Source organism: Variovorax sucrosi (genome assembly GCF_051216635.1).
In the GTDB taxonomy this organism is placed as follows: domain Bacteria; phylum Pseudomonadota; class Gammaproteobacteria; order Burkholderiales; family Burkholderiaceae_C; genus Variovorax.
On the sequence record NZ_JBPJZU010000010.1, the window covers coordinates 166293 to 223252 of the forward strand.

50 protein-coding genes and 1 riboswitch (2 of these 51 cut by a window edge) are annotated in these 56960 nt (G+C 65.6%); of the genes, 25 read left to right on the forward strand and 25 right to left on the reverse strand.

The window, feature by feature from the left end:
• The 3 genes from ACSFBE_RS19970 to ACSFBE_RS19980 form a co-directional block, all read left to right on the forward strand.
• Window positions 1-558 carry the final stretch of a putative DNA modification/repair radical SAM protein gene (locus ACSFBE_RS19970; RefSeq protein ID WP_435492165.1) on the forward strand. The gene continues 735 nt to the left of window position 1, outside the view, so the window shows 558 of its 1293 coding nt (coding positions 736-1293); its start codon lies off the left edge, out of view; its stop codon occupies window positions 556-558.
• A gap of 42 nt (window positions 559-600) precedes the next feature.
• Window positions 601-2148 carry a UdgX family uracil-DNA binding protein gene (locus ACSFBE_RS19975; RefSeq protein ID WP_435492166.1) on the forward strand — a complete coding sequence of 516 codons (1548 nt, stop codon included), beginning with the start codon at window positions 601-603 and terminating at the stop codon, window positions 2146-2148.
• A gap of 152 nt (window positions 2149-2300) precedes the next feature.
• On the forward strand, window positions 2301-2798 hold the full coding sequence (locus tag ACSFBE_RS19980; RefSeq protein WP_435492167.1) for a polyhydroxyalkanoate granule-associated phasin: 498 nt from the start codon (window positions 2301-2303) through the stop codon (window positions 2796-2798).
• On the opposite strand, the gene ACSFBE_RS19985 is transcribed toward ACSFBE_RS19980, so the two are convergent.
• On the reverse strand, window positions 2799-3980 hold the full coding sequence (locus ACSFBE_RS19985) for a metallophosphoesterase (RefSeq protein ID WP_435492168.1): 1182 nt from the start codon (window positions 3978-3980) through the stop codon (window positions 2799-2801).
• 194 nt (window positions 3981-4174) lie between these two features.
• Complete coding sequence (locus tag ACSFBE_RS19990) at window positions 4175-4681, reverse strand: hypothetical protein (protein WP_435492169.1); 507 nt, start codon at window positions 4679-4681, stop codon at window positions 4175-4177.
• A gap of 228 nt (window positions 4682-4909) precedes the next feature.
• On the opposite strand from ACSFBE_RS19990, the gene ACSFBE_RS19995 reads away from it, so the two are divergent.
• Window positions 4910-5302 carry a translation initiation factor IF-2 gene (locus tag ACSFBE_RS19995; RefSeq protein WP_435492170.1) on the forward strand — a complete coding sequence of 131 codons (393 nt, stop codon included), beginning with the start codon at window positions 4910-4912 and terminating at the stop codon, window positions 5300-5302.
• Between the two features lie 587 nt (window positions 5303-5889).
• On the opposite strand, the gene rtcA is transcribed toward ACSFBE_RS19995, so the two are convergent.
• From rtcA to ACSFBE_RS20015, 4 genes are all read right to left on the reverse strand, one after another.
• On the reverse strand, window positions 5890-6966 hold the full coding sequence (rtcA, locus tag ACSFBE_RS20000; protein WP_435492171.1) for an RNA 3'-terminal phosphate cyclase: 1077 nt from the start codon (window positions 6964-6966) through the stop codon (window positions 5890-5892).
• Between the two features lie 24 nt (window positions 6967-6990).
• Window positions 6991-7806, reverse strand: a complete 816-nt coding sequence (locus ACSFBE_RS20005; RefSeq protein WP_435492172.1) for a nucleotidyltransferase domain-containing protein — start codon at window positions 7804-7806, stop codon at window positions 6991-6993.
• A 56-nt stretch (window positions 7807-7862) separates the two neighbouring features.
• Window positions 7863-9089, reverse strand: coding sequence for an RtcB family protein (locus ACSFBE_RS20010; protein WP_435492271.1), 1227 nt, complete (start codon window positions 9087-9089; stop codon window positions 7863-7865).
• Between the two features lie 659 nt (window positions 9090-9748).
• Window positions 9749-11551: a vWA domain-containing protein gene (locus tag ACSFBE_RS20015; protein ID WP_435492173.1), complete on the reverse strand. Its 1803-nt coding sequence runs from the start codon at window positions 11549-11551 to the stop codon at window positions 9749-9751.
• On the opposite strand from ACSFBE_RS20015, the gene rtcR reads away from it, so the two are divergent.
• Complete coding sequence (gene rtcR / locus ACSFBE_RS20020; protein WP_435492174.1) at window positions 11529-13133, forward strand: RNA repair transcriptional activator RtcR; 1605 nt, start codon at window positions 11529-11531, stop codon at window positions 13131-13133. The two genes, ACSFBE_RS20015 and rtcR, sit on opposite strands and share 23 nt — an antisense overlap.
• A 1053-nt stretch (window positions 13134-14186) precedes the next feature.
• Entirely contained in the window at window positions 14187-15410 is a 1224-nt protein-coding gene (locus ACSFBE_RS20025; RefSeq protein WP_435492175.1) for a phospholipase D-like domain-containing protein, read from the forward strand.
• A gap of 68 nt (window positions 15411-15478) precedes the next feature.
• On the opposite strand, the gene ACSFBE_RS20030 is transcribed toward ACSFBE_RS20025, so the two are convergent.
• From ACSFBE_RS20030 to dnaA, 11 genes are all read right to left on the reverse strand, one after another.
• Window positions 15479-16189 carry a M48 family metallopeptidase gene (locus ACSFBE_RS20030; RefSeq protein WP_435492176.1) on the reverse strand — a complete coding sequence of 237 codons (711 nt, stop codon included), beginning with the start codon at window positions 16187-16189 and terminating at the stop codon, window positions 15479-15481.
• Window positions 16190-16193: 4 nt separating this feature from the next.
• Window positions 16194-19490: a type I restriction endonuclease subunit R gene (locus ACSFBE_RS20035; RefSeq protein ID WP_435492177.1), complete on the reverse strand. Its 3297-nt coding sequence runs from the start codon at window positions 19488-19490 to the stop codon at window positions 16194-16196.
• Window positions 19491-19524: 34 nt separating this feature from the next.
• Window positions 19525-20430, reverse strand: a complete 906-nt coding sequence (locus ACSFBE_RS20040) for an OST-HTH/LOTUS domain-containing protein (RefSeq protein WP_435492178.1) — start codon at window positions 20428-20430, stop codon at window positions 19525-19527.
• 7 nt (window positions 20431-20437) lie between these two features.
• On the reverse strand, window positions 20438-21667 hold the full coding sequence (locus ACSFBE_RS20045; protein ID WP_435492179.1) for a restriction endonuclease subunit S: 1230 nt from the start codon (window positions 21665-21667) through the stop codon (window positions 20438-20440).
• Window positions 21668-21732: 65 nt separating this feature from the next.
• The gene (locus tag ACSFBE_RS20050; protein ID WP_435492180.1) at window positions 21733-23355 is read right to left on the reverse strand and encodes a type I restriction-modification system subunit M; all 1623 of its coding nucleotides are present in this window, start codon (window positions 23353-23355) and stop codon (window positions 21733-21735) included.
• 25 nt (window positions 23356-23380) lie between these two features.
• Window positions 23381-24235, reverse strand: a complete 855-nt coding sequence (locus tag ACSFBE_RS20055) for an Abi family protein (protein WP_435492181.1) — start codon at window positions 24233-24235, stop codon at window positions 23381-23383.
• Window positions 24236-24357: 122 nt separating this feature from the next.
• A complete protein-coding gene (locus ACSFBE_RS20060) occupies window positions 24358-25809 on the reverse strand; it encodes an N-6 DNA methylase (protein WP_435492182.1) in 1452 nt (483 codons plus the stop codon).
• Window positions 25802-26389, reverse strand: a complete 588-nt coding sequence (locus ACSFBE_RS20065) for a restriction endonuclease subunit S domain-containing protein (RefSeq protein WP_435492183.1) — start codon at window positions 26387-26389, stop codon at window positions 25802-25804. The genes ACSFBE_RS20060 and ACSFBE_RS20065 overlap by 8 nt, the downstream gene beginning before the upstream one ends.
• A gap of 197 nt (window positions 26390-26586) precedes the next feature.
• Window positions 26587-29205: a DNA topoisomerase (ATP-hydrolyzing) subunit B gene (gene gyrB / locus ACSFBE_RS20070; RefSeq protein WP_435492184.1), complete on the reverse strand. Its 2619-nt coding sequence runs from the start codon at window positions 29203-29205 to the stop codon at window positions 26587-26589.
• Between the two features lie 103 nt (window positions 29206-29308).
• On the reverse strand, window positions 29309-30415 hold the full coding sequence (dnaN, locus tag ACSFBE_RS20075; protein WP_286647397.1) for a DNA polymerase III subunit beta: 1107 nt from the start codon (window positions 30413-30415) through the stop codon (window positions 29309-29311).
• 67 nt (window positions 30416-30482) lie between these two features.
• Window positions 30483-31862: a chromosomal replication initiator protein DnaA gene (gene dnaA, locus ACSFBE_RS20080; RefSeq protein WP_435492185.1), complete on the reverse strand. Its 1380-nt coding sequence runs from the start codon at window positions 31860-31862 to the stop codon at window positions 30483-30485.
• 269 nt (window positions 31863-32131) lie between these two features.
• Between dnaA and rpmH the strand changes: the two genes are divergently transcribed.
• The 7 genes from rpmH (at window position 32132) to ACSFBE_RS20115 (ending at window position 37231) form a co-directional block, all read left to right on the forward strand.
• Window positions 32132-32266 (forward strand): 50S ribosomal protein L34, encoded by a 135-nt coding sequence (rpmH, locus tag ACSFBE_RS20085; protein WP_007834827.1) that lies wholly within the window; start codon window positions 32132-32134, stop codon window positions 32264-32266.
• A gap of 76 nt (window positions 32267-32342) precedes the next feature.
• Window positions 32343-32735 (forward strand): ribonuclease P protein component, encoded by a 393-nt coding sequence (locus ACSFBE_RS20090; RefSeq protein WP_435492186.1) that lies wholly within the window; start codon window positions 32343-32345, stop codon window positions 32733-32735.
• Window positions 32732-33016, forward strand: a complete 285-nt coding sequence (gene yidD / locus ACSFBE_RS20095) for a membrane protein insertion efficiency factor YidD (RefSeq protein ID WP_435492187.1) — start codon at window positions 32732-32734, stop codon at window positions 33014-33016. Before ACSFBE_RS20090 ends, yidD begins: the two co-directional genes overlap by 4 nt.
• Entirely contained in the window at window positions 33013-34689 is a 1677-nt protein-coding gene (gene yidC, locus ACSFBE_RS20100) for a membrane protein insertase YidC (protein ID WP_435492188.1), read from the forward strand. Before yidD ends, yidC begins: the two co-directional genes overlap by 4 nt.
• A gap of 77 nt (window positions 34690-34766) precedes the next feature.
• Window positions 34767-36173, forward strand: a complete 1407-nt coding sequence (gene mnmE / locus ACSFBE_RS20105) for a tRNA uridine-5-carboxymethylaminomethyl(34) synthesis GTPase MnmE (protein WP_435492189.1) — start codon at window positions 34767-34769, stop codon at window positions 36171-36173.
• A 70-nt stretch (window positions 36174-36243) separates the two neighbouring features.
• Window positions 36244-36711 (forward strand): Crp/Fnr family transcriptional regulator, encoded by a 468-nt coding sequence (locus tag ACSFBE_RS20110; protein WP_435492190.1) that lies wholly within the window; start codon window positions 36244-36246, stop codon window positions 36709-36711.
• A gap of 7 nt (window positions 36712-36718) precedes the next feature.
• Window positions 36719-37231, forward strand: a complete 513-nt coding sequence (locus ACSFBE_RS20115) for a hypothetical protein (protein WP_435492191.1) — start codon at window positions 36719-36721, stop codon at window positions 37229-37231.
• Here ACSFBE_RS20115 and ACSFBE_RS20120 read toward each other — a convergent pair.
• Window positions 37228-39213: a monovalent cation:proton antiporter family protein gene (locus tag ACSFBE_RS20120; protein WP_435492192.1), complete on the reverse strand. Its 1986-nt coding sequence runs from the start codon at window positions 39211-39213 to the stop codon at window positions 37228-37230. The genes ACSFBE_RS20115 and ACSFBE_RS20120 overlap by 4 nt on opposite strands.
• Before the next feature lie 88 nt (window positions 39214-39301).
• Here ACSFBE_RS20120 and ACSFBE_RS20125 point away from each other — a divergent pair, with 88 nt between their 5' ends.
• Genes ACSFBE_RS20125 through ACSFBE_RS20140 form a run of 4 tightly spaced genes read left to right on the forward strand, consistent with a single transcriptional unit; the run spans window position 39302 to window position 42280 of the window.
• A complete protein-coding gene (locus ACSFBE_RS20125; protein ID WP_435492193.1) occupies window positions 39302-40303 on the forward strand; it encodes a KpsF/GutQ family sugar-phosphate isomerase in 1002 nt (333 codons plus the stop codon).
• Window positions 40303-40851, forward strand: a complete 549-nt coding sequence (locus tag ACSFBE_RS20130) for a KdsC family phosphatase (protein ID WP_435492194.1) — start codon at window positions 40303-40305, stop codon at window positions 40849-40851. Before ACSFBE_RS20125 ends, ACSFBE_RS20130 begins: the two co-directional genes overlap by 1 nt.
• Window positions 40848-41489 carry an LPS export ABC transporter periplasmic protein LptC gene (lptC, locus tag ACSFBE_RS20135; RefSeq protein WP_435492195.1) on the forward strand — a complete coding sequence of 214 codons (642 nt, stop codon included), beginning with the start codon at window positions 40848-40850 and terminating at the stop codon, window positions 41487-41489. Before ACSFBE_RS20130 ends, lptC begins: the two co-directional genes overlap by 4 nt.
• A gap of 5 nt (window positions 41490-41494) precedes the next feature.
• On the forward strand, window positions 41495-42280 hold the full coding sequence (locus ACSFBE_RS20140) for an SDR family oxidoreductase (protein ID WP_435492196.1): 786 nt from the start codon (window positions 41495-41497) through the stop codon (window positions 42278-42280).
• A 73-nt stretch (window positions 42281-42353) separates the two neighbouring features.
• Here the strand turns inward: ACSFBE_RS20140 and ACSFBE_RS20145 are convergent, their stop codons facing one another.
• Window positions 42354-42896, reverse strand: a complete 543-nt coding sequence (locus ACSFBE_RS20145) for an RNA recognition motif domain-containing protein (protein ID WP_435492197.1) — start codon at window positions 42894-42896, stop codon at window positions 42354-42356.
• Window positions 42897-43146: 250 nt separating this feature from the next.
• A riboswitch (yybP-ykoY riboswitch) is annotated at window positions 43147-43327 on the forward strand.
• Window positions 43328-43338: 11 nt separating this feature from the next.
• Here ACSFBE_RS20145 and ACSFBE_RS20150 point away from each other — a divergent pair.
• The 4 genes from ACSFBE_RS20150 to ACSFBE_RS20165 all read left to right on the forward strand — a co-directional run bounded on the left by ACSFBE_RS20150 (window position 43339) and on the right by ACSFBE_RS20165 (window position 46373).
• On the forward strand, window positions 43339-43899 hold the full coding sequence (locus ACSFBE_RS20150) for a TMEM165/GDT1 family protein (RefSeq protein WP_435492198.1): 561 nt from the start codon (window positions 43339-43341) through the stop codon (window positions 43897-43899).
• A gap of 140 nt (window positions 43900-44039) precedes the next feature.
• Entirely contained in the window at window positions 44040-45194 is a 1155-nt protein-coding gene (metX, locus tag ACSFBE_RS20155; protein ID WP_435492199.1) for a homoserine O-succinyltransferase MetX, read from the forward strand.
• Window positions 45191-45775, forward strand: coding sequence for a methionine biosynthesis protein MetW (metW, locus tag ACSFBE_RS20160; RefSeq protein WP_435492200.1), 585 nt, complete (start codon window positions 45191-45193; stop codon window positions 45773-45775). The genes metX and metW overlap by 4 nt, the downstream gene beginning before the upstream one ends.
• Window positions 45776-45779: 4 nt before the next feature.
• Window positions 45780-46373: an IMPACT family protein gene (locus ACSFBE_RS20165; protein ID WP_435492272.1), complete on the forward strand. Its 594-nt coding sequence runs from the start codon at window positions 45780-45782 to the stop codon at window positions 46371-46373.
• A gap of 5 nt (window positions 46374-46378) precedes the next feature.
• Here the strand turns inward: ACSFBE_RS20165 and ACSFBE_RS20170 are convergent, their stop codons facing one another.
• Window positions 46379-47323, reverse strand: coding sequence for an ion transporter (locus ACSFBE_RS20170; RefSeq protein WP_435492201.1), 945 nt, complete (start codon window positions 47321-47323; stop codon window positions 46379-46381).
• Window positions 47324-47523: 200 nt separating this feature from the next.
• Here ACSFBE_RS20170 and ACSFBE_RS20175 point away from each other — a divergent pair, with 200 nt between their 5' ends.
• Entirely contained in the window at window positions 47524-48042 is a 519-nt protein-coding gene (locus tag ACSFBE_RS20175; protein ID WP_435492202.1) for a bactofilin family protein, read from the forward strand.
• Here ACSFBE_RS20175 and ACSFBE_RS20180 read toward each other — a convergent pair whose 3' ends face one another.
• Window positions 48043-48858: a DUF72 domain-containing protein gene (locus tag ACSFBE_RS20180; protein ID WP_435492203.1), complete on the reverse strand. Its 816-nt coding sequence runs from the start codon at window positions 48856-48858 to the stop codon at window positions 48043-48045.
• Between the two features lie 104 nt (window positions 48859-48962).
• Between ACSFBE_RS20180 and ACSFBE_RS20185 the strand changes: the two genes are divergently transcribed.
• Window positions 48963-50474 (forward strand): M20 family metallopeptidase, encoded by a 1512-nt coding sequence (locus ACSFBE_RS20185; protein ID WP_435492204.1) that lies wholly within the window; start codon window positions 48963-48965, stop codon window positions 50472-50474.
• A gap of 4 nt (window positions 50475-50478) precedes the next feature.
• Here the strand turns inward: ACSFBE_RS20185 and ACSFBE_RS20190 are convergent, their stop codons facing one another.
• The 4 genes from ACSFBE_RS20190 to ACSFBE_RS20205 are packed head-to-tail and all read right to left on the reverse strand — an operon-like array spanning window position 50479 to window position 54186.
• Complete coding sequence (locus tag ACSFBE_RS20190; RefSeq protein WP_435492205.1) at window positions 50479-50952, reverse strand: YidB family protein; 474 nt, start codon at window positions 50950-50952, stop codon at window positions 50479-50481.
• Window positions 50953-50997: 45 nt separating this feature from the next.
• The gene (locus ACSFBE_RS20195) at window positions 50998-52323 is read right to left on the reverse strand and encodes a M20/M25/M40 family metallo-hydrolase (RefSeq protein ID WP_435492273.1); all 1326 of its coding nucleotides are present in this window, start codon (window positions 52321-52323) and stop codon (window positions 50998-51000) included.
• Window positions 52324-52364: 41 nt separating this feature from the next.
• Window positions 52365-53096 carry a 16S rRNA (uracil(1498)-N(3))-methyltransferase gene (locus tag ACSFBE_RS20200; RefSeq protein WP_435492206.1) on the reverse strand — a complete coding sequence of 244 codons (732 nt, stop codon included), beginning with the start codon at window positions 53094-53096 and terminating at the stop codon, window positions 52365-52367.
• Window position 53097: 1 nt separating this feature from the next.
• Window positions 53098-54186 carry an aminoglycoside phosphotransferase family protein gene (locus ACSFBE_RS20205; RefSeq protein ID WP_435492207.1) on the reverse strand — a complete coding sequence of 363 codons (1089 nt, stop codon included), beginning with the start codon at window positions 54184-54186 and terminating at the stop codon, window positions 53098-53100.
• A gap of 193 nt (window positions 54187-54379) precedes the next feature.
• Between ACSFBE_RS20205 and ACSFBE_RS20210 the strand changes: the two genes are divergently transcribed.
• Together ACSFBE_RS20210 and ACSFBE_RS20215 are read left to right on the forward strand one after the other, a co-directional pair.
• Window positions 54380-56770 carry an LPS-assembly protein LptD gene (locus ACSFBE_RS20210; RefSeq protein WP_435492208.1) on the forward strand — a complete coding sequence of 797 codons (2391 nt, stop codon included), beginning with the start codon at window positions 54380-54382 and terminating at the stop codon, window positions 56768-56770.
• Between the two features lie 19 nt (window positions 56771-56789).
• Window positions 56790-56960: the 5' end (the start) of a peptidylprolyl isomerase gene (locus ACSFBE_RS20215; RefSeq protein WP_435492209.1), read on the forward strand. It continues 1254 nt past the right edge of the window; only the first 171 of its 1425 coding nucleotides appear in the window; the start codon lies at window positions 56790-56792; its stop codon lies off the right edge, out of view.

Below are 56960 nucleotides of genomic sequence, written 5' to 3' on the forward strand. Positions count from 1 at the left end.
ACCGACGACCGCACCATCCTGTCCGCCAGTGCCCAGCTCTATGGCGCCTACCAGTTGCGGCGCGTCTACTACTCAGCCTTCAGCCCGATCCCCGATGCGTCGTCCTCGCTGCCGCTGGCGGCACCGCCGATGGTGCGCGAGCACCGGCTCTACCAGGCCGACTGGCTGATGCGCTTCTATGGCTTCGCGCATGACGAGATCGTGCCGCCGGCCGCGACCGGCGTGGCCACGGGCGGCATGCTTTCGCTCGACGTCGACCCCAAGCTGGCCTGGGCCTTGGCCCACCGCGAGCGCTTCCCGGTCGACCTCGACACGGCACCGCGCGAAATGCTGTTGCGTGTGCCCGGCCTGGGCGTGAAGGCGGTGGAGCGCCTGCTCGTCGCGCGCCGCGTGCGCCGGGTGCGCAGCGAGGATCTAGCGCGCCTGCGCGTCCCGTTGAAGAAGGTGCTGCCCTTCGTGCAACTGGTTGATCACCGGCCCGGCCGCAGTCTCGATGCAGCCGACCTCGCGTCGCGCTTCAAGCCCGCGCCGGTGCAGGCCTCGCTCTTTTCCGCCTGAACGCCTACAAGGCGTCTGCGACACGCACGCGAGATTGCCTTCATGGCAACGCAGACCGTCACCCTCGCCAGCGAAACCGACTGGTCCGGCTTTCGCGGCGAAGCGCGGGCGCTGCTGGCGCGGCAGGTGCCGCCCGAGGACGTGGTGTGGCACACGCGGGCCAGCGCAGCGGGGGACCTGTTCGGCGCCCTCGAGGCCCGGCGCCCCGCGACTGCGAGCAGCAGTGCTTCCGCCGTCGTGCCGCCGGCTTTCGTCCGGCTGTGCGAGACCGTGGTGCTGCATCAGGACCCGGCACGCTTCGGCCTGCTCTACCGCTTGCTGTGGCGCCTGGTGCACGAGCCCGGCCTGCGGCACGACCCGCTCGATCCGGAGCGGGTGCGGGTGCAGCACATGGCGCAGGCGGTGCGCCGCGAGATGCACAAGATGAAGGCCTTCGTGCGCTTTCGTCCGTTGGCGCAGGGCGAGGGCCAGCCACCGCTGCATGTGGCGTGGTTCGAGCCCGAGCACCACATCGTCGAAGCGGTCGCGCCCTTCTTCGTGCGGCGCTTCGCCTCGATGCACTGGGCCATCCTCACGCCCGACCGGTCGGTGCGCTGGCATTCGGTCGATGACGGTTCGGCCGATGCGTCGGGCGGCCGTCTCGACGTCGGTCCCGGTGCGCGGCGCGAGGATGCACCGCCGGCCGACGCCGGCGAGGCGCACTGGCTCACCTACTACCAGCACATCTTCAATCCGGCGCGTCTGAAGCTCGCGATGATGCAGAAGGAGATGCCGCGGCGCTACTGGCAGAACCTGCCGGAGGCCGCGCTGATCTCGCCGCTCACCGCCGATGCCATGGCGCGCAGCGGCCGCATGATCGAGGCGCCGCCGACCACGCCCGCGCGCCGCATCGTTCCGCTCATGCCCGCCGGCGCGTCCGAATCTTTGAATCGGGGGGAGACCCTGGCCGCGTTCGCCGAGCCCTTGTCGTCCGACCCCGCCGAAGCACTGGCCCAGCTGAAACGCGCCACCGATCGTTGCCGCGAATGCCCGATCGGCGAACACGCCACGCAATCGGTCTTCGGCGAGGGCCCGCCGGGGGCGGTGCTGATGGTGGTGGGCGAGCAGCCCGGCGACCAGGAAGACCTGCGCGGCCGGCCTTTCGTCGGGCCGGCCGGCCAGCTGTTCGACCGCGCGATCGGCGAGCTTGGCTGGCCCCGCGAAGCGCTGTATGTCACCAATGCGGTGAAGCACTTCAAGTTCGAGTTGCGCGGCAAGCGGCGCATCCACAAGACGCCGACGCAGCGGGAGGCGGCAGCATGCCTGCATTGGCTCGAAAGCGAGATGGCGCAGGTGCGGCCACGGGCCGTTCTCGCGCTGGGCGCCACGGCGGCGCGGTCGGTGCTCGGCCGGCCGGTCGCCGTGCTGCGCGAGCGCGGCCAATGGCAGACCGGACCGCACGGCGAGCAGGTGCTGGTCACGCTGCATCCGTCGGCGCTCTTGCGCGGCGATCCGGCGCAGCGCGACGAAGCCTATGCGGCATGGCTGGAGGACCTGGGCAAGGCCACGGCCCTGGTGCGCAACGAGTCGCCCGAGGTGGTTGCACGCTGAAGACGCCACCCGGCGCTTTACGAAAGTTGCCACCGCGTAAAAATTGGCAATCCGCCCATCGAGCGGTAGGACGCCCCCTTTTTGAATGCTGCAGTGCAGCAAAAGGTCTGAGGTCGGCCTATAGTGACTGCTTCCTTTTGGCACTAGCGCTCATGTCCCCTTCATTTTCTTCCCGGTTTTTCAACCCGCTGATGCTCTGGGCCGACGTGGCCCTCAAGACGCAGGAGATGCTGCTGTCTTCCGGCTCCGTCATCCAGCACCGCACCGAACGCATGGCCAAGGCCGGCCTGGCGCCGACCCCCGCAGACCTGGTCGAGTTCCAGTTGATGGGGCACGAAAAGCTCGCTGCCGTCAGCGAATCGGGCGCGGCCATCGCCAACCAGTTGCACACGACCGGCTACTCGCTGCTGAACCGCTCGTTGCGCCACTGGCTCAGCGGGGCCAGCGCCTGGGCCGGGCTGGCGACGAGTCTCACGCCAGCGCAGGCGGCGGCTCACAGCCACGCGCTGTTCAGCGCCGGCCATCAGGCCGTCGCGACCGCGACGCAACTGGGCAGCGCCGGCGCCCGGGTGGCGCAACGCGGGCTCAAGCCGATCCATGCGAAGGCCACGGCGAACGCGCGGCGGCTGGGTACCCCGTCCGGCGCCTGATCAGGACGCGACGAGCCGGAGCAACGTGATCTCCGACGGGGCGCCGAAGCGCTTCGGTGGCCCCCAGTAGCCGGTGCCGCGGCTGGTGTAGACCCACATGCCTTGGAGCCGATGCAGGCCGGCGACGAAGGGTTGCTGCAACGGCACGAACAGGTTCCAGGGAAAGAACTGGCCGCCGTGCGTGTGGCCGGAGATCTGCAGCTGAAAGCCCGCCTCCACCGCCGCCGGCGCACTGCGCGGCTGGTGCGCCAGCAGCACGCGCGTGGTGACGCCCTCGGGCGCACCGGCGAGCGCCGCCTCGGGATCGCTGGCGTGCGCCGCATCGAAGTGCACCGCGGTGAAGTCGGTCACGCCGGCCAGGACGAGGGTCATCGCATTCATCTCTTCGTCGGTCTGCGCTTCCCGCGCACGGCCGGCCGCGAGCAGCACGTGCTCGTTCAGCAGCACCCGCAGGCCAAGCCGGCGCAACTCGGCGATCCAGGCGTGCGCACCGGCGTAGTACTCGTGATTGCCCGTCACCACGAAGGTGCCGTGCCGCGCGCGCAGACCGGCCAGCGGCGCAATGTGCTCGCGCAGTTCGGCCACGCTGCCGTCCACCAGGTCACCGGTGATCGCGACGGCGTCGACCTCGAGTCGGTTCACCGCATCGACGATGCGCTGGATGTAGCCGCGCCGGATGGTCGGGCCGACGTGTAGGTCGCTGAGCTGCGCGATCGAGAAGCCGATCAGCGCCGGCGGCAGGTTGGCGATCGGCACCTCCACCGTTCGCACCCGTGCGGTTCGGCGCGCGTTGAAGAAGCCGACCGCCGAGACGAGTGTCGCCAGCACCGGCACCGCCATGGCGCTGCCGTGCTGCATGCCCGGCCAGTCGATCGGGCGGTGGGTCAGCCACTGGACTCCCCAGGTGAGTGCGAGACCGGCATCGCGCACCAGCGTGAGAACGAACATCGACGAGAACCAGCCCATGCTGATCAGGCCGATCCAGCGCCAGGCATTCGGCAAGGGCGCCCGCCGGCTGCGCAGGCCCACGAAGGGCAGCGGCATGGTGGCGGCGGAGACGACGAGCGCCACAAGCAGCAGCAAGGCCACGGCGGGTGTCGGCGCCCACAGCGCTGGCAGCAGGCGCAGACCGATGTAGACATGCAGCAGGGCAGTGAGGACGGTCAGGGGGCGAAGCGGCATGCGGGAGGGAGAACGGAACGGGGGGCGAGGCCGCAACAGGCGGATGGTCGGATCGAGCCCGCACTGCAGATGCGAGGCACCCCGTGCGCATTCAAGGCCCGTGCCAAGGCAAATGCAGCGGCGGCCGGCAGCGTGCCTGCCGAGAGAGATGCCGACGTGGGCCGCCCCGGGCCGCCGCGGGCCCGATCGGTGCGTCAGCGGCCCGGGGCGGAGGCGTCCTGCGTCACGATGGTGCTGCCCGCCAGTGGCGGCACGTCGATGTTCGACGGCCACACGAAGCGCGCCTTGACCGGCACGCCGTTGAACACATTCACCTGCTGGCTCAGCGTGATGCCGCCGAGCGTGGCTTCCACCTCGTACGAACCGGGCTCCAGCCGGGTGAGCATCAGCGGCCCGGTGGCGGTGGTTTCCATTACCAGCCGGCCGTTGTACTTGTCGCGCACCAGCACCTGGATGTCGGACGGCAGGCTGCCACGGGAACCGTTTCCGAGCGCGAACTCCAGCGTCGCGGCCCAGCGCGGAGAAACCATCTGGAGAAACTGCGCCTCGGCCTTGTCCGAACCGCCGCACATGTACTCGACACCGTCGGCCATGTGGATCGGCGGATTCGCCGCCGCCTGCGCCGAAACGAAGGTACCCAGAGCCAGGGTGGCGGTCGCCACGGTGCGCGCGACGGCGAATGGAAGGCGGAAAGAGGTCATGCTGTACCGGGATTCCAGGGCGACGATGTGTCGGGAATTCTTCCCTAGCAACAATCGGGCACGGTACAGCGTTTACGCGTAGATCCGGTGACAAAGACCTGGCGGCGCCCCTGCCTGCCCCGCGGTGACCCCACGTCCGGCCGGCAGCAGCGTGCGAGCAGCGCCTACAGTCAGCGCGGCGGTTCGCCTTAAGTTGCACTGCATCGAAAGACTCACGGAGACCCGTCGATGCCAAACGCAATCTTTACCCAGGGCACGGGCCACAGCGCCCGCCGATCGGCTGCTGCTGTGGCGGTCCTGATCGCCGCCACGCTCGGCTACGCTGCCTCGGTGGTTGCGCAGCCTGCCGGCAATCCGAAAGGCACCGCGCGGCCGCCGGTCGACGGCAATTCGACCAAGAAGCCAGCCACTCGCGGCGGCATGGCCGAGACGGCATCGCCAGACACCCTGGGCCCGGAGCATGGACCGGCCCACGCCAGACCTCGGAACTCGCAGCCGCCCGGCGGTGGGACGGCGGGTGGGCTGACGCGGCGCAACATGCCCGACACCGATCCGGCTTCGAAGCAGCGGACGGACAAAGGTTCGGCCGCGCCGCGGCCGGTGCCACCGTCGTCGCGCTAGGCCGGGAGGGCCAGCGAGCTGGCCGTCCGCCCGCCATCCTGTAGGAAGACTCATAAGGCGAGAAATCATGTCTTTGTGAATCAAAGACTTGCCTTGGCGTGTGAGCCATAAGCTGAGAAAGAGTCACCCATAAGATGAGAAAACGCTTCCCACTGGGCAGGTCCTGTCGAGCAGCCCAACAAGCGCGGTCACGCAAGCAATAACGGTCGACGGCCAGCCCGCAGTCCAAGTGGCTTGGATGCCAACAATATATCGCGAATCGACTTCTATTTGCAGGGTGTTCTCACGCCTGAGCGGAATGGGAAAGTGCTCGAAATCTTTCGATATTCGTTACGGTACCTCGACTGCCACGGCCTCGACTGCCTCGGCGTCGCTGAACGACGGGCACGTTTCGCCGCATTCCTCCGCCTGCGCAAAAGCCGTCGAGGTGCATTGTCAAAACCCAATGGGGCCGCTTGAATGCCGGGCTGCGGAGCCGGCGAAAGGCGGTGAATCGCACCCGGGTCGGACGAACCGGGTCCGAAACTGAGCGCTGATGTCGATCCGTGGCTCACGCCTCGGAACGTAGGCAGCTCAAAGCTGTTTCATCAAAGGGTCGCAGCCGCGGCGCGCGCTGAGGTTGACTTCATTGTCGGCTTTGCGGTGACGCGCCAGCCCCCTTCCGACACCGAGGTCGAGAACGTCACGGGCAAAAACTGCTCGATCACCTCAAAATTGGTCTTTGCATGAGCGGTCAGTTCCGTGCAGGTGAACGCGGCCTCGCGCTGACGCTTCCATACGGCCAGTGCCAGCGGCAACGCCCATTGATCGGCCAGGTGAGGTCCCAGGGCTGCCTTGCTCAGCTGATAGGCCCGCACTTCGCGCACCAAGTCGCGCACGACGCTTTCCGCGCTGACCCCCTTCTCGCCGAATTGCGTGAAAACGTCGCTCACGTGCTCGTACACCAGTGTTGCCAGCAAGGCGTTCCCTGGCCCCTCGTTCTGCCGAACGGGCGGCAGGCGCAGTTGGTCTTCGCTCCAACCCAGGGAGGCCCCTAACTGCTCCAGCTCACGCTGGGCCACAGTGCGAGGCAGCGTCGGCGCAAAGCATTCGGCATAGCCTTCGACCTTCGGCCCGCGCTCGGTTAGATCGAACGGCTGCAGCTTGTCCTCGGCTGGCCAAATCGTCACTTCGATTTCACCGCCGCCCGCCGGATAGAAGCCCAGCCGACGCAAGGTCAGCTCGACGTCCGCGCCCAGCTTCCGCATCAGCGGCGCATAGCTGCGCTGCAGGAAATGGAAGGGCGGAGCCATCGGATTGTGGGTGCCCCCGCCCAGCTTCAGGAGGCTCGACGCGTCGGCCATCAGCAGTGCGGGCCAGATGGTCTGCAGCACCAGCGTGCAGCTACCCGCCGTGCCGACGTTGAAGCTGTAGTCGCCCGCGCGCACCTTGCCCGGCACAAAGGTCAACGACTGCGAGTTCATTTCGGCGCCGTGAACCTCCGCGCCGCAGACTTCTGTCGCTGCGTTCACGCAGGTCAGGTGCTGGCGCATCAGGCCAGGCTTGCTGCGGCCGGCACGGATGCGGGTCAGGGTGAGGGGCTGGCCCGTGCACATAGACAGGGCCAGCGAGGTGCGCAGGATTTGTCCGCCGCCTTCGCCGACGGAACCATCTATTTCGATCATCTTCTTGCTTCTTCTCTTCTTTTTCTATGCCTGGGCGCTGAAATGCAGCACGGCATCATGCAGATACTGGTCGAGCTGGCGCCCGTCAGCCTTCGGCCCCTTGTCGAGCGTATGCGCCATCGCAATCGCCAGCTCCCGCTCGATGAAGTCGTGGATGCCCGCCCAGCGTGGGCTGGTCGCGGCTTCTCCCGCGCCCATCTTGACCTCCAACAGCGCGTTCACTTCGTCGATCAAGGCCGTGTCCGTTAGCGTTTGAGCTGCCAGTTCGGCAAAGCGCATTGGCGGCACGCCACGCCCTTCGCGTATCCAGCGTGCCGCCAGCAGCGGCCGCAGAACGTAGAGGTACTTTTTGTACCGGACCACCTCGCCATAGAGATGCTCTCGCAGGTTCTTCTTGGCCATCGACACGTAGTGGTGATAGCCGCGAGCCGGCGAGAAGCTCTTCTCGGCAAGGACTCGCAGACGATCCACCCACGGCGTCGCTTGCCGGTACACGATGGGCGAACGCAGCCATTCGAGCAGCGTCGGGTTGGATTCGCGCAGCAATTGAAGCGCCTTCCGCAGGTCCCAGCCGTTGATGTCCAACTCGCCGCTGATCGGCTGTTCGATGACATCCCGTCCGGGGTCGATGGTCAGATACCAGGGCAGCCTATTCACGTAGACGAAGCGCACGTCATAGTCGCTGTCAGGCGAGGCAAAGCCCCAGCCGCGGCTGCCCGACTCGCAGGCAAACAGAACCAGCACCTGATGGCGTTGCTCGAGCTCTGCCAGGTTCTCCAGAACGGTGGCGCGCATTTCGTCAGAGACAGGATGCGCGCTCAACAAGATTTCGTCTTTCATGCCCTCACTCCCACTTCTATTCTGATGTGGGTGAGAGCATGCCGCCCTCACCCTTCCTATCCCTTCACGCACACCACTTGCTTCAAGGTGTGCACCACTTCGACCAGGTCCTTCTGCGCCGCCATGACAGCGTCAATGTCCTTGTAGGCCATCGGAATTTCGTCGATGACGTTCGCGTCCTTGCGGCATTCAACGCCTTCAGTCGCCTTGATCTGGTCTTCTACGGTGAACATCTTCTTCGCTTTGGTGCGGCTCATCACACGACCCGCACCGTGGCTGCAGCTCTCGAAGCTCTCCGGGTTGCCCAGCCCGCGCACGATGTAGCTGCGCGCACCCATGCTGCCCGGGATGATGCCCAGCTCACCGCGCTTGGCGCTGACCGCGCCCTTGCGAGTCACGAACACGTCCTCGCCGAAGTGGCGCTCCTTCTGCACGTAGTTGTGGTGGCAATTCACCGCCTCGACGTGCGACTCGAACGGCTTGGTGATGACCTTGCGGACCGTGGCGATCAGGTTGGCCATCATCACTTCGCGATTCTTCATCGCGAAGCGCTGCGCCCAGCCCACGCCTCGCACGTAGTCATCAAAGTGTTCCGCACCCTCCTCGAAGTACGCCAAGTCCTTGTCGGGCAGGTTACGTTGGTTGCGCTCGGCATCCTTCTTGGCCAGCTCGATGAAGTGTGTACCGATGGCATTGCCCACGCCGCGCGAACCCGAGTGCAGCATGAACCACACAAAGCCCGTTTCATCGAGGCAGACCTCGATGAAGTGGTTGCCTGTACCCAAGGTTCCCAGGTGCTTGCGGTTGTTCGTGTTCTTCAGGCGCGGGTGCAGTTCGCACAAAGCGTCGAAGTCGTCGGTCAACGTCGACCAAACCTGGTCCACCGACACGGGCGGGTTCTCCCAACTGCCAGGATCGCGGCCACCACGACGCGGCGTGAAGCCGTGCGGCACGGCCGCTTCGATGGCCGTGCGCAGCGGTCCGAGGTTGTCGGGCAGGTCTTCTGCGCGCAGCGTGGTCTTCGCGGCCATCATGCCGCAGCCGATGTCCACGCCTACCGCTGCCGGGATGATCGCCTTGATGGTCGGAATGACCGAACCGACGGTGGCGCCGATACCCAAGTGCACGTCCGGCATTGCCGCGACGTGCTTGAACACGATGGGCAAGCGCGCCGCATTGGCAAGCTGCTCCATGGCCTCGGTCTCGACGGGAACGCCCTTGGTCCACATCTTGACCGGCACACCGCCGGGGACCTCTTCAATGTTGTAGTTCAGTTCTGACATGTTGTTCTTCTCTATCAAAAAAAGTGCGGTGACAAGAGGCGATGAAATCTTCACTCCGCCATCCATTGCTGGACCGGGACTTGAACCCGGGCGCCCCGTGATCGCTCACGGGACACGCAGCTTGCGCCGCGTGCGTCTACCTGTAATTCCATCTGCATTCACCGCTAAAAAAGTGATGCCTCGCTGCGACAAGGATTTGGTGAAACGTATCGTGCTCTACCACTGAGCTACGGCTCCCTAGATACGGAACCGGCGGGATTTGAACCCGCGACACCGAGATTAATAGTCTGTAGTTCCACCTGCATTCGCAGCAGGACATCGCAAAAAGAGCGCGACAAGGAGCGGTAAGAAGATGCCATGCCGGTTTCCCGGTTGAGGATTCGAACCCCCGGCGTACCAATGTATTCCTGCCAGCATTCGCGCAAAAACCGATACCTCTCCGCGTGGCGACAAACACTGGGTGAGACACACTTAAAGGATGTAGTCCCACCGGCATTCGCCACGCGACGACGCTTGTTCAATATCGTGGTCGGTGTCCCGGGCGACGAAATTTGCAAGAGCGGCCTACGGGTTCTCCGTTGCGGGCTTGTCGGCCCGCGCGGCCAAATGTGCTGTACTCCTGCAGGCATTCGCCTGAGACACCTTCCAACTCAAACCATCTACTGCGGCGTCAGCGAGACCTTGTCAATCTCGCCGACCCAATGCTCTGCGTCCATCTTGCCGTCGGCAAAGTTCGCCACCATCGTGAACACCGCATCGGAGAAGCCGCCGACATTCAGGATGTCGTGACGCTCTGCCGCCTGCGTGGTCGCGGTCGGCTGGATGTCGATGCACACCAGGCGCGCCTTCGGGTTGCGCTTCTTCAGCACTTCCCATTCGCGCAAGGTCTGCGTCGCACCACGCCGGTTGGCGTCGACCCAGGACTCGTTGTCCGAGACCAGGACCAGCAGGTCCACCGATGCGCGCTCACGGTTCAGCAGAGCCAGCGGCGCGCTGCAGTTCGTACCGCCACCACCGATCTTGGCCAGCGCTTGCGCATTGGTCATCACGGAGTCACGGGCATTCAACGACAGCTTCACCACATCCTGTTCGAACGGCAGCACACGGGCCTGCGGGTTCTTGCGCAGCACTGCTGCAGCCACCAGGGCCGCCACGTCGATGCAACGCACGCTGGACGTCGCTGAACCGCGATGACCGGTCACGGCCGAGCTCATCGAGCCTGACACGTCAGGACACACCACCACACGCCCCTCGAGGCTGGGCACGTTGTTCAGCGCGACTTCCATTGCATCCTGCAGCGCATCGCGAACCACTTGCGGCACGGCTTCGCCGGTCGCCTTGAACGCAGCCATTAGCTGGTAGGGCATCACACGCGCCTTTGCCACAGCCTCTGAGTCGCTCAGCTTGGCAGCGACAACGTCGGCCATGCCTTCGATGTCGAACACACCGTGACGAGCAAAGGTGTTCAGGTTCTGACGCACCATCTGCCATGAGCCAGTGCGAGCGATCTGCGCCCACTGGGCCGAGCTCAGCGCCAGCGCAGTCAGCATCTGGAACGGAACCTCCGGCACATCGGTTGCAACGCCTTGGGCACTTTCGCGCTTGAAGCGTTCGAACGCTTGGGTGATGGGCGGCAGAGCCGCTTCATCGACCGACTGGCCAATCAGCCACGCGAACCAGGCAGCACGCCAGGCCTCGGGGGGCTTGGGGTGAACCATCTTGACCACGTCGGCCAGCGACGGCGTGTTGCCCACTGCCGCATTCAGCAGCTGCTTCTCGGTCGCCGTCAGCAGCCAGTTCTGCACCAGCTTTTTCGGGCGAGTACCCAGCGACTTGCGTCCCACAGCGCCGCTTCGCAGGATTTGCACGAAGTTGCGCAGCATCTTGCCGTTGTCGACCACGCGCGAGAACACCTGGTTCAGCAGGGCCACGTCACGCACAGCCAGGCTGGCCGCCAGCAGCGCCGGCATGTCCTTCATGTGGCCGGACTGACGGGCGTAGATCGCGGTCTTGGCGACGAAGGCGGCGTCCACTTCTTGTGCCAGCGCCCTCACCTTGTCGAGCTGGTCTTCCGCATTGGCGTAGAAGGTCTGGCTCAGGCAGCCCGTGGCTGCGAGCTGTGCCAGCTGGTGACGGGGGCCGAAGGCGTAGGCCGGCGCTTGCTCAGCATTGCGCGCCGCGGCAGCAGGCAGCAGAGCGCCCTTGAGGGTTTGGAAGAGTTGCGTGTTGACCATGAGTGTTCTCCTTTTTGCATTCAACTTGTTGTTCGTACCCTCTTCTTTGCAATGGGTGTGCCAGTTTCGCCAGCCGTTGATGGACGAACATCTAACCGATTGATTTAAAAAGGAATATCTGGATTTTCCGGCCGTGCTCTCGGGAACAATACCCAGTAGAATTATCAAATGACTAGAATTACAGCTAGTAAATATCCGTGTAGCTATGGTCAAGAAGAACGTTGTCATCGGGTTCATGGGAACTCAGCTGGACTCTGGCCAAGGCGCCGGACGCTGGGAGAAGTGGCGACCGACGATTTCCTTGGTCCAGCACGAGGACACGCTGATCGACCGGCTGGAGTTGCTCTATTCGACGCGCTACGAAGTGCTGGCGCAGACCCTGCTCCGCGACGTTGCGAATGTTTCGCCCGACACCGTCGTGAACCTGGTACCGATGGACGTCGCCGATCCTTGGGACTTCGGGTTGATGTACGCGGCACTCTATGATTGGGCGCGCGGCTATCGCTTCGATCCGGCACACGAGCAATATTGGGCGCACATCACGACCGGCACGCACGTGGCGCAAATCTGCATGTTCCTGATGGTCGAGTCGCGCTTCATCCCTGGTGTGCTGCTGCAGACAGCGCCGCCGAAGAAGCAGGAGCGAGGCAGTCCCGGCAGCTACACGCTGATCGACCTGGACCTCTCGCGCTACGACGTCTTGGCTCAGCGCTTCAGCCAGGCTCATGCGGAGGCGCTCGAGTTCCTCAAGAGCGGCATCCCCACCCGCAACAAGCGCTTCAACGCCCTGATCGAGGAGATTGAGCGCGTGGCGGTGCGCTCGCAGGCGCCCGTCCTGCTGACCGGCCCGACTGGCGCCGGCAAGTCACACCTGGCGAGGCGCATGTTCGAGCTGAAGAAGTCTCGCCACCAAGTCCAGGGCGACTTCGTCGAAGTCAACTGCGCCACGCTGCGTGGTGATGGCGCGGCATCGACCCTGTTCGGCCACAAGAAGGGTGCATTCACCGGTGCGGCCGCCGACCGGCCTGGTCTGCTCCGCACAGCGCATCAGGGCGTGTTGTTCCTTGATGAGATTGGAGAGCTTGGCCTGGACGAGCAGGCCATGCTGCTCAAAGCCGTGGAGGAGAAGCGGTTCCTTCCCATGGGCAGCGACCGCGAGGTGAGTAGCGATTTCCAGCTGATTGCGGGCACCAACCGCGACTTGCGCGTCGACGTCGCACAGGGGCGCTTCCGCGAAGACCTGTTCGCCCGTATCAATCTCTGGTCGTACACCCTGCCGGGCCTGGCGAAGCGCCCCGAGGACATCGAGCCCAACGTCGAACATCTGCTCACCCGAGCGGCCGCCGAGACCGGGCGAGCGGTTCGGTTTAACGCCGAAGCGAAGACCAGCTATCTGCAGTTTGCGAAGTCGGCGGAGGCACCTTGGCGCGGCAACTTCCGTGACCTGTCTGCGAGCATCACGCGCATGGCGACGCTAGCAGACGGCGGGCGGATTTCGACAGGCCTGGTCGATGCCGAAATCCAGCGCCTTCAATGGCTGTGGCAGCAAGCGGGCAAGTTGAACGCAACCGGGGTCGACGTTGACGCGATACTGCCGGCCGACGTCATTGACAGACTGGACCTGTTCGACCGCATGCAGCTTGAGGCTGTTGTCCGAGTTTGCAGAGAATCGATGACGCTTTCTGATGCCGGCCGTCGTCTGTTTGACCGCTCGCGCACGCAGCGCTCTGTGGTCAATGACGCGGATCGGCTACGCAAATACCTGCTCAAGTTTGAGTTGACGTGGGACTCTGTGCGATCAATGGCTTGAAGTCAGTCGGCGCGGAGCAAAAAGGCATTGCAGGAGGGCTCGAGAAAAAGGTCCCCGACGAATCAATGGCTTGCGGGCGGCTGCAATCTATGAATCGAGAACGCTGAAACATAGGCTGAATGCTTCATTTGATGCCGGGCCTTGGTGGACGACCTGTTGCCATCGGAGTACAAAGGAGGCCAAGCATGCGATCCGGTTCAAAAAGGGCGACCGGACGATGTCGCTGTGGGCGGACATGGTGCCCGAGGGCACGCATGTCAGTATTGACGAAATGAGCCGATGAACCTGACGTCGACCAACCGCCTGTCCGGGAATGAAATAGGAGCAGCCTGCCGCGGCGCTGGCGCGCAGCGCCCTGGTTGGGACCAGGAATGTCACCCTTGGACAAGCTGAACTGCAGTTGACAAGCTCAGTTGAGCAACCACCCTTGCCGGCACCTGGTTGGCATATCCCCCACTGCTCGCGACGACCGCACTCCCCTTGGATATGCCATTGTTGAAACGCTCAGGTTTCAGCAATGCTTAGGTGTTGATCCTCTCTTTGGGGTTGCTGGTGAGGCTCCCCTTGGGGTAGCAGAGAAGCACCTTCCATAGGCGGGGCCACCCCGACCGGAAGGTCGAACTCCTTCGAGCAGTACTTGGCCCCTCGTTTGGGCCCCAGTGATTGCTTCCGCCAGACGCGTGCTCCGGGGCTCTAGCTTCGCCACCCCGCCTGGTTTCTCAGAGCCCTACCCCACAGTTCCAGGATGTCCCACAGCCGCTGTCGTCATGTCTCTCCCCAGCTGTGCGGCAGCGGCAATCGCCTGCTGCATAGCTGTATAGGTGCACCGCTTGTGCAACGAAGCATCGAGCCAATACACCTTTGCTTAGCGCCGAGATTCTTGAACAGCGTTGTGCTCGGCCGTCGGAGCATCGGCTGCCGGGGGGGTACGGAGTCGATGAAAAATTCCCGCTGGCAGAATGGTGGGCACAAACGCAAAAAGGCTACTCCGGCCGCACAACGACGCTAGGACGAGACGTGAAGCCAATCAGAGTGTTGACTGACATCGGCGCGATGTCCAAGACAGTTATCCACCAACTACAAACTTGCAAGCGCGCATGGGCGGCCGTGGCCTGGGCCACCAAAAATGATGTCTTCAACGAGTTGGTCCGACAGGAAGCGAAGCTGCAGCGTGTGGTCATTGGAACGCACGGCTCACTCACCGACCCCGACTGTATTGAGCGCCTTGCTAACAGCAATTGGGTTTCCTTTCGCAGTGCCAAGGGCCCGCTCTTCCATCCGAAGCTCTACCTTTTCGAGCACGACGACCGGTACACGGTCATAGTCGGTAGTCACAACATGACCCGAGGTGCGTTCGAACAGAATGTGGAGCTAAGCACTGCCTCGGAACTCGACAAGGGCGACCCGACGGTCCGCATGCTGCGGGAGTTCATCGAAGGAGAGGCCAATGGCCGTTGCATCACGCCCACGATGGCGTTCATTAGCCGCTACCGAGCGAGTCACCGTGCAAGTCAACGTCAGAGGAGGACAGTCGATGACCTCTACGTGGAGGAGCCTGACCGCATCGAGGAGAAGCGGCGCACAGACGCCCCTATTCACATGGAGTGGGAAGACTGGCTCAAAAAGGTCGATGAAGAAGATGAGCACGGCCGCTCACGTCGACTAGAAACGTTGGAACGAATACAAGAACTGCTTCGGCGGCCGGGCGGCTTCCTGCGACTGCCCCTGAAGGACCGCCAGCGAATCGCAGGCATCAGCATGGAGAGACCCAAAGACGAGAGCGACGTCGACTGGAATTTCTTTGGCGAGATGACCGCTGCGAGACGGTTCGGGCACTCCTACGCCCGCCTGGTTGAAAAGGAGGAGCCCACTGAGGTGGCTGCAGCCCTAGACCTTCTTCCAGACGACGACGCGCCCACGCGGGCAGACTGGCAAGCCTACTGGGCCGCCCTGCTGGCCGCTGCGGGCGACATGGGCGGCATCAGCATCGGTGGTGCCACACGTCTCGCCTGCCTTAAGAGGCCGGACTATTTCGTGCCGGTCACGAGCGCCAATCTCGACAAACTCGCCGAACAACTTGGCGTCCCGAAAAAGACTTTGAACTCCCCTGAGGACTATTGGGACGCCGTGGTCGAAACCATCCTACTGACGCCATGGTGGAATGAGGATCGTCCTCCAGACCCCACTGACGCGAAAACTTGGGACGCGCGCGCCGCTATGTTGGACGCCATCGTGTACGTGAAACCAAACAGAGCGCCCTCGAGGTCGACACAGTAGGCCTCGCAGCAGCTTCAGGAGCGGTCGACGGAACGCGTCTATGAGCGAACGCTTTTACGACGGGACGCTTAGACCAAGTCGCCGAAGGAGGCTCGCTCCAGTGCGTCATGCTGCCGCCGCCAGCCAGGCATCTGCCGGGCCACTAACGCCCAGAATGCCCGCGTGTGGCTCTTCTCCACCGTGTGACAGAGCTCATGCACCACGACATAGTCTTGCACGCTGGCGGGCAGTTCCATCACCCGAGGGTGGAACTCCAACACGTTCTGCGCATTGCAGCTGGCCCAGCGACTCTGGAAATGCCTGATACGGGCACCCCGTGCCTGCAGACCTGACTGGCGCTCCCAGTGTCGGACTCGCGCCAGCAGCTTCTCGTGCGCGCGGTCTCGGTAGAAGGCAGTTAGCAGTGGCGTCAATGCTTCAGGACCGATGCTTCGCCCTGCCGGGTTCTCGATCACGAAGCGCGAAGCCGTGAAGCGCAGTGTGGGGTAAGCCAGCTTCGGCGAGTGCTTCACCTCCGTGAAGTAGGTCCGCCCGCAATAGCGCAGCCGGCTGCCGGTGACGATCTGCTCTTCCGCCACCGGTAGGTCCACCAACGCCTGCTTCTCGCGAATCCAGCGCGCGCGTTGCCTTACCAGGGCTTCTTGCTCCGCCAAGCCAATTGCTGGGCCGCGCAGCAGCACGGGGTGGCTTCGCTCCACGGTCACATAGTGCCGCTTGAGCGTTGCGTCCTTCTTGAAACGCCATTCGATGGTCGTCTGACCGTACTGCAGCCGGGGCATGGGGTCAGTTCTTCAGCAAGATGTCCAGGATGCGGCCGGCATGCTCTCGAGCCACCGAACGCTCCCAGCCAGCGAGCGGCACGAGCAGCTTGCGCAGCAGGTCCCGAAGCTCCGGATGCAGATCGGGCATCTGCTTCCAGTTGCCAGCCGCAAGTGTGTGGCTCAGCGCCTTGTCCTCGAAGAGCTTGGTCGTGGCAGCCCGAGCGGTGTCCTCACCGAGGAGCGTCGCCAGGTAGCGGAACACCGCCGAGTGCGCGGGCTTCTGGAACCCGGTCTTGTCCTTGTCCGCCACCCGCTGGCCGAACAGCTCCAGCTGCTCCAGGAACTGCGCCTGGCTGATGCGGCCAGCCTTCTCTTCCTCCAGCAGCTTTTCCAACTCCTCGGCTAACTTGTCGAAGAAGGCCGGGTCCTTGTCGCGGCCTGTGACGATGGTGTGCTTGAGCTGGTTCTTCATCACCAGCGCCTGGCTGCCCGGGCTGGCCAGCTGCTTCAGCCGCGCCATGTCGCTGGCGTCCAGGATGGACACCTCGCGCCCCAGCAGGCTCTTGGCCGGGCTGGCCGCGATGTACTCGTCCAGTAAGCGCTGCAGCAGCGCGGACTCCAGCTTGGTGATGCGCTCGCGGTAGTTCGCATCCGGCAGTTTGTCGCGCAGCATCAGCCGGATTTCGGCGAACAGCGTGAAGTAGGGTTTAAACGGCACGCCCCGCACATCCGGCAGGATGATGTCGATGCTGCGGTTGAAATGCTTGGCCAGCTCAAGGAAGTCTTCCACCGCGTCGAGGCGGGTGGCAGGGTCCAGGAAGCGCTCCGCGTCGTCCTTGTAGGCGTCGCGCTCGCTCACCGGGTCGTGCTTCTTGGGCAGCAGCTTAAGGATGCGCTCCAGCGTGCTTTGCAGCTTGGGCAGCTCGGTCTCCACGCCTTGCCACACCTGTGCCGGCTGCACCTCGCCGCCGTAGACCTTGAGCGCCTGGTCCAGGTGGTCCACCACGCCGTGGTAGTCCACGATGTACCCCGCGTTCTTGCCCGGCAGCGTGCGGTTCACGCGGGCAATCGCCTGCAGCAGCGTGTGCTCCTTGAGCGGCTTGTCCAGGTACATGGTGCTGACGATGGGTGCATCCCAGCCGGTCAGCAGCATGTCGGACACGATGATGAGGCCTACGTTGTTGGCATGAGGCTGGCCATCCTTGCCCTTGCTCTCGTCGCCGTAGGGCAGCGGAAACAGCTTGCCCACGAAGCGGCCAACCTGCTCCGCTGGCATCGCGATGGGCTCCTTGCCCGCCTTCAGCTCATCCCGCACGCGCTCTTCGATGCTCTGCACTTTGGTGACCGGCAGCTTGTACTCGGCCGCCTCCTCCTCCACCGTGGCACCGGTCCGCGTGCCCGTGATGCCGGCCAGGGAGATGACCACCTTGCTCTGAAATGTGGCCAGGCCCTGCGCGACGCGCTGCTTCATCAAATCATCCAGCAGGTCTTTGTAGCGAACGGCCATGTCGCGGCCGTTGCAGACCAGCATGGCCTTCAGGCCCTTGGCCTGCACGTTGCTGATGAAGTGCTCCACCAGGTGCGCAGCCACCTGCTCCATGCGGTCGCCGGCCTTGCGCCAGCGCGCCAGCAGCTCCTTCTTCAGGGCCTGTTGGTGGGTCTCAGACGCCTTGGCGAACTGCTCGTTGAAGGCGGCATCGAGCTTGGCATCGGCCGCGAGCTTGACCCAGGCGTCCTGATACTTGATTGGCAGCGTCGCCCCGTCAGCCACCGCCTCGTGCAGCCGGTACTCGTCGATGTAGCTCTGCCCGCCAAATTCCGAAAGCGTGTGCTTGTCGTCGTTCAATAGCGGCGTGCCCGTGAAGGCGATGAACTTGGCGTTGGGCAGGCTGGCGCGCATGAAGGCGGCCAGGAAGTCGTACTGGCTGCGATGGGCCTCGTCCACCAACACGTAAAAGTTGGGCTTGGCGCTCAGCACGCGGAAGTTGACCTTCTCGCGCTTCAGTTCCGCCCACTTCGGGTCGAGCAGCACGCCGTCGGCGTCATGCTGGCCGAAGTGCTCGTTGCGCTCCTCCACCATGAAGAAGTCCTTGCCCTCACGCACACGCCGGTGCCGCGTAGCTTGCAAGACCTCGTCCGACTCGTCTGAAGCATGGTCCGCGCCGTCGTCCGCCAGCGAGCGGGGCTCATCGCCTTCTTGAAACTTCTGAACGGTGCTCGTGAACACGCTGCCGTAGTCGTTGCCCAGCATCCTCACCAGGCCGGCGACCGACACAGCCTGGATGGCGCGGATGCCCACCGCATGGAAGGTGTCGAAGATTTGCTTGTCCAGGTCGCGACGGTCGGTCAACACCAACACCGTCGGGTTGGCCAGGCCGGTGCTATCGGCGCGCAGCAGCCTTGCCAGCAAGGCCATGGTCAGCGACTTGCCGCTGCCCTGCGTGTGCCAGATGACCCCGCCCAGGGGCGTGGCGCTGGTGAGCCGCTCGACGGTCTTGCGAACCGCCCGCCACTGCTGGTAGCGCGGCAGCTTCTTGACAGTCTTGCCGCCCCGCGTCTCGAACAATACGAAGTGGGCCACCAGCTCCAGAAAGCGGCCGGGCTCAAACAGTGCCCACAGCAGCTGCTCCTGCTCACTGGGCTCGGTGCCCAGCAACGCCTCCACGGTAGCCAGCTCCGCCGCTTGCAGCCGGAAGCGCGCATAGAAGGCGGGTTTGGTGAGGATGGCGCCGTACTGGCCCTGGCGTCGGTTCAGGCCGACGCAGACCTGGTTGAACACGAACTGCGGCGCAAAGCTGCGCTGGTAGCCGTCCAACTGGGCTAGCGCCTCGTCCAACCGGTGATGGCTGGCCTTGCATTCGATGATGGCAAGCGGCAGGCCGTTGACGAAGAGCAGCAGGTCCGGGCGGAACAGCTCGCTGTCAGCATTGCGGCCCACGTACTGATCCACCACATGGAAGTCATTGCGGCTGGCGTCGTCGGCGTCCAGGAAGCGCACGCTGCGCGGCTGGCCCTCGATGTCCTTCACCTGAACGTCCGAGCGGTGCAACACCTGCTCCCAGACGGTCCTGTTGGCCGGCAGCAGGTCGTCGTTGGCGCGCTTGCGCAGCTCGATCAGCGCCGCCTCCACGCCGCCAGGCGCCCCGGCCAGCCAGGGGTTCAGGTCCAGCAGGCGCGGGCGAAGAACGTCCTCCAGCACCGGCGCCAAGTGGCGGAGCTCCACCTTCACGGCGTTGCCCGGCAGGTGGGTGTAGCCCAGCTTGACGAGCCAATCCAACGCCGGGGTCTCCACCCCGGTCTTCTCGGGCGACTGGCTCATGACGGCCTCTTTGCTTGCTCGCGTGGCATGTTGTTCATTCCTCCCTGCGGCTACGGTAGCAAACCACCGTGCCATGTGTTGAGATGGCGTCTTCTGTGGGCGCCTGTTTCTTGACCTCGAAAAGCTGGCACTCGTGCAGCACCTGGCGCCAACTGCTGCAGCCGTAGCGCTTGGGCGTCTGATCCGGATGGTGCTTGCCAATCCAGGCAATGGCGGCGTTCAGTTCGATCCAGGACCCAACGCCGCTTGACGTGGCCATCCCCTGCTCGGCTTCACGCAGGCTGCTCACGATGCCGCTGATGGGCCAGTGCACCTGGCCGTCCGGCGCGATGCCGTCGATGAGCATGTCCTTGAAAGCTGGGCTGTCCATGAACGACGCAGCGAACGCTCGGACGTGGTCCATCTGCTCGGCCCAAGTGCGCAAGGTTTGGTAGTGCGTTTCGATGATCGCGCGGCTTTGCTCGAGGTAAGCCGCCGCAGCCTCGCAGCGGTCGAGCTGGCCTAGGTCGAAGCGCTCCAGCAGGTGGTGCACCAGCTCATTGCGCAGGGCCACCAGCTCCTTCAGCTCGGCCTTGATCGCCTCATAGCGCTCGGCGCTCATCTCCATGCGTTGCCGGAAGCTGAACCAGAGGGTGTTGCTGTTGGGCTCAGCGGGGTCGGCCTCAGCCGATGCCGACCTGCTTTCGGCGCTCAGGTAGTTGCCCGTGAGCAGGCTCACCAGCCCGCCCAAGGTCGTCTTCAGCATCGCAGCAACTCGCTCGTTTCGTACGTCCTGCAGCTGAGCCGGCGTGCCAGCTAGGTCCGTGTTGGCCACCATGCCCTTGAGCAGCAACTCGTACTGCTGAAAGCGCAACAGGCAGCCGCCCAGCCTGTGCTGCACGGCGCGCTGCAGCTCGACAAGTCGAGAGCTGTTGAGGTCTGGAGTGGCTGCCGCGTCCATGGTCAGCTCAGGTAGCCATCTCCGCATCCACCTTCACGCGCCACACGCCAGTCAGGAGCTTTTGCATCAGGCCGCGTGTGAGGGACTGGTAGTGCCGCTGCTTGGAAAGGAGTACACGCCGCTTATCGTCAACGACAGCAAGGACTGCCGCGATTCGGTGTTGCTCTGCAGGAGGGGGGAGTGGGAAACGGAATTCCCGAATCTTTGAAAGGGCTAGCTTTGGTTGTGCGTTGGATGTCGCTTCTCGAGCTATGGCTTGCTGAATCGGCTCTGAGCAAAGACAGTGGAACAAGTAGTCGCGGTTGACTTTGATGTCGGTGAGCTTGTCGGCGTTCTCGGTGAGGTTGGCGCCGTCAAGCTCATCAGGGATGACGCCAACGATCCCCAGGGTCCCAGCCACAGAGATGAAGATGTCATCCTTGGAGATGGTGTATCGGGCAATGCTCGGCTGCAGATGGGCGGGGACGAACAGGATGTTTGATGTGTCCACACCGCCCATGTGCATGTCCGAGACACGGATGTATGGATAGCCGGTGTTCTCCGCTACCAAGGACTCTCCCTTGGGCAACCGTTTTCCGCCTCGTACATCGCAAACTTCGCCGACTGCTGCCACTTCCCAGGCTGAAGGAATCCGGCCAAGCTCGCTTTCCTTGAACTCCGCGTGTGGCGCCCAACGGCCTTCGGCATCTTGTGTGCCGACGCCTGCGTTGAACAAGGTCCGCATCAAGCCCTGCTTGAGCGTGTGGGTGGCTTCAATCTGGCGCGCAATCACGTCCAGCTTGTCGTTTACCGTAGCAAGGATCGCTGCGATTCTTTGTTGCTCAGCGGGCGGTGGCAACGAAAACCGGAGTTGCGAAAGATGGTCGTAGTAGATGCGGACACGAACGCTGCCGTCACCAGCAGCACTCACGAAGCTATGCCATAGGTGCGACCTACGAAGATGGTCCAGGTACTCTGGCAGCAGTCGGTCTTGGTTTGTTTGGAAGACGACATAGTCCGGGCTGACCATGACCGCACGGCTCGTCGAGTTTCGAGCGATTGAGCCGATGTTTACTCGCATTGGGTTGTATGCAAACGCTTGTGGCTTAACCACCTTGCATCGACTTGTGGAATCCCCCTTTACGCGCTCCTTCATCGGAACTAGGCCTGCTGCCTTGGTAACGCCGTACAGCAGACGGTCATCCAACCGCGAGTTGTTGCGCTCCCCACACTCGGCAGTGACCTCGGCGAGCGACACGGCCCGCCAGCCTGCAGGGAGTTGGTTGCCCACCGAAGAAGTCCGCACGACAAGCTCGTTTGGGCTCAAGATGCCGCTCCCAATAGGCCCAACTCCACCAGGTAGCTGTTCAGCTTTGCATCGACGATTGCTTCCTCCACTGCCAGCTCAGAAAGCTGTTCAAGCGTTGAAGACACATCCACCATCACGTCGTCTTTGCCTCTGTCAATGTAGCGGGTGATGTTCAGGTTGCCATCGTTGCCGCGAATCTCTTCGAGCGGCACCAGGCGGCAATACTGCTCCACCTCGGTCTGGTGTTTGAACGCCGCCTTGTGGGTGCTGGCAATGCGGGAAATGTCCTCGGGCCGCAAGCTGTTCTGTGCCTTTCCTTCCGCGTAGCCTGTGCTGGCATCAATGACGATGACCTTCCCCTTGAGTGCGGCGGGCTTGCGCTTGTTCAAGATCAGCACGCAGGCTGGGATCGGCGTGTTGTAGAACAAGGCTGGAGGTAGGCCGACAATTGCCTCAATGAGGTCACCCGGTTGGCCACCGCTGGCGGCATCGGTCCCGAACAGCAGCCCCTCACGAATCCTGCCCTCTTCGCCGCTGCGGAACAGCACCCCGTGCGGCAGGATGATGCCCATGCGGCCGTCGGCCTTCAGACTGGCCAGCATGTGCTGCGCGAAGGCCAGGTCGGCGTAGCCACGCGGCGGCACACCATAGGTGAAGCGGCCATATGGGTCGCTCACTTCCTTGTAGCTGGGCGTCTTTGGCTTTTTCGTGCTTTCACCACCTTCGCTGTCCTTGGCGGCTTCAGCTTCAAGTTCCAGCGGCGTCCACCAGGCCTTGGCTGAGAAGGGCGGGTTGGCAATGACGCGGTCAAAGGTCCTGAGGTAGCCGCCGTCCAGGTGCTTGGGCTCCACCAGGGTGTCACCGCGCTCAATCTCGGCCCGCATGTTGTGCAGGTAGAGGTTGAGCTTGGCGATGGCCCAGGTGCCCAGGTTCTTTTCCTGTCCGTACAGCAGCGCATTCGGCCGGTCGCCGATGAGCTTGCCGCCGGGTAGTTCGGCGACGTGGTGCGCGCTCTCCACCAGCATGCCACCGCTCCCGCAAGTGGGGTCGTACACGCTGTGGCCGGGCTGCGGGTCGATAAGCTCCACCACCAACTGCACTACGGCCTTGGGCGTGTAGAACTCGCCACCCTTCTTGCCGGCATCGTCGGCGAACTGCTTGATGAGGTACTCGTAGGCGTCGCCCAGCATGTCGGCCTTGTAGAGGTCGGCATTGCCCAGGCGGTACTGGTTGAAGTGGCGCAGCAGGCGCTGCAGCGTGGCGTCCGAGAGCACGCGCTTGTCGCCGTACTGGGTGGCGGTCAGCACATGCTGCAGCTCGGTGTTGTTGGCCTCGATGGTGGCGAAGGCCTTGTCCAACGCTTCGCCGATGTTCTCGGTACGGGCAATCAGGTTCGGCCAGCGGGCGTCAGGCGGGAAGGTCCCCCATTTGTCCTGGACCTCCGCCAGCGCGTCGCGCTTGCTGAGGCCGTCAACGTCCTGCAGTTGCTGGACGCGGTCGTCGAACACGTCGTTGAAGCGTTTTAGGAACAGTAGGCCGAAGATGTAGTTCTTGAAATCCGAGGAGTCGATGGAGCCGCGCAGAATGTTGGCGGATTCCCAGAGCCAGGATTCGAGGGTGTCGAGCGTGAGGGACATAGGGACAGTGTTCTTGTATGTTTGTTCAGGGGAGCGGACGGTTTTGACGATAGGCGTCTAGCGCTGCAGGCGTAAGCAGTGCCACGCAGTGGGTATGGATGGGGCACTGCCGATAAAGGCGTGAGACCGTCGGGGACAGCCAGTGAAGCAACTCAATGAGGCGGTCGTCGATCAAGCGAAGGCGGTCCAAGGACTCCTGCGGATTCCGTGTGGGGCCATCAACCGTTTGTATCGCCCGCCCTGGCCGATTCCGAGCTTCAGCCTTGAGAGGTCCCAGCTTCCAGATCGGCTCCAGGTGAGCAATCCGGTTTCGCAAGTCGTTGCACAGGTCAATCCTGGCAAAGAAGGCATCCTGGCGGGCTTGGGGGCGCCAATACGTAGCGGCTCTTTGACGATGTCCAGGAAGGATGTCCGGGATGATGTGGTCCCAAGGAACCAGAACTTGGTTGGTATCGGTCGAGACGTCCAGGAGCCGGGGCCAGAAGCCGAAGGTAAGGTTCGAGACTACGTCGTCGGGTGTGCGGGCGGGGTTACGCGGTCGCCAGGTGCCTCCACGGTAAACATGGGTGATTTCAAGCACCTTATCGGAGGACTTTTGCGGAAGGTTCAGGTAGGAGTACCAGTCTCGCGATCCGGCACCGCCCTGCTGGCCGTACCTATGACTCAATGCAGCATGGAACTGGTTGCGCAGAACAACCTCGATTAGGTCCGTAGTACGAGCGAAGGCTTCACGCAGGTCTTCGTTCCACTGGTACAGGCCCAGCGCTTCCAGATGGTCGGCAGCTTGGAAATAGCGCTTGTAGCTACCCAGACGAGCGTGAGAAATGGCCTGAGTCACTGCCTGCACGTCCTGCAGGGTCATGTTGTTGTAGTCGAGCACTGTGTTATCCTTGCCTCGTAGGCGCTTGGACACCACGGCTTGACAGGTCTCTCTTCGGACGGACGTCAGGTTCCAAGACGCAATAGAGGATGCGGCCGCGTAAGCGGCCGTTTTCCTTTGCGCTAAGCATGGCCGACCTCCTGAAGCAGGTTTGTAAACTTGCTTTCCAGCGCTTCCAGCTCGGCCCTGAGCTGAGCACGTTCCTCGCGGAGTGCTATCAGGTCGACAGGGTGAAACTCCTCGATGGCATCCACGTAACGGGCCACGTTGAGGTTGCAGTCGTTTGCCAGAATCGCTTCCAGCGACACAAGGCTTGCGTAGCCGTCTGCATTTCCCCGTGCCACGTAGGCGTCTTCGATCTTGGAGACATCCATCTCTCGAAGCTTGTTCTGGGTCTTGCCGTGCTCGTGCTCACGACTTGCGTCGATGAAGAGTACATAGTTGTCACGCTTGTCCTTGCGGAGCACGAGTAGCGCAACCGGAAGGGCCGTGTTTGGAAACAGCTTGGCAGGCAGTCCGATCACGGCGTCCACCAGGTTCTCCTCCAAGAGCTGCCTCCGAATCTGCTGCTCTGCACCGCTGCGGAAAAGAACACCGTGCGTGACCACCACCGCCATTCGGCCGTGGTCGGGCTTCAACGTCTCGACCATGTGACTGATGAACGCGTAGTCAGCCGTGCCTCGAGGAGGAATCCCGCGCCGGTAGCGACCGTAGGGATCGCTTGCTGCGGCTTCCTGTCCCCAGTCCTTCAGGTTGAAAGGGGGGCTTGAAACCACCAAGTCGAACTTTCGAAGTTGGTCGCCGACCACCAATCTCGGGCTCTTGAGGGTGTCTCCCCATTCCAGCTGAGCGCTCAGTTCCCCATGCACCAGCATGTTGATCTTCGCCAGCGCCCATGTGCTGCCGTTCTTCTCTTGGCCAAACAGGTGGCAGCCCTCGCCACCAGAGCGTGCGCGTGCTGCCGCGCTGCAAGTCAACAACAGCGTGCCAGAACCACAGCACGGATCGCCAACGCTTTCCCCAGCTTCGGGCTGGAGGAGCCCGGCGATTAGCTGCGAAACCTCGGGCGGGGTGTAGAACTCGGCGCCACGCTTTCCGCTTGCTGCGGCAATTTCGCTGATAAGCGTTTCACAAGCAAAAGCGACGGACTTGGCAGCGCCCGGATCACGGTAGTCAAACTCCGGCCCGCCGAACAGGCCTAGCAAGTCGGAAAGGACGCGTTGCCTTTGCTCGGGGTTCCCCAGCGCGGATGAATCGAAGCTGACGTCATGAAAGGCGCCTTGGAGCAACGGGTGCCGGTCTTCTAGATTGGCGAGTGCGTGGTCGATGCGCTTCCCGAGGTCGGCCATGTGCCCGGCGTCGGACAGCCCTTCGAAAAGCGGTGGCTTGCCCGTCTTCCCGTTCAGAGCAGTGTCGTGCTCCGCGCTGCCGGCATCACGATCTGAGAGGTACTTCAGCACAAGCAAAGCCAAGAGGTGGTCTCGGAAAGCACCAACTTCAGCACTACCGCGGACCGTATCGAAGGTCCTCCAGAATGCGTTGCGGATCGCATGCTGCTGTTGAGCGTCAAGCATTGGCGCCTCCACGATGCGAGAGCTGGCTGGCTAGCTGAGTCACCTCGATGCCATCCAGTTCGGTCAAGCGGTGGCGGATGGTCGCAATCCGTCGAGCCAGTCGGTCAATCTCGGCGACACGCCGCTGTTGGGGCAACTCGGGCATATCAACCTCCAGTGACAGCAGGGCGGTCTTGGTCAGCGCCTTGATAGTGGTTCCAGTCAGCAAAAGTGACAGCTTCGCCTGCGTAGGTGGGAGGTTGAGATACCAGACCAAGTAGCCGGCATCCAAGTCAACCGCCGGCCGAATCACGTTTAGCTGTCCAACCGGCAGCACAGGCTCAGTCGCGCCGTTGAAGAGCCAAGCCTTGTAGTAATCCCCGCGTGACGGAATGACCACATCACCCAGTTGAAGGCAATGTTCGAGATACTTCTCCGCGACCGCCACCCGCGGGAGTTCATGCCAGCTCGATGGGGTTGAAGAGACGACATCGCGGATAGCCAGCACGCGCACGTTGCCTGCAGGGAGTTCCTGAGGGGTCTGGTCTCGAAAGACCACTGCCGTGTGGATTTTGGTCAGCGCTGCGAGAGGGAAGGTCATGGCCAACAAATAACTATTTGCTTAAAGTGTAGCGCATGGCAAAGCGCTACGCAAGCAAATAACTATTTGTTGATTGATGCGCTTCTTGAGCTGGCTTCGATAGATGCTCTTTGCTCGGCTCAATCAAAAGGAAGGGCCCCATAGCCTTCTCAGCTTATGGGGCCCAATTTCTCGGGTTATGCCTCGCCCTACATCCTTCAAACGTCGATATTCGACGCCCGCAGCGCGTTCTGCTCGATGAACTCGCGGCGCGGCTCCACCTCGTCGCCCATCAGCATGGTGAACACGCGGTCGGCCTCGATGGCGTCGTCGATCTGCACGCGCAGTAGGCGGCGCACGGTCGGGTCCATCGTGGTTTCCCAGAGCTGCTCGGGGTTCATCTCACCCAGGCCCTTGTAGCGCTGGCGCGAGGTGGTGCGTTCGGCTTCGCCGATCAGCCACTTCATCGCGATGCGGAAGTCGGAGACCTTCTCTTCCTTCGCGCGCTCGCCCTCGCCGCGCTTCACGATCGCGCCTTCGCCCAGCAGGTCGCGGAAGGTGTTGGCCGCGGTGGCAAGTGCGGCGTAGTCGGCACCGTGGACGAAGTCCTGCGTGATCACGCTGCTCTTGATGTTGCCGTGGTGCCGGCGGCTGATGCGCAGCACCGGCTTGTCGGTGCGGACGTCGAATTCGCTCGCCACCTCTGCCGGAGCGCCGGTGTCGTTGAGTTCGCGCAGCTTGACCTGGAGTGCCACGGCCGACGCTTCCGCGCTCGCGGTGGTGTCGAGGTCGAGCGACACGCCGTCGGCGATGGCGCGCAGCGCCGCAGCGTCCATGAACACGCCCAGTCGCGCGATGACGGCCTGCGCCAGCTGGTGCTTGCGCGCCAGCTCGGCTAGCGTGTCGCCGGTGAGCGTGGTCGGCGTCGGGCCGCCGGTCTCGATGCTCGCGTTCTGCAGCGCCACCTTCAGCAGGAAGGCGTCGAGGGCCGGGCCGTCCTTCAGGTATTGCTCTTCCTTGCCGACCTTCACCTTGTAGAGCGGCGGCTGCGCGATGTAGATGTGGCCGCGCTCCACCAGCTCCGGCATCTGCCGGTAGAAGAAGGTCAGCAGCAGCGTGCGGATGTGGGCGCCGTCGACGTCGGCGTCGGTCATGATGATGATGCGGTGGTAGCGCAGCTTGGCGACGTTGAAGTCGTCGGCGCCGCCGCCGTTGGTGGTTGCGCCGGCACGGCCGATGCCGGTGCCCAGCGCGGTGATCATCACCAGGATTTCGTTGCTGGTCAGCAGCTTCTCGTAGCGTGCCTTCTCGACGTTCAGGATCTTGCCGCGCAGCGGCAGGATGGCCTGGAACTTCCGGTCGCGGCCCTGCTTGGCCGAGCCGCCGGCGGAGTCGCCCTCCACCAGGTAGACCTCGCACAGCGCGGGATCTTTTTCCTGGCAGTCGGCCAGCTTGCCGGGCAGGCCCATGCCGTCGAGCACGCCCTTGCGGCGCGTCATCTCTCGGGCCTTGCGGGCGGCTTCGCGGGCGCGGGCCGCTTCGACGATCTTGCCGCAGATGATCTTGGCGTCGTTCGGGCGTTCCTGCAGGTAATCGGTCAGCAGCTTGCCGACGATGTCTTCCACCGGCGCGCGCACTTCGCTGGACACCAGCTTGTCCTTGGTCTGGCTCGAGAACTTGGGCTCGGGCACCTTCACGCTCAGCACGCAGCACAGGCCTTCGCGCATGTCGTCGCCGGTGACTTCGACCTTGGCCTTCTTGGCGAACTCGTTCTCTTCGATGTACTTGTTGATGACGCGGGTCATCGCGGCACGCAGGCCCGTGAGGTGGGTGCCGCCGTCACGCTGCGGGATGTTGTTGGTGAAGCACAGCACCTGCTCGTTGTAGCCGCTGTTCCACTGCATCGCGACTTCGACGCCGATGTGCGTGCCGGGGATGCCGCCGTAGGTTTCTGCCGGCCGCTCGCCTTCGGCATAGAACACATTGGGGTGCAGAACGGTCTTGCCCTTGTTGATGAACTCGACGAAACCCTTCACACCGCCGGCACCGGAGAAGTCGTCTTCCTTGCCGCTGCGCTCGTCCTTCAGGCGGATGCGCACGCCGTTGTTCAGGAAGCTGAGCTCGCGCAGGCGCTTGGAGAGGATCTCGTAGTGGAAGTCCGAGTTCTCGATGAAGATCGTGGTGTCGGGCAGGAAGTGCACTTCGGTGCCGCGCTTGTCGGTGTCGCCGACGATCTTCATCGGCGAGACTTCGACGCCGTTCACCTTCTCGATGATCCGGTTCTGCACGAAGCCGCGGCTGAATTCGAGTTCGTGGATCTTGCCTTCGCGGCGCACCACCAGGCGCAGCATCACGCTCAGCGCGTTCACGCAGCTCACGCCCACGCCGTGCAGGCCGCCCGAGACCTTGTAGCTGTTCTGGTTGAACTTGCCGCCGGCGTGCAGCTCGGTCAGCGCGATCTCCGCAGCCGAGCGCTTGGGTTCGTGCTTGTCGTCCATCTTCACGCCGGTCGGAATGCCGCGGCCGTTGTCGGTGACGGAGATGGAGTTGTCGCTGTGGATCGTGACGACGATGTCGTCGCAGTAGCCGGCCAGCGCTTCGTCGATCGAGTTGTCGACCACCTCGAACACCAGGTGGTGCAGGCCGGTGCCGTCGGAGGTGTCGCCGATGTACATGCCGGGCCGCTTGCGCACGGCCTCCAGGCCTTCGAGGATGGTGATCGAGCCTTCGCCGTACGAGGTGTCGGGCGGCGTGATCTCGATCGGGATCGCGCTCTCGATCTCGGGCGTGTAGACCGGCTCGGTGTGCGGTGCTTCCGGCTTGTTTTCTTCGCTCATTGGGGACACATCCTCTCTGGGGAAACGGGTTCTGGGGTCTCTTGAAAGACCCAACCCGCGGCGGCCGCGGGTTGTAGGTGCGAGGGCTCTCGTCGGAAACGCATCAAATGCGCATTGGCATCACGACGTACTTGAAGTTCGCGTTCTCGGGAATCGTCAGCAGCGCGGAGCTGTTGGAATCGGCCAGGTCGAGCTTGACCATGTCCTGGCTCATGTTCGACAGCGCGTCGATCAGGTAGGTCACGTTGAAGCCGATCTCGATGGCGTCGCCGCCGTAGTCGATGTCGAGTTCGTCCTGGGCTTCTTCCTGCTCGGCATTGTTCGACGCGATGCGCAACGTGCCGGGCTCCAGGTTCAGGCGCACGCCCTTGAACTTGTCGCTGGTCAGGATGGCGGTGCGCTGCAGGCTGGCCAGCAGCGTGGCGCGGCCCAGCGTGACGCTGTTCTTGTGGGCCTTCGGGATCACGCGGTTGTAGTCGGGGAACTTGCCCTCGACCAGCTTGGTGACGAACTCCATGCCGCCGAAGCTGAACTTCGCCTGGTTGTTGGCGAACTGCATCTCGATGGCGCCTTCGGCATCGGACAGCAGGCGCTGCATCTCGATCACGGTCTTGCGCGGCAGGATCACTTCCTGGCGCGGCACCTCGACCTCGAGCGTTGCCGAGGCGAAGGCCAGGCGGTGGCCGTCGGTGGCCACCAGGCTCAGCTGCTTGCCTTCGGCCACGAACAGGATGCCGTTCAAGTAGTAGCGGATGTCATGCACCGCCATCGCGAACGACACCTGCTGCAGCAGGTCCTTGAGCGTCTTCTGCGGCACGCTGAAGACGGGGCCGAAATTGGCGGCTTCCTGCACCAGCGGGAAGTCCTCCGCCGGCAGCGACTGCAGCGTGAAGCGGCTCTTGCCGCCCTTGAGCACCAGCTTGCTCGCGCTCGATTCAAGGCTCACCGTCTGGTCGGTCGGCATGGTGCGCAGGATGTCGATCAGCTTGCGTGCACCGATGGTCGTGGTGAAGTTGCCTTCGTCCCCGCCCAGCTCGGCCGTCGTGCGGATCTGGATTTCCAGGTCGCTGGTCGTGAGCTGCAGCTGGCCGCCGGTCTTGCGGATCAGCACGTTGGCCAGGATCGGCAGCGTGTGCCGCCGCTCCACGATGCCCGCCACCGACTGCAGCGCGGCGAGAACTTTGTCTTGTGTTGCCTTCAGGACGATCATCTCTTACCTCTTCCTCGTTTCGTTCGAATCGTTTGTCTTGCAGTACGAAGCGTAGCCGCTGGCGGCGTCAGCCTTTCAGCGTCTGTTCGAGCACGTGGAGCTGCTGGTTGAGCTCGGTGAGCTGCTGGCGCTCGCCCGAGATCTTGCGCACCGCGTGCAACACCGTCGTGTGGTCACGCCCACCGAAGAGTTCGCCGATTTCCGGCAGGCTCTTCTGCGTCAGTTCCTTGGCCAGGTACATCGCGATCTGCCGCGGCCGCGCGATGCTGGCCGGGCGCTTCTTGCTGTACATGTCGGCGACCTTGATCTTGTAGTAGTCGGCCACCGTCTTCTGGATGTTTTCCACCGAGATCTGCCGATTCTGGATCGACAGCAGGTCGCGCAGCGCCTCGCGCGCCAGGGCGATCGAGATCTCCTTCTGGTTGAAGCGCGAGTAGGCGAGGATCTTGCGCAGCGCGCCTTCGAGCTCGCGCACGTTCGAGCGCACGTTCTTCGCGACGAAGAAGGCCACCTCTTCCGGCATCTCGGCCGATTCGGCGCGGGCCTTGTTGATCAGGATGGCCACGCGCATTTCGAGCTCGGGCGGCTCGATCGCGACGGTCAGGCCCGAATCGAAGCGCGACACCAGCCGTTCGTGGATGTCGGCCAGGCCCTTCGGATAGGTGTCGCTTGTCATCACGATGTGCGACTTCTTGGCCAGCAGAGCCTCGAACGCGTTGAAGAATTCTTCCTGCGTTCGGTCCTTGTTGGCGAAGAACTGCACGTCATCGATCAGCAGCAGATCGAGCGAGTGGTAGCGCTCCTTGAACTCGTCGAAGGTCTTGCGCTGGTAGGCCTTGACCACATCCGACACGAACTGTTCGGCATGGATGTAGAGAACTTTGGAATCGGGCCTGTCGGCCAGCAGCCGGTTGCCCACCGCGTGCATCAAGTGGGTCTTGCCCAGACCGACGCCGCCGTAGATGAACAACGGGTTGTACAGATGGCCCGGCATGCCCGAGACGTGCATGGCCGCGGCGCGCGCCATGCGGTTCGCAGTGCCTTCGACCAGGGTGTCGAACGTGAGGCCGGAGTTCAGGCGATTCTTGAAGGCGGCAGAGGCCGGGTCCTCGCCCAGACCGGCCACGTCACGGGGCACGTCGGTTTCGGCCATGACCGCGACGGGCGCTTGGCGGATGGGCGCTTCCCGCGGAGCAAGCGCTAACTCTACATGTACGGACTGGCCATAGATCGTTTCGGCCATGGCCGCGATCTTGCTGGCGTACTGGGCCCGAATCCAGTCGAGCTTGAAGCGGTTCGCCACGAACACGGTCATGCGCGACAGGTCGTCCGTGACCTGTGCGGTCAGGGGCTTGATCCAGGTGTTGAACTGTTGCTCGGACAGCTCCTGCGCGAGCTGATCGACGCAGGCCTGCCAGAGGCTGTCACCCGCGCCGTCGTTCGGCATGGGCGGTTTGAAAGGGGTGTCCCTCGATCATTTTTCTGGTTGTCGTATTGTGGATAGTTGCCCCGTCGGGGCCCCCGGCATTCTAACTTGTCAAAACCTTATCCACACTCGTTTTCACCGGCCTGGGAGCCCCGGTGCGGCCGCAGGATTTGTGGCTTTGGCAAATGTTTGTGATAATCGCGGGTTTCCCTGAAAACCTCTTGTGTGTTTCGGGGCGTCAACCCTCGCCGGCGCAATCGATCATCGGCGGGTTCCTCAGGAAAAGCATCATGAAACGCACTTACCAAGCTTCCAAAGTCCGCCGCGCCCGTACCCACGGCTTTCTGGTCCGCATGAAGACCCGCGGCGGCCGTGCCGTCATCAACGCTCGCCGCGCCAAGGGCCGCAAGCGTCTGGCCGTCTAAGGTTCGACCGACGGCACTCTTGCAGGATTCGCCGCCCCCGCCCGCAGCCCTCAACGGCGAACAGCGGGCGGCTCCCATGCAGCGGCTCCAGACCCGCGCGCAATTCCAGGCCGTCCTCGCAGGCGCCACCGTGGCGCGCACCGCCCATTTCGCTTTGCATCGCTGCGCGCTCGACGCGCCGGCGGGTGTCGAGCCGCTTTTCGGCGGCCCGCGCGAGGCATGGGTTGGCGCCATGGTGCCTAAGCGCTGGGCGCGCCGCGCCGTCACGCGCAATGCCATCAAGCGACAGATCTACACCGTGAGCGCCCAGGCCGAAGCGTTGCTGCCGCCGGCTGCCCACGTGGTGCGCCTGCGCGCCGGTTTCGACCGCACCCAGTTCGTGAGCGCCACGTCGGACAAGCTCAAGGCGGCGGTGCGCGCCGAACTCCAGCTGCTGCTGCAGCGGGCGCAAGTGGCGGCGCGACAATGATCCGCCGTTTGCTCATCGGCCTGGTCAAGGGCTACCGTCTGCTGCTGAGCCCCTGGCTCGGACAGTCGTGCCGCTTCGAGCCGACCTGCTCGGTCTATGCCATCGAGGCGCTCGAACGCCACGGCGCCGCCAAGGGCAGCTACCTCACCCTGCACCGCATCGCCCGCTGCCAGCCTTGGTGCCAGGGCGGGCACGATCCGGTGCCTCCTTCGAAGGCCGAGCGTTCGCAGCCGCGATCGCTGTTCGCCTTTCTCTCCTCCGACAAGAAGTCTTCTTCATGAACGATATTCGCCGCACCATCCTGCTGGTGATCTTTGGTTTCTCGCTGGTGATGCTGTGGGACCAGTGGCAGGTCCACAACGGCAAGCCGCCGACCTTCCTGCCGTCCAGCAAGCCGGTGGCATCGGCCCCGGCCGCACCTGCCAACGGCGCCTCCGCTGCCGTGCCCTCCGCCACCGGCGGCGGCGCGCCGTCGACGGCGGCCGCGGCGGGCGCCGGTGCCGTGCCCGGCGGCGCGGCGCCGGTGGCCTCTGCCGGCGAACGCGTGGTGGTGAACACCGACGTGCTGAAGCTGACCTTCGACACGCTTGGCGGTTCGCTGGTGCAGAGCGAGTTCATCCAGCATGACGACCTCACGGAGAAGGACAAGCCCTTCGTCCTGCTCGACCAGAGCCCGAACCGCGTCTATGTGGCGCAAAGCGGCCTGATCGGCGGCGCCTTCCCGACGCACAAGACGCCCATGACCTTCACCGGCGACCGCGCCCTGAAGGACGGTGCCAACGAGATGGTGCTGCGCTTCGAGTCGACCGACGTCGGCGGCGTGAAGCTGGTCACCACCTGGACGCTCAAGCGCGGCGCCTACGACATGGCGGTGCGCCATGACGTGATCAACACCGGCACGGCGCCGGTGTCGCCCCAGCTCTACATGCAGATCGTGCGCGACGGCAACAAGCCGCCGGGCGAGTCGTCGTTCTATTCGACCTTCACCGGCCCCGCGGTCTACACCGAGGCCAAGAAATACCAGAAGATCGACTTCTCGGACATCGAGAAGGGCAAGGCCGATTTCGTCAAGGACTCGGCGAACGGCTATGTCGCGATGGTGCAGCACTACTTCGCCAGCGCCTGGCTGCTGGCCGACGGCGTGCAGCGCGACCTGTTCGCGCGCAAGGTCGACAACAACCTGTACGCGGTGGGCATGATCACCAACGCCGGCCAGGTCGCGCCGGGCGCTACGAAGGCGATCGATGCGCGCTTCTTCGTCGGCCCCCAGGCCGAGAAGACGCTCGAAGCGGTGGCGCCGGGCCTCGAACTGGTCAAGGACTACGGCATCTTCACCATCATCTCGAAGCCGCTCTACTGGCTGCTCGACAAGCTGCACGGCATTCTGGGCAACTGGGGCTGGGCCATCGTCGCGCTGGTGGTGCTGCTGAAGGCAGCCTTCTACTGGCTCAATGCGAAGGCCTACGCCAGCATGGCCAAGATGAAGTCGATCAATCCGAAGATCATGGAGATGCGCGAGCGCCTCAAGGACAAGCCGCAGGAGATGCAGCAGGAGATGATGCGCATCTACAAGACCGAGAAGGTCAATCCGATGGGCGGCTGCTTCCCCATCGTGATCCAGATCCCGGTGTTCATCGCGCTCTACTGGGTGTTGTTGTCCTCGGTCGAGATGCGCCACGCCCCGTGGATCGGCTGGATCCGCGACCTCTCGGCACCCGACCCCTGGTACATCCTGCCGGTCATCATGACCGCGACCTCGCTGTTCCAGACCTGGCTCAACCCGACGCCGCCGGATCCGATGCAGGCCAAGCTGATGTGGATCATGCCGCTCGCCTTCAGCGTGATGTTCATCTTCTTCCCCGCCGGCCTGGTGCTCTACTGGATCACGAACAACACGCTGTCGATCGCGCAGCAGTGGTTCATCAACAAGCGGCTGGGCGTGCTGGGCAAGTAGCCCGGGCACAACGCCGACCGATCCGAGGGCCGCGCAAGCGGCCCTTTTCATTGCAACTGCGAAACAATAGGTCTTCCATGCTGGCCCGCGCCTCTGACCCCATCGTCGCCATCGCCACTGCCTCCGGCCGCGGTGCGGTTGGCATCGTGCGGGTGTCGGGACGCGGGCTCGGTCCGCTCGCGCTCGCGCTGTGCGGCCGTGCCCTGAAGCCGCGCGAGGCGACCTACCTGCCCTTCATGGATGGCAGCGGCGAGGCCATCGACCGGGGGCTGGCGCTGCATTTCCCGGCGCCGCATTCGTTCACCGGTGAAGACGTGCTCGAATTGCAGGCACACGGCGGTGCGGTGGTGTTGCAGTTGCTGCTGGCGCGCTGCCTCGAGGCCGCCGCCGAGGCCGATCCGGCCAGCGGCCAGGCGCGGCTGCGCGGCCTGCGCGTGGCCGAGCCTGGCGAGTTCAGCCAGCGCGCCTTTCTCAACGGCAAGATCGATCTGGCGCAGGCCGAGGCGATCGCCGACCTGATCGACGCCAGCACCGAAGCGGCGGCGCGCAGTGCCGGCCGTTCGCTGTCCGGTGCGTTCTCGCACGAGGTGCATCGGCTGCGCGACGCACTGGTGCACCTGCGCATGCTGGTCGAGGCCACGCTCGACTTTCCGGAGGAGGACATCGACTTCCTGCAGAAGGCCGACGCCGCCGGCCAGTTGACCGCGCTGCAGGCGCAGCTGTCGGCCGTCGGCCAGCGCGCACGCCAGGGCGCGCTGCTGCGCGAAGGCATCAAGGTGGTCATCGCCGGCCAGCCGAACGCGGGCAAGAGTTCGCTGCTGAACGCGTTGGCCGGCGCCGAACTCGCCATCGTCAGCGCCGTGGCCGGCACCACCCGTGACGTGGTGTCGCAGACGATCCAGATTCAGGGCGTGCCGCTGCATGTGGCCGACACCGCCGGGCTGCGCGACAGCAGCGACGAGGTCGAGCAGATCGGCGTCGCCCGCGCCTGGGGCCAGATCGAGCGCGCCGATGCGGTGCTGTTCCTGCACGACCTGACCCGCGCCGACCAGCCCGCGTATGAGACGGCCGATGCGGACATCCTGCGCACGCTGCAGACGCGCCTGCCGCCCGGCGTGCCGGTGCTCGATGTCTGGAACAAGCAGGACGCGACCGCGGCGGCCTCGCCCCTCGGCGGCCTCGCCCTGTCGGCCAAGACCGGTGCCGGCATCGAAGCCCTGCGGCAACGCCTGCTCGAGATCGCCGGCTGGCAGTCGGTGCCGGAAGGCCTGTATCTGGCGCGCGCCCGGCACGTTGATGCACTGGCGCGCGTGGCCCGGCACCTCGCCCAGGCCCACGCGCAGCTCGGGGCCCGCAGTCCGGCGCTCGACCTGCTGGCGGAAGAACTGCGGCTGGCGCAGAACGCGCTCAACGAAATTACCGGCGAATTCGGTGCCGATGATCTTTTGGGTGTGATTTTTTCTCGATTCTGTATAGGAAAGTAGTACATCGTCGGACACAAGCGTGTGACATTTGTCTACATTTGCGGCTGTCACCCAACGACAGAGGCTCACCATGTCATCCGCCATCCAGGCGTTGTGCCGCGCCATCGCGCAGAACACCAGCTACGACGCGTGCGTGCCGGCGCTGAATGCGCAGCAGTGGGAACTGCTCGGCGAATACATGCAAGGCTTCGACCTGCCGGCCGGCCAGGTGCTGATCAACCAGGGCGCGCAGGATCGCACCCTGTTCTTCATCGAGCACGGCACGCTCAGCGTGCACCTGACCGGCAGCAAGGGCCAGATGCAGCTGGCCATCCTGAACCCCGGTGCGGTGGTGGGCGAAGGCTCCTTCTTCTCCCGCCTGCCCCGCTCGGCGAACGTGGTGGCCATTGGCCCGGCGCGCGTCTGGCGGCTGACGCCGGTGCGTTTCGCCGAGATGTCGAACCGCCAGCCCAACCTCGCGCTGGAAGTGGTGCTCGCGCTGGGCAGCGTGATTGCCCGACGCATGGTCGACCGGCTCAAGCGGGTCGCCGTGACCTGAGCACGCGATGGCACTGATCTGCGTGGGCTGTCGCACCGAGAACCGCGACGCGGCCAAGTTCTGCAAGGGTTGCGGCGGCAAGCTGGTGACGCTGCCGACGCGTTCGGCCGAAGAGGAAGAAGCGCTGGAAGACGCCTGGGGCGCCACCGTGCTGGCCCCGGCCGACGATCTGGCGCTTCCATCGCCGTCGGCGCCAACGCGCGGACGGGCGCATCGCCCATCCCGACCCTCGACGCTGCAGACCGCCCGCGCGGGGCTCGCCTCCCGACCGGATCCGCTGGGCGCACGGCGAGCCGCACCGCCCGACCGCAGTGCGGCCTGGGTGCTGTCGGCGGCGGCGGCCATCGTGGTCCTGACGGGCGGCTGGTACGGCTACCGTCGTGCCACGCTGCCGGCGGCCGCCGCACCGGCGAGCCTTTCCATCCCCGCGCCCGAAGCGGCAGCGCTGCCGCTTTCCGTGTCGCCGACCGGCCTCTCAGGCGCGGCCGCGCCGGCACCTTCCGACGATCCGCCGCGTTAGCCCTTCTGCAGCGACTCGATCGCTAGGGCCAGCGCATCCGGCTTGCCCGACAGGACGAGCGTGTCGCCGTCGGCGAGTTGCGTGTCGTCGGCCAGTGTCGCGGCCGTGCCATTGCGGCGGCGGATGCCGACGATGCGCACCCCACCCGCATGCAGCGTGAGCTCGCCCAGCGAGCGCCCGACCGCCCGTGCACCGGCCGTGAGCGTGAAGCTGTTGAGCCGCGCATGCTGCAACTCGTCGCCCTTGTCGTCGTCGGCGCCGTGAAAGTAGCCGCGCAGCAGGTTGTAGCGGGCGTCGCGCAGGTCCTGCACCACCCGGATCACGCGCCGCATCGGCACCCCCACCAGCGCCAGCGCGTGGCTGGCCAGCATCAGCGAGCCTTCGATGGCTTCGGGAACCACCTCGGTCGCGCCGGCGGCCTGCAGCTTTTCCAGGTCGAGGTCGTCCTGCGTGCGAACGATCACCGGCACCTGCGGCGCATGCGAACGGGTGTTGGCCAGCACCTTCAGTGCGCCGGGCACGTCGAGATAGGTCACGACCACGGCACTGGCGCGCGCCAGGCCGGCGGCCATCAGCGCCTGCAGGCGCGTGGCGTCGCCGAACACCACCGAGTCGCCGGCGGCTGCGGCCTGCCGCACGCGATCGGGATCGAGGTCGAGCGCCATGTACGGGATGCCTTCGCGCTCCAGGATGCGTGCCAGATTCTGGCCGCAACGGCCGTAGCCGCAGATGATCACGTGCTGCGTGGTGTTGATGGTCTTGCGCGCGATGCTCGTCATCTGCAGCGACTGCTGCATCCAGTCGCTGGCCACCAGCTTCCGCACGATGGCATTGCTGTACATGATGATGAAGGGCGTCGCCAGCATCGACAGCACCATCGACGCCAGCACCGGGTTGGCCAGCCAGGGCGGCAGCAGGCCGCGGTCCTGCGCCAGCGTCAGCAGCACGAAGCCGAACTCGCCGGCCTGCGCCAGGTAGAGGCCGGTGCGCAACGACACGCCGGTGGTCGCGCCCAGGCCGCGCGCCAGCAGCGTGACCAGCCCGAGCTTGAAGGCCAGCGGCAGCACCAGCAGCACCGCCACCAGCGCCCAGCGCTGCACCACGATGTGCCAGTCGAGCGACATGCCGATGGTGATGAAGAACAGGCCGAGCAGCACGTCGTGGAAGGGCCGGATGTCGGTTTCCACCTGGTGCTTGTATTCGGTTTCCGACACCAGCATGCCGGCGATGAAGGCGCCCAGCGCCAAGCTCAGCCCCGCCAGTTCGGTCAGCCAGGCCAGGCCCAGCGTGACGAGCAGCAGGTTGAGCATGAAGAGCTCTTCGCTGCGCCGCCGCGCCACGAGCGTGAGCCACCAGCGCATCACGCGCGGGCCGCCATAGAGCAACACGCCGACCAGGAAGGTGGCCTTGACCATGGCGATGGACAGCGCCTTGAAGAGCGTCTCGGGCGGCGCACCCAGCGCGGGGATCAGCACCAGCAGCGGCACCACCGCCAAGTCCTGGAACAGCAGCACGCCCATCACGCGCTTGCCGTGCTCGCTTTCCAGCTCGAGGCGCTCGGACATCAGCTTCACGACGATGGCCGTGCTGCTCATCGTGAGCGCGCCCGACAGCGCCAGCGCCGTCTGCCACCCGAGCTGCCAGGCCGGCGGCAGCAGCCGCGCCAGCAGCAAGGCGCCGATGGTGGCGATGCTCATGGTCAGCATCACCTGCAGCAGCCCCAGGCCGAACACGTGCTGGCGCATGGCGCGCAGCTTGGGCAGGCTGAACTCCAGCCCGATCACGAACATCAGGAACACCACGCCGAATTCGCCCAGGTGGCGAATGCCCTCGTCGTTCTGTGCCAGCGCGAAGGCGTGCGGCCCGATCAGCACGCCGGCCGACAGGTAGCCCAGCATCGGCGGCAGCTTGAGCAACCGGCAGGCCACCACGCCGATCACCGCAGCGAGCAGATACAACAGCGTGAGATCGAGCGAGGACATCCCCGATGCTAGCAAGGGCCATGCGCGCGGGCAGGGCACCCGGAGCGCCGCGCCGGCCGGGCGGCGGCCGACCGATAAAATCCGCCGAATGAGTTCCCGCCCCCCCCTGGCCGACAAGGCCGACCCCGAGACGCTGCTGGCGCGGGCCCGCACCACCTTCGACATCGAAGCCGAGGCCGTGCTCGGCCTGAAGTCACGCATCGGCCCGAGCTTCGTCGACGCCGTGCACAAGATTCTCGGGGTGCGTGGCCGCGTGGTCGTGATGGGCATGGGCAAGAGCGGCCACGTCGGCCGCAAGATCGCCGCGACGCTCGCCTCGACCGGCACACCGGCGATGTTCGTGCACCCGGCCGAAGCCAGCCATGGCGACCTCGGCATGATCAAGGCGGTCGACCTGGTGCTGGCCATCTCGAACAGCGGCGAGAGCGACGAACTCGCCGCCATCCTGCCGGTCGTCAAGCGCCAGGGCGTGCCGCTGATCGCGATCACCGGCGGGCGCGACTCGATGCTGGCGCGCCATGCCGACCTCGTGCTCGACAGCGGCGTCGAGAAGGAAGCCTGCCCGCTCAACCTGGCGCCGACCGCCAGCACCACCGCGCAGATGGCGATGGGCGACGCGCTGGCCGTCGCGCTGCTCGACGCCCGTGGCTTCGGTGCCGAAGACTTCGCGCGATCGCACCCGGGCGGCGCGCTCGGGCGCAAGCTGCTCACGCTGGTGAGCGACCTGATGCGCTCGGGCGACGACGTGCCGCGCGTGGCGCCCAGCGCCACCTTCAGCGAGCTGATGCGCGAGATGAGCTCCAAGGGCCTCGGCGCAGCGGCGGTGGTCGACGCCGACGGCCGGGCCATCGGCGTCTTCACCGACGGCGACCTGCGCCGTCTGATCGAAACCGGCGCCGACCTGCGGGCATTGACGACGGCCGACGTGATGCACCCCGGGCCGCGCACCATTCGCGCCGATGCGCTGGGCGTGGAGGCCGCGGAACTGATGGAGCATCACCGCATCACCAGCGTGCTGGTGGTCGACGCGGCCCAGGTGCTGATCGGCGCGTTGAGCATCAACGACCTGATGCGCGCGAAGGTCATCTGATGGCCACGCGTTTCCCCACTGAAACCCTGCTGGCGGCGCAGGACATCCGCATCGCCTTCTTCGACATCGACGGTGTGCTCACCGACGGCGGCGTGTTCTTCAGCGAGCACGGCGAGACGCTCAAGCGCTTCAGCATCCTCGACGGCTACGGCCTCAAGCTGCTGCGTACCGCGGGCATCGTGCCGGCGGTGATCACCGGGCGCGACTCCAAGCCGCTGCGGGTGCGGCTCGAGGCCCTGGGCATCGAGCACGTGCGCTACGGCACCGAAGAGAAGTTGCCCGCTGCCGAAGCGATGCTGGCGCAGTTGGGCTTCGCCTGGCCGCAGGCGGCGGCCATCGGCGACGACTGGCCCGACCTGCCGGTGCTGTGCCGCGCTGGTTTCTGCGCGGCGCCGCCCAATGCGCATGCGGAGGTCCGTGCGATCGCCCACCACGTCACGACCGCGCGCGGCGGCGAAGGTGCGGCGCGCGAATTCTGCGATCTGCTGCTCACCGCAGGGGGGCACTACCGGCGCCTGCTCGATGCGGCGCGGGGGCTTGCCGCATGAAGCCGGTGCGCACGCTGCTGCGCGACACGGTCGATCGCGTCACGATCTACCTGCCGGTCATCCTGACGGCCCTGCTCGCGCTGGGTACCTACTGGCTGGTGCGCAATGCGCCGAAGCTGCTCGATCCGACCACGAAGGAAGCGCCGACCCATGAGCCGGACTTCTTCATGCGGGGCTTCGTCATCAAGAACTTCCTGCCCAGCGGCGCGCTTCGCAGCGAACTTGTCGGCAAGGAGGGGCGTCATTTCCCGGACAACGACACACTCGAGGTCGACCAGGTGCGCATCCGCGCGATCTCGCCGGAAGGCCTGGTCACGCGGGCCACGGCCGACCGGGGGCTGTCCAACGGCGACGGCAGCGAGGTGCAGCTGTTCGGCAATGCGGTCGTGGTGCGCGATGCCGCCACCATCGCGTCCGGCCGCGCCGCGCCGCGGCTGGAGTTCCGCGGCGACTTCCTGCATGCATACCTCGACACCGAGCGGGTGACTTCGAACAAGCCGGTGACGCTGATCCGCGGCACCGATCGCTTCACCGCCGACACGCTGGACTATGACAACCTGAGCGGCGTCGCGAACCTGCAAGGCCGTGTGCGCGGCCAGCTCGTGCCCTCCGTCGCCGCCCCCGGCGCGCCGCGCTGATCCTCATGAGCGCCGAACGGCCGCTGGCCTTCATCACCGGTGCCTCCAGCGGCATCGGCCAGGCGCTGGCCGGCCGCTTCTACGACGCCGGCTACGACCTTGCGCTGGTCGCACGCCGCACCGCAGAGATCGAGGCTTGGGTGGCTGCGCGCGGCATCGCCGCCGGTCGATGCGCCGTCTACGGCGCCGACGTGGCGCAGATCGATGCAATGGCCGACGTGGGCGCGCGCTGCCTCGCGACGCAGGGCCTGCCGGATGTCGTGATCGCCAATGCCGGCATCAGCGTCGGCATCGACACCGCGGACCCGGGCGACCTCGACGTGCTGGCCCAGACCTTTGCCGTCAACAACGTCGGCCTGGCCGCGACCTTCCATCCCTTCGTCACGGCGATGGCGGCACGCGGCAGCGGCCGCCTGGTCGGCATCGGCAGCGTCGCAGCCATCCGCGGCTTGCCGGGGCATGGCGCCTACTGCGCCAGCAAGGCGGGCGTCGTGGCCTACTGCGAAAGCCTGCGCGGCGAGTTGCGCGCAAGTGGCGTGAAGGTCGTCACGATCTGCCCCGGTTACATCGACACGCCGCTCACGCAGGGCAACCGCTACGGCATGCCCTTCCTGATGCGGGCCGACGATTTTGCCGAGCAGGCCTTTCGCACCATCGAAGCCGGCCGCAGTTACCGCGTGATTCCCTGGCAGATGGGTCTGGTCGCGAAGCTCATGCGTCTGCTGCCCGACGCCGTGTTCGATCACGTCGTGCAGGGCCGCGGCCGCAAGAAGCGGCGCGGCGAGGCCTGAAGGCGCCGCAGCGGGCATGAAAAAGGCTCCTTGAAGGAGCCTTGTTGCTTGTTGTGGGTGGGGACGCTGCGGTTCAGTAGCCGCTGTTGCCGCCACCGTAGCCGCCGCCACTACCACCACCACCGCTGCGACCACCACCACGCGGGCCGGCACCGTAGGGGCTGCGGAAGCCACCATCACCGCCGCCGCCGCCGCCACCGCTGCGGCCCCCACCGCCGCCGTAACCGCCGCCGCCACCAGCACCACCGTAGCCGCCACCACCGCTGCGACCACCGCCGCCACCGCCGTAGCCACCACCACCGCCGCCGCCGTATCCACCGCCGCCAGCACCACCACCACCGTAGCCACCGGTACGGGGGGGCCGGGCTTCCATCGGGCGGGCTTCGTTGACCACCACGCTACGCCCACCCAGGGGTTGGCCGTTCATGCCGGTGATGGCGGCTTGCGCCTCGGCGTCGCTGCCCATTTCGACGAAGCCGAAGCCCTTCGAGCGGCCGGTGTCACGTTCCATCATGACCTTGGCGCTGGTGACCGAGCCGAACTGGCCGAAGGCCTGTTCCAAATCACCATCACGCACGGAGTAAGGCAGGTTGCCGACGTACAGTTTGTTGCCCATCGAGGGACTCCTATGAACACATCAATGAAAGCGATGGAGTCCCGAAAGCACCACCTCGGCAAAGAAGCGCCGAGCCGCGCGAAACTGACCGATCACCTAAACCGCCCCGAGGGAAATTTGAAGGGAGGCTCATGCATTATGGGTGAAATACAAATTCCACAAGCAGGAATTTCCCCTTCTCTTCGGCGCCGATTTGATGCTTGTGTAGTTGGTGCTCGCACACAACGCGGACTTGGGTGCTGGCTAGAATCCACACGTCATTGGGGAGTAGCCGCCTTCCATCGCGAGAAGGGTTTGCGTCAACAGACTTGTCCCGCCCCACACAGGACATGGCGCAAGCGGTACGAACTTGGCGAGACCTTTGACCATGCAACTTCGGGATTCGGCCGAAGGGTTGCGTGGTCAATTGCGTCTGCTTCGGCCGAGGAACCCCCACGTCATCATGGAAGCTTTTCTCGTCGCCACCGGCATCGTTGCCCTGGCGGAAATGGGCGACAAGACCCAACTGCTCGCGCTCGTCCTCGCGGCGCGTTTTCGCAAGCCCTGGCCGATCGTGCTGGGCATCTTCACCGCCACTGTCGTGAACCACGCGCTCGCTGGCGCGGTCGGGGCCTTCGTCACCCAGTGGTTGGGGCCGACCACCCTGCGCTGGCTGCTCGGCGGCGCCTTTATCGCCATGGCGTTGTGGATGCTGATCCCGGACAAGCTCGACGAGGAGGACACCGGCACGCGCTCGCACTTCGGCGTCTTCGGCACTACCGTCGTCGCCTTCTTCCTGGCCGAGATGGGCGACAAGACGCAGATCGCCACCGTCATGCTGGCGGCGCGCTTCGTGAACGACTACATCGGCGTGGTCGCTGGCACGACCTTCGGGATGATGCTGGCCAATGCGCCGGTTGTCTTCCTCGGCGAACGCATCATGCGGCGCGTGCCGATCAAGCTGGTCCACGGCATCTCGGCGGTCATTTTCCTGGTGCTGGGCGCGGTCATCATCGTGGGCTGACGGCGCCGACGCCGGACGGGTGCCGCGGCTATACTTGCCCGGCGCCGATTTGCTACAGCTTGCGGGCGCTTAATAAATTCAGCTAAAGACCGTGGCCGAACCCGGCTCGTTTTTTGGCGAGGCCGGGTTTTTCTTTGTCCATGTCGTCTTTCGAAGTCGTTCCGCAATCGATGTCCTTCGCCGGGCCGCTGCCGCTGCGCAGTGGCGCGTCGCTCAGCGGCTATTCGCTCGCCTACGAGACCTATGGCACCCTCAACGCCGACCGCAGCAACGCGGTGCTGGTCTGCCATGCGCTCAATGCGTCGCATCACCTGGCGGGCGTATATGCCGGGCAGCCCAAGTCCGAAGGCTGGTGGAACAACATGATCGGGCCGGGCAGGCCGCTCGACACCGACCGCTTCTTCGTGATCGGCGTGAACAACCTCGGGTCGTGCTTCGGCTCGACCGGCCCGATGCACGTCGACCCCGCCACCGGCCGCGTCTACGGCGCCGACTTCCCGGTCGTCACGGTCGAAGACTGGGTCGACGCGCAGGCCGGCCTGCTCGACGTGCTGGGCATTCGCACGCTCGCGGCCGTGATGGGAGGAAGCCTCGGCGGCATGCAGGCGCTGTCGTGGACGCTGCAGTACCCCGAGCGCGTGCGCCATGCCGTGGTGGTGGCCAGCGCACCCAACCTCACGGCCGAGAACATCGCCTTCAACGAGGTGGCGCGCCGTGCCATCGTGACCGACCCGGACTTCCACGGCGGCCACTTCTACGAGCACGGCGTGATCCCCAAGCGCGGCCTGCGCATCGCGCGGATGATCGGCCACATCACCTACCTCAGCGACGACGTGATGAACGAGAAGTTCGGTCGCACGCTGCGCAGCGCGGTCGAAGGCGAACTCGCCGGCACCGCGTATCGCTACTCGACGCAGGAAGTGGAGTTCCAGATCGAGAGCTACCTGCGCTACCAGGGTGACAAGTTCAGTGAGTACTTCGACGCCAACACCTACCTGCTGATCACGCGTGCGCTCGACTATTTCGACCCGGCGCGCGAGCACGGCGGCGACCTCACCGAAGCTTTTTCGAAAGCGACCGCGAAGTTCCTGCTGGTGAGCTTCACCACCGACTGGCGCTTCTCCCCCGCGCGCAGCCGTGAGCTGGTCAAGGCGCTGCTCGACAACCGCCGCAGCGTGAGCTACGCCGAGATCGACGCACCGCACGGCCACGATGCGTTCCTGCTCGACGACGTGCGCTACATGGGCGTGGTGCGTTCCTACTTCGAGCGCGTCGCGGCGGAGTTGCCAGCATGAGCGATCTCGACACCCAACGTCTCATCGCCAAGCTCGTACCCGAAGGCGCACGCGTGCTCGACCTCGGCTGCGGCGACGGCGCGCTGCTCGACCTGCTGCAGCGCGAACGCGGCTGCAGCGGCTATGGCGTGGAGATTGCCGATGGCAACGTGCTCCAGTGCATCCGCCGCGGCGTCGACGTGATCCAGTTGAACCTCGATGAAGGCCTTGCGATGTTCGACGACGCCTCGTTCGACGTCGTGCTGCAGATCGACACGCTGCAGCATCTGCGCAATGCCGAGGTCATGCTGCGCGAGACGGCACGCGTGGGCCGCATCGGCATCGTCGCCTTCCCCAACTTCGCGCACTGGCCCAACCGCCTGAGTGTCGCGCGCGGCCGCATGCCGGTGACGCGCCGCCTGCCTTACCAGTGGTACGACACGCCCAACATCCGCGTCGGCACCTTCAAGGACTTCGAAGTGCTCGCGGGCAAGAACAGCCTGCGTGTGCTCGATGCCTTCGGCGTGCAGGCCGGCCACGAGGTGCGCTGGCTGCCGAACGCGCGTGCCAGCACCGCCGTCTTCAAGTTCCAGCGCACCTGAGGCTGTGGCGCAGACGCTGGCCGCCGCGGTCCACAGCGAGCTCGTCATCAAGAAGAGCCGCTTCATCGGCTGCGTGCAGCCGGTGGCCGACCGCGAGGCGGCGCTGCAGGTGGTGAACGGCTTGCGCATCGCGCACCCCGGTGCCGCCCATGTCTGCTGGGCGCTGATGGCGGGCGGCCAGTCGGCGGCCAACGACGACGGCGAGCCGGGCGGGACGGCCGGTCGGCCGATGCTCGAAGTGCTGCGCCATCAGGACCTCGAAGGCGTGCTCGCCACCGTGGTCCGCTACTTCGGCGGCGTGAAGCTCGGCGCCGGTGGCCTGGTGCGCGCCTATACCGATGCAGTGGCGCAGGCCCTGCTCGGTGCGGCCAAGCTGCCGCTGCAACGCCTGCAGACCTTGTCGTGCAGCGTGCCCTACGCCATGGAAGGCGTGCTGCGCCGCGAACTGGCGGCGGCCGGCGCGGTGCGGATGGAGGTCGCGCACGGCACGCTTGTCCGCTGCACCTTCCAGGTGGTCGAGGCCGATGCCGCCGCACTGGTGGCGCGCATCGACGATGCATCGCAAGGTCGCGCCGTCTGGGCCGAGGCGGCGGGCTGAACGACTCAGCCCAGTGCGTGTCCGCAGCACCGGCAGAAGCGTGCGTCGCCGGCGTGCTGACCGGCGCCGCAGTCGGCGCAGCGTCGCGCATCCGGCGTGACGTGCAGAGCTTCGGCCAGCAGGCCATGTCCGCCCACGAGATCGGGCGCCGCGTCGCGGCCGTAGCGCACCATCTCGGCCGACACGATGCCCGTCGGAACGGCCAGCACACCCCAGCCGAGCAGCATCATCACCGAGGCGATCGCGCGGCCGACACCGGTCTTGGGCACCAGGTCGCCGAAGCCCACCGTCGTCATGGTCGAGATGGCCCAGTACACCGCCACCGGAATGCTGGTGAAGCCGTGCTGCGGTCCTTCGACCACGTACATCAGCGTGCCGAGCACCAGCACCACCATGATCACGAAGCCGACGAAGACCATGATCTTGCGACGGCTCGCGGCCAGTGCCGTGGCGAGCGCGCGGTATTCTGCTGCGTAGCGCGACATCTTGAAGATGCGAAAGACGCGCAGCAGCCGCAGGATGCGCACGTCGATCAGCACCGCGAGTTCGGGCATCAGGATCGCGAGGTAGGTCGGCAGCAGTGCGAGCAGGTCGACCACGCCGTAGAAGCTCATCGCGTAGCGCAGCGGCCGCTTCAGGCAAGCGAGTCGCGCGATGTACTCGATCGTGAAGACGACGGTGAAGAACCACTCGCCGAGGCCGAAGGCCTTGCCCCAGCGTGCATGGATCGGCTGCACGCTGTCGAGCACCACGACCAGCACACTGAGCAGGATGACCGCGATCAGCGCGAGGTCGAACAGGCGGCCTGCACGCGTCTCGGATTCGAAGATGACCGCATACAGGCGCAGCCGCCATCCGCCTTCGGGCTTGCCGAAGCGGGCTTCGACCGGTGTCTCGTCGGCCACGGAGACAGGCGGGTTCGGGGGCCGGGGCAAGGGGTGGGGAGGCATGGCGCTTTCGATGTTCAACGAGCTCGTCGGCATTGTCACGGCGCGCGCGCCTTACCGCGCCGGGTCCACGGCGCCGCGGAAGCTACCCGAAAGTTCGTACCGCCGCGCTGCACGAATGATCTGGTTACCAATCTTTCGGAAAAAAGTGCCGGCAGGCTCTATGGCCTTCTTACGATAGACCGTTTCCAGAGGAGTAAGTCTTGGCTTCACAGTCCCCCTTCTTCGGCAAGCGTGACCGCGACACCGACAACTTCAATTCTCGCCCCGCACCGCTCGTCGGCGCCGGCACCAATCTCGCGGGCACGCCCGTCACCCCCCCGAGCGTGGCGAGCCCCACCCCGACCGCCGCCGCACCGGTGGCAAAGGAGGGCGGCAGCAAGCTGACCGTCGGCCCGAACATCAAGCTCAAGGGCGTCGAGATCACCGATTGCGACACGCTCGTGGTCGAGGGCCTGGTCGAGGCCACGATGGATTCGCGCGTGATCCAGATCGCCGAGCAGGGCGAGTTCAAAGGCTCGGCCGAGATCGACATCGCGGAGATTCGCGGCGTGTTCGACGGCAACCTCACGGTGCGCGAGAAGCTCGTCATCCATTCGACCGGCAAGGTCACCGGCAAGATCCGCTACGGCAAGATCGTCATCGAGGAAGGCGGCCAGCTCTCCGGCGAGATCACCTTCGGCGCATCGGACTCGAAAAAGCCCGCGCTGCAAGCCGCCTGATCAGGCGCCCAGCTTCGCGATCAAGGCACCCGCTGCGGCGGGTGCTTTTTCTTTGGCGCCGTTGATGAAGAAGACGAACACGTCGCGCGCCTTGGCTTGCACGTCGTCGGCGCCGTCGACGCGCGGCAGGCCGTCCGGCGTGCCGCCTTCGGCCCACCGCTGCGCGCGGCCCACCCAGGCGGCCAGCGCCTTCGGCGCATAGCCTGTCTTCAACGTCGCATCGCTGTTCATCAAGCGCGCATAGGCGAAGTCGGCCGTGAGGTTGGCGAAGGACGGAAACTTGTCCGAGTCGGTGAACACGGTCGCGACGCCGTGCGCGCGTGCCAGGGCGAGGTACTCCGCGGTCATGAAGCTCTCGTGCCGCACGTCCATCACGTGGCGCAGCGGGCGGCTGCCCGCCTTCTTCGGCAGCAGCGCCAGGAAGGCCGCGAAGTCCTCCGCATCGAAGACCTTGGTCGGCATGAACTGCCAGACGATCGGGCCCAGCTTGTCCTTCAATTCGGTGACCCCGCTGTCGACGAAGCGCGTGATCGATTCGCCCGCACCCGCCAGCAGCTTGCGGTTGGTCGCGAAGCGCGAGGCCTTGAGCGAGAACACGAAGCCGTCGGGCGTCTCGTCGTGCCACTTGCGGAAGCTCTCGGGCTTCATCGTGCTGTAGTAGGTGCCGTTGACCTCGATCGCGGTGACTTGCCGGCTCGCGTAGTGCAGCTCCTGCTTCTGCGGCAGGTCTTCGGGATAGAAGTTGTTTCGCCACGGCTCGTAGGTCCAGCCGCCGATGCCCACGCGGATGCGCTCGGTCGCCTTGCTGCTGCTCATGCACGCTCCTTCATGTCGAGTCGGGATTGGGACTGCGCACTCTACGCGGCGCGCCTACAGGCGCACAATGCTTTTCCCCCGATTCCCTTCAGCGGAGAACCCCGATGAACGCCCCCCTGCACCGCGAAATGCCCGCCGGCGCGCTCGACGCCGAGCGTGCCCTGTCCGACGTCACCACGAAGTGGGACACCGACATCCTGCGCCAGCTGACCGACTACATCGCGATCCCGGCCAAGTCGCCCGGCTTCGACAAGGAGTGGTCGGCCAACGGCTACCTCGAGACCGTGCTGCGCAACGCCGCGGCCTGGGTCGAGGCGCAGAAGGTCGAGGGCCTGACGCTCGAGATCGTGCGGCTCCCGGGCCGCACGCCGGTGCTGTTCTTCGAAGTGCCGGCCACCGGCACCGACATGGGCGAGACGGTGCTGATGTACGGCCACCTCGACAAGCAACCCGAGTTCACCGGTTGGCGCAACGACCTCGGCCCCTGGACCCCGAAGTACGAGAACGGCCTGCTCTACGGGCGCGGCGGCGCCGACGACGGCTACGCGGTGTACGCGAGCGTGGCGGCGCTGCAGGCGCTCAAGGCGCAGGGCGCCGCGCACCCCCGCATCGTCGGCCTGATCGAGACCTGCGAGGAAAGCGGCTCCTACGACCTGCTGCCCTACGTCACGGCCTTGAAGGACCGGCTGGGCGACGTCAGCCTGGTGATCTGCCTCGACTCCGGCGCCGGCAACTACGACCAGTTGTGGCTCACCACCTCGCTGCGCGGCATGGCCGGCGGCATGTTGAAGGTCGAGGTGCTGACCGAAGGCATCCACTCGGGCGACGCGTCGGGCCTGGTGCCGTCGAGCTTCCGCATCATGCGGCAGGTGCTCGACCGCCTGGAAGACAGCGCGACCGGCCGCCTGCTGCCGGCGAGCTTCCATTGCGAGGTGCCGGCCGATCGGCTGGCGCAGGCCCGCGTGACCGCCGGCATCCTCGGCGACGAGTTGTTCAAGCGTTTCCCCTGGGCGCACTACGACTGCGGCGGCTCGACCACCTTCGCGCTGCCCACCACCACCGACCCGGTCGAGGCGTTGCTCAACCGCACCTGGAAGCCGACGCTGTCGGTCACCGGTGCCGACGGCTTCCCGGCGCTGAAGGACGCGGGCAACGTGCTGCGCCCCTACACCGCCTTCAAGCTGTCGCTGCGCCTGCCACCGCTGGTCGATGCCGACCGCGCGGTGCAGGAACTCAAGGCACTGCTCGAAGACAACGCGCCCTACCAGGCCAAGGTCACCTTCGAGGGCGGGGGCGGTGCCACCGGCTGGAACGCACCGGCGATCACGCCGTGGTTCGAGCAGGCGCTCAACGTCGCGTCGCAAGCGCACTTCGGCGCGCCCTGCGGCTACATCGGCCAGGGCGGCACGATCCCGTTGATGAACATGCTCAGCGCGGGCTTCCCGACCGCGCAGATGATGGTCTGCGGCGTGCTGGGCCCCAAGAGCAACGCGCACGGCCCCAACGAGTTCCTGCACGTGCCCTATGCGAAGAAGCTGACGGCGGCGGTGGCCGAGGTGATCGCGGCGCTGCCGGTGGCGCACCGCAAGGCCCGGGCCGAGCCGGTGGCGGCTTAGGCCCTCAGCGCTTCTGCAGCAGGCCGCTCAGCGAGGACATCAGCTCTTCGTTGGTGCCGACGCCCTGCTCGGGAATCTGGCCGTTCGGCGTGAGCCGGTCGATCAGCGAGGGCAGCAGGGTGGCCAGCATCGGCAGCAGCATGGCCGGGCTGATGCCCAGCTTGCCCGCGATGGCCGAGATCGCGTCGCTGCCCAGCGCGTCGTTCAGCTGGCCGCCGGACACGGGCGCGTTCTCGCCCTTGCCGATCCACGAGCCGATGACGTCGCCCAGGCCGGCCTGTTCGAACTTGGAGACCAGGCCGCCGAGCCCTTCCGGCCCGCCGCTGTTGCCGAGCAGGCCGCCGAGCGCACCGGCGAGATCGCCCTGCCCGGCCTGCGAGCCACCGAGCACCTGACCGAGCATCGAGTCGAGCAATCCCATGACGTGTTCCTTGATTGAGGTGGTTGCGAAGGGAAGCGATTGTGCGCGTCTGCGCATCGTCTGGGAACCTGCGGGCCCTCTGCCAAGGGCGCCGTACGTGACTCAGTTCGCAGCCGACCGCTTCGTCAGCAGCGGCGCGCTCACCTCCTGCACGCCCACCAGGCCCAGCACCGTGAGCAGCGAGTTCTGCGCACCGCGCCAGGCTTCGTGCAGGTCGATCCATTCGTCCAGGGCGTGGAAGCCGCCGGTCTGCCCGCCGCCGCCCAGCACGATGGCCGGGATGCCCATCGCCATCGGCACGTTGGCGTCGGTGCTGCCGCCGCGCAACAGCGTGCGGCGACCGGCGCTGGCGTTGGCGCGCACCGCTGCTTCGACGATCACCGCATCGCTCGGCGTCCGGCCGCCCGGGCGCTCGCCCACCAGACGGTGCGTGGTGCGGAGCGTGTGGGTGCCGGCGCGTGCGTTCTCCTCGCGCACCGCGGCGTCGACGGCCCCGAAGATCTTGCGCTCGAGCGCGCGCAGTTCGGCCGGCGCATCCGAGCGGATGTCGATGACCATCCGCGCTTCTGCCGCGATCACGTTGACCGCGGTGCCGCCGCTGGCGGTGCCGACGGTGAAGGTGGTGCGCGGGAAGCTGGGTGTCTTCAGTTCGGCGATCTTCGCGATCGCACGGCCCATGCCGTGGACGGCACTGGGCACGCGGCCGAAGGCGCCGAAGCTGTGGCCACCCGGTCCGCTGAACACCACCTCGTGGCGGCGGCTCGCGGTGCCGGCGACCAGCACACTGCCGTCGGGCGCCGGTTCGAGCCCGACCATGCCGTCGATCTCGGGGTGCTCCGCGAAGATGCGCTTCATGCCACGCAGGTTGCCAAGCTCTTCCTCGCCCACGCTCGCGGCGAACAGCAGGTCGCCCTCGGTCTGGATCTTCTGCTCGTTCAGCACCCGCAACCAGGACAGCAGCACCGCGAGCCCGCGTGTGTCGTCGGAGATGCCCGGCGCGTAGAGGCGGCCGTCGCGCTCACGCACACGCACGTCGGTGCCGGCTGGAAACACCGTGTCGAGGTGCGCCGACACCAGCAGCGTCGGCCCCTTGCCGCTGCCCTTGCGCAGGCCCAGCACGTTGCCCTCGCCGTCGATGCGGGCGTCGGCCAGGCCCAGTGCCTTCATGCGTGCGAGGAAGGCTTCGGCCCGTTTCTGCTCCTTGAAGGGCGGCGCCTCGATCTCGGTGAGCAGGCGCAGGTCGGCGATCGCACGGGGATGGTCGTCGCGCACCGCATCGAGGGTGCGCTGCACCGGCGGCGAGGCCAGCAGCCGGGCGAAGGCCAGGCGGACCTCCGGGCGCACCGTCGGGCTGGCCATGGACTTCGGCGCGAAATGCTGGGCTTGCGCCGCAGCCGCCAGGCAGAGGCCGGCCAGCAGGGCCGGCATGCAGCACACGCGGCGTTGCAGGCGCGACAAACGGGCTGCGCTCACGCCGCGCCCAGCAAGGTCAGCGCCGCGAGTGCCGCCGTTTCGGCGCGCAGCACGCGTGGCCCCAGCCGGGCGGGACGAAAGCCTTGTGCCAACGCCCGGGCCTCTTCGTCGGCACTGAGGCCGCCTTCGGGCCCGCTCAGCACACGCCATCCGGCGCCGCCGGCGGGCGCGGTGGTGCCCAGCGCGGCGAGCGGCCGCGTGCCGGGCGCCAGGCTCAGGACGAGGCGCTGCGCGCCGTCGTCCTGCGGCGCGTCGGCCAGCCAGTCGGCGAAGGCGCGCACCGGGTGGATGCGCGGCACGCGGTTGCGCCCGCACTGCTCGCAGGCCGCGATGGCGATGGCCTCCCAGTGGGCGCGCTTCTTCTCGGCGCGTTCGGCCGCCAGACGCAGCACGCCGTGGGCCGTCATCAGCGGCTGGATGCTCGCGGCACCGAGCTCGGTGGCCTTCTCGACCAGCCAGTCCATGCGGTCGTTGGCGGGCATGCCCGGCACGAGGTGCACCGGCTGCGAGGCCTCGCGCTCGACCGGATCGTGCGCACCGAGGGTCACCGTGACCTCGCTGCGGCCCATGCGCTCCACCACCGCCGAATATTCGCCGCCGTGGCCGTCGAACAGCGTCAGGGCCTCGCCGGGCTGCATGCGCAACACCTGGACGTGGCGCGCGGCGCCGGGTGGCAGTGCGAGCGTGATCCCGGCCTGCAGCGGGATGGCGCAGTGGAAGCGCGGCACCTCAGACCCGACCGTAGGCGAAGCCGACCGTCGGCTGCGTGCCTTCGACCTCGTCGATCACGCGCAGCAGTGGCGTGAGTTCGGTGTACCGGCTGGCGGTGGCGCGGATGTAGGCGATGAAGCGCGGCGTGTCGGCCAGGTACTTCGGCTTGCCGTCGCGCAGCGTCAGCCGCGCGAAGATGCCGGCCACCTTCAGGTGACGCTGCAAACCCATCCATTCGACGCCGCGGTAGAAAGCGCCGAAATCCTCGTCCACCGGCAGCCCGGCCTTGCGCGCCTGCTGCCAGTAACGCACGGTGATGTCGAGCACGAAGTCTTCGTCCCAGCTCAGGAAGGCGTCGCGCATCAGGCTGGCGATGTCGTAGGTGATGGGGCCGTACACCGCGTCCTGGAAATCGAGCACGCCCAGCGGCCCACCATCGTCGGCCACCATCAGGTTGCGCGGCATGAAGTCGCGGTGCACGTAGACGCTGGGCGCGGCGAGGTTGTGCGCGACGATGGCCTTGAAGGCGCGGTCGAGCCGTTCCTTGATCTTCCCCTCGACCGCCACGCCGCGGTGCTGCGCGATGTACCACTGCGGAAACAGCGCCAGCTCGCGCTCCAGCAGCGCGCTGTCGTAGGGCGGCAACACGCCGGGCTTCGACGCCAGCTGCCAGGCGATCAATGCGTCGATGGCCTGGCCATACAGCGGACGGCTCGCATCGGCATTTGCCGGGTCGATCACGTCGAGCATGGTGCGGCTGCCGAGATCGTCCAGCAGGAGAAAGCCGTCGGCGGTGTCCCAGTCCAGCACCTGCGGCGCCTTCACGCCGGCCTCCTTCATCAGCCGGGCCACATCGACGAAGGGCGCGCTGTTCTCCTTGTCGGGCGGAGCGTCCATCACGATGCGGGTGCGCGTGCCGGCGGTCGTGTCGATGCGAAAGTAGCGCCGGAAGCTGGCGTCGGCGGACGCCAGCCGGACGGTCTCGGGGATCAGGTGATGGGTCGGTGCGATGCGGTCCAGCCAGCGCCCGAAGGCCGCTGCGCGGGCCGGGTCGCTCCAGGCGATGGAAGGGGCGGCGCCGGCGGCCGGGTGCGGGGATGCGGTCATGGATAATCGATTCTACAAATCGCCTCTCCGGCCCTTGCGAACACCCTCGCTCGCAGACCCATTTTCCCCTCCGACGATCCGTGACGCCCCTGCCCATGTCCGAACTGAAATGCCCTCGTGCCTGGCCCGCCGTGTCCTGCTTGCCTGCGACGCAGGCACCGGCCACCGACGATGCGTTCGGGCGGAGGGGCGAATGAGCCGACCCTTGCGCCCCCCGCTGCCGCTTGCGGTCCTGACGCTGGCCCTGTGGCAGGCGCAGGGCGCGCTCGCGCAGGAAGCCGCCTGGATCGATGCGCCGCTGCAGTTGCGACGCACGCCCCAACTGGTCGAGGCCATTCCGAACAGCGAGCGCGGCCTGCGACCCAGCTTCGTCGACGGCAACCGCATCTCGGGTCGACCGGACCTGGAGACCATCGTCGAGGGCAACGCGTCGCTGCGGCGCGGCGACACCGTTATCCACGCCGACCGGCTCGAGTACTACCAGCCTGACGACCTCGCAAAGGCGCAGGGGAACGTGCGGGTGAACCAGGGCGGCAACGTCTACGAAGGGCCCGAGCTCCAATTGAAGGTCGAGACCTTCGAGGGCTTCTTCAACAATGTGCGCTACCAGTTCCTCGAGAACGGCGGCAACGGCCAGGCCGATCGCATCGACTTCGTCGATTCGAACATCTCCGTGGGTCGCAACGCGACCTACACCACCTGCCGCCGCGAGGACTACCCGGGCTGGATGCCGGCCTGGCTGCTCACTGCGGCCACGCTGAGGACCGACACCGAAGAGAACGTCGGGATCGCCACCGATGCGCGCATGAGCTTCATGGGCCTGAGCACGCCGGCGCTGCCGTCGATCAGCTTCCCGCTGAACAACCAGCGCAAGAGCGGCATCCTGCCGCCGGTCTTCGGCGTGGACAGCGTCAACGGCGTCGAGCTGCAGGTGCCCTATTACTGGAACATCGCGCCGAACCGCGACGCCACGCTGACGCCGACGCTGATGAGCAAGCGTGGCATCAACCTGGGCAGCGAGTTCCGCTATCTGGAGAACAGCTACAACGGTGTCGTGCGCGCGGACTACATGCCGTCGGACCAGCTGCGCAACCGCGATCGCTGGGGTGTCTGGACCACCCACACCCAGACCTTCGATCCCAAGCCCTTCGGGCTCGACGCGCTTGTCGGCACCTTGCGCATCAACCGGGTGAGCGACAACGACTACTGGCGCGACTTCTCCCGCACTCCCACGTTGAGCACGCGCCTGCTCGACAGCGAAGCGGCGCTCAACTGGGCCAAGGGCGATTGGGGCGGCGTTGCGCGCGTGCTGTCCTATCAGACGCTCCAGTACTCGCTGTCGCAGATCACGCCGCCGTACGACCGCGTGCCGCAGCTCACGGCGAACAACACGCAGTACGACTGGAACGGCTTCGACGTCAGCACCCAGCTGGACTACACCCGCTTTCGCGCCGACTCGCGCTATGCGCCCATCCTCAACGGGCAGCGCCAGCCCGACGGCGAGCGGGCCTTCGGCATCCTGCAGGTCAGCCGGCCCTGGATCACGCCAGGCACCTTCGTCATCCCGAAGGTGCAGCTGCACGCGACCTCCTACCAGTTCGATGCGCCGCTTGCCAACGGGGCGAGTTCGGCCAGCCGTACCCTGCCGACCTTCAGTATCGACAGCGGGATGGTGTTCGAGCGCGACGCGACGGTGTTCGGTCGGGCCTTCCGCCAGACGCTGGAGCCGCGGCTCTTCTATGCGCGTACGCCGTACCGCGACCAGAGCCAGCTGCCGGTGTATGACAGCGCGGCGAACGACTTCAACTTCGCCACCGTCTACACCGAGAACGCGTTCTCCGGCAACGACCGCATCGCCGACAGCAACGTGCTGACGGCCGGCGTGAGCACCCGCCTGATCGACGCCGACACCGGCGCCGAGGCCGCGCGCTTGGGGGTGGCACAGCGCTTTCGCTTCAGCGACCAGCGCGTCACGCTGCCAGGCGCGCTGCCGACCACCGACCGTCTGAGCGACATCCTGGTGGGAGCACAGATCAACTGGACCTCGAAGTGGACCGCCGACACCACCATCCAGTACAACCCCGATTCGCGCCGTTCGGAGCGCAGCACGGTGACGGCCCGCTACAACCCCGGGCCGTACCGCACCCTCAATGCCGCCTTTCGCTACCAGGCCGACACCACCCCGCTCGCTCGGGACGGCAGCAAGTCGATCGACCTCGGCTGGCAGTGGCCGCTCAACGACCTCTGGGGTGACAAGGGCAAGAACCTCGGCCCGGGTCGTGGCGAAGGCGGTGGCCGCTGGTACGCCGTGGGCCGGATGAACTACAGCCTGAAGGACAGCAAGCTCACCGACGGGGTGATCGGCGTCGAATACGATGGTTGCTGCTGGATCGGGCGTGTGGTGCTGGAACGTCTGTCCACCGGACAAGTCACAGCAGCGACCCGGATCATGTTCCAGATCGAGTTCGTCGGCTTCGCCGCCGTCGGCTCGAGCCCCCTCAGGTCGCTGTCGCAGAACATCCAGCGCTACCAGCCGCTGCGCCAACCGGGCGAGACACCAAGCCGCTTCACCAATTACGACTGAGACCGAGCCAGTGCCAACCATGAAATTCCTCCGTTCCACCGTCTCCTTGGCCTGCCTGAGCGCAGGGCTGCTCGTCTCGGGCGCGCAGGCGCAAGGTCTGGGGCTGCGCCCCGGGGGGGGCGGCACCGGCATCACCGACATCATGCGCGGGGGGCCGCGGGTGAACGCGCCGACACCGGGTGCCGCGGCG

Coding starts and splice junctions, on each gene's coding strand:
- gyrB (WP_435492184.1), bottom strand. CDS start 29,205: ATGAGCGAAGAAAACAAGCCGGAAGCACCGCACACCGAGCCGGTCTAC.
- ACSFBE_RS20025 (WP_435492175.1), top strand. CDS start 14,187: ATGTCCAAGACAGTTATCCACCAACTACAAACTTGCAAGCGCGCATGG.
- ACSFBE_RS20170 (WP_435492201.1), bottom strand. CDS start 47,323: ATGCCTCCCCACCCCTTGCCCCGGCCCCCGAACCCGCCTGTCTCCGTG.
- dnaN (WP_286647397.1), bottom strand. CDS start 30,415: ATGATCGTCCTGAAGGCAACACAAGACAAAGTTCTCGCCGCGCTGCAG.
- ACSFBE_RS20195 (WP_435492273.1), bottom strand. CDS start 52,323: ATGCCGGCCCTGCTGGCCGGCCTCTGCCTGGCGGCTGCGGCGCAAGCC.
- dnaA (WP_435492185.1), bottom strand. CDS start 31,862: ATGCCGAACGACGGCGCGGGTGACAGCCTCTGGCAGGCCTGCGTCGAT.
- ACSFBE_RS19995 (WP_435492170.1), top strand. CDS start 4,910: ATGCCAAACGCAATCTTTACCCAGGGCACGGGCCACAGCGCCCGCCGA.
- metX (WP_435492199.1), top strand. CDS start 44,040: ATGTCGTCTTTCGAAGTCGTTCCGCAATCGATGTCCTTCGCCGGGCCG.
- ACSFBE_RS20145 (WP_435492197.1), bottom strand. CDS start 42,896: ATGGGCAACAAACTGTACGTCGGCAACCTGCCTTACTCCGTGCGTGAT.
- ACSFBE_RS19990 (WP_435492169.1), bottom strand. CDS start 4,681: ATGACCTCTTTCCGCCTTCCATTCGCCGTCGCGCGCACCGTGGCGACC.
- ACSFBE_RS20040 (WP_435492178.1), bottom strand. CDS start 20,430: ATGGACGCGGCAGCCACTCCAGACCTCAACAGCTCTCGACTTGTCGAG.
- rpmH (WP_007834827.1), top strand. CDS start 32,132: ATGAAACGCACTTACCAAGCTTCCAAAGTCCGCCGCGCCCGTACCCAC.
- ACSFBE_RS20185 (WP_435492204.1), top strand. CDS start 48,963: ATGAACGCCCCCCTGCACCGCGAAATGCCCGCCGGCGCGCTCGACGCC.
- ACSFBE_RS20205 (WP_435492207.1), bottom strand. CDS start 54,186: ATGACCGCATCCCCGCACCCGGCCGCCGGCGCCGCCCCTTCCATCGCC.
- ACSFBE_RS20140 (WP_435492196.1), top strand. CDS start 41,495: ATGAGCGCCGAACGGCCGCTGGCCTTCATCACCGGTGCCTCCAGCGGC.
- ACSFBE_RS19975 (WP_435492166.1), top strand. CDS start 601: ATGGCAACGCAGACCGTCACCCTCGCCAGCGAAACCGACTGGTCCGGC.
- ACSFBE_RS20130 (WP_435492194.1), top strand. CDS start 40,303: ATGGCCACGCGTTTCCCCACTGAAACCCTGCTGGCGGCGCAGGACATC.
- ACSFBE_RS20180 (WP_435492203.1), bottom strand. CDS start 48,858: ATGAGCAGCAGCAAGGCGACCGAGCGCATCCGCGTGGGCATCGGCGGC.
- ACSFBE_RS20120 (WP_435492192.1), bottom strand. CDS start 39,213: ATGTCCTCGCTCGATCTCACGCTGTTGTATCTGCTCGCTGCGGTGATC.
- rtcR (WP_435492174.1), top strand. CDS start 11,529: ATGGTCAAGAAGAACGTTGTCATCGGGTTCATGGGAACTCAGCTGGAC.
- ACSFBE_RS20030 (WP_435492176.1), bottom strand. CDS start 16,189: ATGCCCCGGCTGCAGTACGGTCAGACGACCATCGAATGGCGTTTCAAG.
- rtcA (WP_435492171.1), bottom strand. CDS start 6,966: ATGATCGAAATAGATGGTTCCGTCGGCGAAGGCGGCGGACAAATCCTG.
- ACSFBE_RS20150 (WP_435492198.1), top strand. CDS start 43,339: ATGGAAGCTTTTCTCGTCGCCACCGGCATCGTTGCCCTGGCGGAAATG.
- ACSFBE_RS20115 (WP_435492191.1), top strand. CDS start 36,719: ATGGCACTGATCTGCGTGGGCTGTCGCACCGAGAACCGCGACGCGGCC.
- ACSFBE_RS20090 (WP_435492186.1), top strand. CDS start 32,343: ATGCAGCGGCTCCAGACCCGCGCGCAATTCCAGGCCGTCCTCGCAGGC.
- ACSFBE_RS20125 (WP_435492193.1), top strand. CDS start 39,302: ATGAGTTCCCGCCCCCCCCTGGCCGACAAGGCCGACCCCGAGACGCTG.
- ACSFBE_RS20190 (WP_435492205.1), bottom strand. CDS start 50,952: ATGCGCAGACGCGCACAATCGCTTCCCTTCGCAACCACCTCAATCAAG.
- lptC (WP_435492195.1), top strand. CDS start 40,848: ATGAAGCCGGTGCGCACGCTGCTGCGCGACACGGTCGATCGCGTCACG.
- yidC (WP_435492188.1), top strand. CDS start 33,013: ATGAACGATATTCGCCGCACCATCCTGCTGGTGATCTTTGGTTTCTCG.
- ACSFBE_RS20015 (WP_435492173.1), bottom strand. CDS start 11,551: ATGACAACGTTCTTCTTGACCATAGCTACACGGATATTTACTAGCTGT.
- ACSFBE_RS20050 (WP_435492180.1), bottom strand. CDS start 23,355: ATGTCCCTCACGCTCGACACCCTCGAATCCTGGCTCTGGGAATCCGCC.
- ACSFBE_RS20060 (WP_435492182.1), bottom strand. CDS start 25,809: ATGCTTGACGCTCAACAGCAGCATGCGATCCGCAACGCATTCTGGAGG.
- ACSFBE_RS20005 (WP_435492172.1), bottom strand. CDS start 7,806: ATGAAAGACGAAATCTTGTTGAGCGCGCATCCTGTCTCTGACGAAATG.
- ACSFBE_RS20035 (WP_435492177.1), bottom strand. CDS start 19,490: ATGAGCCAGTCGCCCGAGAAGACCGGGGTGGAGACCCCGGCGTTGGAT.
- mnmE (WP_435492189.1), top strand. CDS start 34,767: ATGCTGGCCCGCGCCTCTGACCCCATCGTCGCCATCGCCACTGCCTCC.
- yidD (WP_435492187.1), top strand. CDS start 32,732: ATGATCCGCCGTTTGCTCATCGGCCTGGTCAAGGGCTACCGTCTGCTG.
- ACSFBE_RS19985 (WP_435492168.1), bottom strand. CDS start 3,980: ATGCCGCTTCGCCCCCTGACCGTCCTCACTGCCCTGCTGCATGTCTAC.
- ACSFBE_RS20065 (WP_435492183.1), bottom strand. CDS start 26,389: ATGACCTTCCCTCTCGCAGCGCTGACCAAAATCCACACGGCAGTGGTC.
- metW (WP_435492200.1), top strand. CDS start 45,191: ATGAGCGATCTCGACACCCAACGTCTCATCGCCAAGCTCGTACCCGAA.
- ACSFBE_RS20010 (WP_435492271.1), bottom strand. CDS start 9,089: ATGTCAGAACTGAACTACAACATTGAAGAGGTCCCCGGCGGTGTGCCG.
- ACSFBE_RS20110 (WP_435492190.1), top strand. CDS start 36,244: ATGTCATCCGCCATCCAGGCGTTGTGCCGCGCCATCGCGCAGAACACC.
- ACSFBE_RS19980 (WP_435492167.1), top strand. CDS start 2,301: ATGTCCCCTTCATTTTCTTCCCGGTTTTTCAACCCGCTGATGCTCTGG.
- ACSFBE_RS20210 (WP_435492208.1), top strand. CDS start 54,380: ATGAGCCGACCCTTGCGCCCCCCGCTGCCGCTTGCGGTCCTGACGCTG.